The organism is Cryobacterium flavum, from assembly GCF_900103805.1.
GTDB classification, from domain to species: domain Bacteria; phylum Actinomycetota; class Actinomycetes; order Actinomycetales; family Microbacteriaceae; genus Cryobacterium; species Cryobacterium flavum.
On record NZ_FNIB01000015.1, the window covers coordinates 1 to 56,638 of the forward strand.

Sequence of the window (56,638 nt, forward strand, 5' to 3'; positions counted from 1 at the left end):
ACCTCGAGGAGGCCTGGGTCGCTGCCCAAGACACCCCGGGCGGCGCCGGGAAGTTCCTCCGCAAATACGCCTCGTTCACCCTCCTCGTCATTGATGAGTGGCTGCTCGATCGCCCGACCGAATCGATGCGAACAATGCTGCTGGAACTGATGGAACGCCGTTACGGGGAGAGCTCAACGGTGTTCTGCACCCAGTACCAGCAGAAGGACTGGCACCAGCGCCTCGGCTCCGGCGTTCACGCCGACGCCATCATGGACCGCATCATCCACAACACCATCTGGGTTGAGACCGGCACCTACAACATGAGGGAGCAAACAGCCCTCACCAGCGCCTAACAATCCGGCGAAGAGAGCCAGTGGCCCCCAGCCGCACCACCACTGGCTCTCTTCGGCACGAACGGTGGCTCTGAACCGCACGATCGGGTGGCTCTCACCGCATCAAATACTCAGGTAGACACCCCTCATGGCCGGGTCTTAGACTTTAACCTGACAGAACAGGGGAAAAAGTCACATGACGGGTCAACGAGTTGGATATGTGCGGGTGAGTACTCTCGATCAGAACACTGTCCGTCAGCTTGCTGGCGTCGACGTCGACCGGGTGTTCGAGGATAAGGCGTCGGGGAAGGATCAGAACCGGCCCGAGCTCGAGGAGATGATTCGGTTCGTCCGAGATGGCGATACCGTTCTCGTGCATTCCATGGACCGCCTGGCCCGCAACTTGGATGACCTCCGCCTGATCGTGCGCCGGCTCACCGCGAAGAAGGTTCGGGTTGAGTTCGTGAAAGAGCAGCTCTCCTTTACCGGCGATGACAATGCGATGGCGAACCTGCTCCTGAACGTCATGGGAGCCTTTGCCGAGTTCGAGCGGTCCCTAATCCGCGAACGTCAACGTGAGGGCATTGCCCTGGCCAAGAAGCGTGGCGTCTACCGTGGTCGTACCCCGTCACTGGATACGGTCCGCGCGGCCGAGCTGCGCGAGAAGGCTGCCGCTGGCGTACCGAAAGCTGCTCTCGCTCGACACTTTGGGATAAGCCGCGAAACCGTCTACGCCTACCTCCGTACCGAGGTTTAGCTGACTTCAGCGCAGTGGCCGAAAGCACTATTTGGCCTCGTGTCCCACAATCGCTACATAGGCACCCGAATGATTACGCATCGCCATCCACGTTGTCGACCTCGCACTGATCGACGAAGTGAGCCAGCACGCTCAAGGTCGCTAGCCGCTCAAGTGCCGCCTGTTCCAAGAGGGTCTCGTCGTCATGCGTCGCCGGATTTCGAATGACCATATTCGCGCCCGAAGCAAACTGCCGGAGCCCATCCTGCATAGTCTTCACGTCCTGATCCGCCTGGTCTCCCGGCCAACGGAGGCGAGCTTTTCCTATCTGCGGGGTGTCTTTAGCAAACGCCTGCTGCCACAGCGAGGTATCGGGCGCATCGTTCCGTCTCGTCAACTGTTTCATTTGACCGCTCACCGCCTCGGCTGCCGCCGACACCGCGTGCCGCAGATGGCCGTCATTCCAAAGTCGCTGGGCTGCCGACCAGACAAGGGGATGGAGGAGGGAAGGCTGGATTGTCGGCGAAGAAAGAGCTGCGGCCCGTGCGCGGAGTCCTTCAAGCCGACCAGCTGCCTGCAGGCAGCACCCTCGAACGGTCGCTGCTTCGAGCACAGGCTTGGGATCCGTAATCCGCTCCCAGTTCACAAACGGGTCGATTACACCGCTTCCCTGCACGAGCATGCGCACGTCGGTGACGGAGCTGAGGTCCATGAGCGTTCCCGCAAGTCGGTTTAGCTCCCCAGTGATTGCGCGCACGCGTCCTGCATCAGTTTCTTCCCTTAGCAACACGGCCGGCGCTAGGCCTCGCGCGAAAGCACCTGGTCCTGCGTTCTCGACGTGATAGGTCATGAACTGATCAAAGGCGTTGAGGAATTCACCTAGTCGAGCGGCCAGGTAGTCAAGGTAATCGGTGCTCGTTCTCGGATCCATGTCTTGAGTGTTTCAGATCATTCTTGTGCGATGACCGATGACCGATGACCGATGACCGATGACCGATGACCGATCGCCGATCGCCGGTGTCAGTGGTGACGTGATCTCATCGTCCCACCCGGTCCAGAGCTGTGATGCGAAGGGATGGCGTCGCGGAGCGCGTCAAGCGCACGGTCAAAAGGATTTTCAGTCGCTTGGCGGAGAGCAATTACCAATACTGTGCGTCTCTGGAATCAGCCCTTTTTGCTGTCGTTGCCGATTCCGCCAGACTCTTTCGGTGGCGCAGGCGGTTTGACATAGATGGCCGGCTGTATCCCCCTCTCGACTAGACGTCGAGGTGGTGAAGTCTTGGGTTTCTGGTCTGGTGTCGACTCATTACTCATTGTCAATGTCTACTCTCATTTGTTCGGGACGTCGGGCATGGTCTGCCAGGACACGACATCGGTCTCAGATATTGCGACCCACACGCCCGTGTTCGGAAGTAGATCTCCAAACGTGCCATCGTCGTTCATCCGGAACTGATTGCTGATGTAGATACTCGTTGGCTCGGGGTACGTGGTCGTGTATGAACCGCGGGTATACCATCCGCCAATCCAGTCGCCGTTCGCACGATGGATACGAACAAAAGCCTGCGAGTTCGCGCTAGCAGCAAAATCCCACGCGGCTGGAGTCATCGTGTAGCCGTGACTCGACTGCGGAAACTTCAACCAAGCCCAAACAGGCGTTTTCGGCGCGACCCACCGGATGTATCGATGGTGGAAAACTACCGCGATCACGAGTGGTGCCAACACGTAAAGGATGAGCACGACCAGGCCAACGGATCGTGCGTCAGTGATCTCTACGGACTGACTGCTTCCTTCGGATCTGACTCCGAACCCTTCCCAGCTACCGAATATCACTAGGTAACAAGCAGTCAGGACAACGGACAGGACGACCCCGCGGGCCAGAGCAAGTCCGATGTTGCGGTCCTCCGGCATTTCGCCACGGAGGCATCTACGGATGCCCGCGAACATGATGCCCGGAAAAGCAAGAACGATAAGGGCCGCGACAGCGAAGCTGCTTCCTGGTATTTCCATCGTGGCGATCCCCTCATTCACTTGAAGCGCAAGTACCGTCAACAGCTGATTGTCAATCTCCGTAAAGGATAGCTGGACCATCACGCGACAGTATTCGTGAACGCCTGCGAACCGCACGTCTAGAGTTGAAAGCAAAGGATGGCTGCGGGATCGCGAAGGGTCTCTGGCGGGAAACTTTGCGACCTTGGGCGCTGCCCAACTCGACCAGTGCAGTCCGAGTATGGACGATGACAGCGGTGTGCCGGCCGTGGGCGCCCCTGAACCCGTCACGTTTGACTATTTCTGCATCGCTTGCGATACGGAGAGTAAATGACTGTTTATGTGACAGTTTCTGTTCTCCTCGAAAGCGCAATCACTCTGTCGTGTAATCGAACGTATAAATGACAGGGGTCGAGCATGCTCGTCGGATACATGCGGGTGTCGAAAGCCGACGGGTCGCAGAGCACGGATCTCCAACGAGACGCGCTCCTGGTTGCCGGCGTCGACCAAGCCAACCTTTACGAGGACCAGGCATCCGGCAAGAAGGATGACCGCCCGCAGTTGGCGGCGTGCCTGAAGGCGCTCCGGACGGGAGACACGCTTCTGGTGTGGAAACTCGACCGACTTGGTCGAGACCTGCGCCACCTGGTCAACACGGTCCATGATCTCACCGACCGTGGTGTTGGCCTCAAAGTGCTCACAGGGGAGGGCGCAGCGATCGACACCACGACCGCGTCCGGGAAGCTCGTCTTCGGGATCTTCGCTGCCCTGGCTGAGTTCGAGCGTGCCCTTATTTCTGAGCGCACCGTTGCGGGGCTGGCTGCAGCTCGAGCGCGGGGGAGGACCGGCGGGCGCCCGTTCAAGATGACGCCGGCCAAGATTCGCCTGGCCATGGCCGCGATGGGTCAAAAAGAGACAAAGGTCGGCGAACTTTGCAAGGAGCTCGGGATCACCCGGCAAACGCTGTACCGCCATGTGTCACCGACGGGGGAGTTGCGGCCTGACGGGGCGAAGCTTCTCGCCAAGAAGTAGAAGTCCGTTCGAGTCTTTGACACGTGTGGCCGTACAGGATGTCTCGGAACTGATGTTGAGTACCGCTATGCAGCCAGCAGATTATGCGACGTCGTGATGAGCTGAGCAGCACCGCGAGATTCTGGCGTTTTTGAAAGGCCAAAGAGTCAGCGTGTGAGACGCCACCTTTCCCTAGAGTTGCAAGACTGTAAGGTCTAGGCAGGCCCATCGTGGTCCTTGGGCTGGGTGTAAATACGCTCGCCAGTCGTAAAGGGCAGAGGTGGCGCAGGAGAAGACTCCACGAGGGTGGATCTCGTCTGAACGACGTCCCCGCAAAGGATGTCGCAGCCCAGCAATAAGAATTTAGCTTCAGTCAAAGTCGTCTCGTCGTGAATGCCGGAAGACACCCCATTGGTGCTCGATAATTCTTGTTTAAGCCGAGTACGTCGTGAATCGCTCGAGCAGTTGTCATCGATGAAAGCCCTGACCCGATTGAGGTAGTTGGTTTCGCCAGGCTTGATGAGTTGGCAACCTGCGTGGTTCGAGCGCTCGGCCGAGGTCGAGAGGATGCGAAAGCGGCGAGATCCAGGCCGCCTGGTGTCTCAGGAAGCTGTACCTTCCTGAGACTGAACGTTGCCGGCCTCCTTGCAACTCCGTCGGCCCCTAACAGTGAGCACGTTCAACCGACCAGGAGGAGGAATCCGACGCAGTGGCAAGATTGACCGCGCACCGAGGTCCACAGGGCCCGGTGGCGCCGTACTAATCCTCCGCCCTGCGTCGGCGCGCATCCGCTACTCACATACAGAGCCAACGGCGTGCCCAGTTCCTCGCAGCGCTTTCAGACCTCCGTCCTGCGCACGACCGTCTAACGGACCGTGTTCGAATATATGAGTGGCGCCTCCGAACTGAGGCACCACCCCTTATCTATTCGGCGAGGCGGTTGATTGCCTGCTGCACGAAGCATTCCAGCTTGGCGAGGGCGCGGAGGCGAAGCGGGCGCTTTTTCGCGGCGCGGGTGGCGACGATATTTTGCCAGTCGTCGCTGTGCTCGGCGATGGGTGTGCGTCGGTCACCAGTCGTCGTCGCGTTCTCATACGCGCAGTAGGGCCCGGAAGTCGCGGGGAAGTGTTCGAGGGTGTGGGTGGAGAGGATGTAGCGGAGGGGGGCAGGGACGCCGCGGCGGCCCGGGTGAGCGGTCAGACTGACAAATTGCGCCAGAAGGGCGCTGCTGACGCTCGCGGAGAGCGCGGCGACGTTCTGGCGGGACGGGGCCTCACGGTTCGCTCCCTGAATGTACTCGGGGTCGTCAAGGAGTCCTAGCTTGTCCAAGGAGACGTCGCCAGCAACGAGCTGGCCGATGCAGGCCATGCAGGGTCGACCGGGGACTAAGGTATGGGCGCGCCAGATCCCGTTGCGCATGCGCCCGTCTTTGAATGTGTCGATCGCGATGCCGCCGTCGATGACCGGGATGAGATCGGCGTAGGCAATGCCGTTCAGCACAGCACGCGGCCAGGGTCGGTCGACGCAGGAAAAGATCACGTCGTAGTCCAGGGCGATGCTCACTCCTGCGGGGTCGGTGATGCTGACCTCGTGGCGGCAGACATCTAGGTGGGCAGCGGTCGCGGCCGACCTCATTAGGCGTGCTGCGACATCGACCTTGGAGCGTTCAAGAGCGGCGTCGAGGCGAGTGGCGCCGATCATTCTGTCGAGGTTTTGGGTTTCGACGGCGTCGTAGTCCATCACGCCGACTGTGACCAGACCGGTCGCGGCGAGGCGCTGGGAGACGTCCAACCCAACACTGCCGCCACCCACGACGAGCACACGCAGCCGGGCGATCGACCCTTGCGCGCGCTCGCCCCAGGAGGAGACGGTACGTTCCTGCGAGGAGGTGACGCCGGGCACGGGGCGAAGGTCATCGTTCCAAGTGACTGCGAGGGTGGGGGAGACGGAGCGCACCGATTCGGCCCATGTCGGCGCGGAGCGATCGAACCAGAACCGTGCCGACCACGCGGTGTCGTGGCCGCCGAGGGTCATGCCAAGGAGAGGCATCATCGTCGCGGTGCGGGCGACGCGCTCATACTCGGATTCGGTCTCGCGGTCCGGGCTGGAGAGCTGCTGCCAGCCTTCGGCGCCTGGGTGGGAGTGCAGGAGTACAAGTCCGTGGCCAGCGGTGCGGGCTTCGTGCGCGGCACGGAGCACGTACGCGCTTGTGAAGGAGGCGGTGCCGTGCACGTGGCGTTCACCGCCGCGGGGGAGGATGACGGACCTGATCAGCGCGGTAGTGCGTTCGAGTCCGGTGGAGAGGGAGTAGGTGGCGATGAGGACGTCTTCCTGTCCATCGTCACGGATGAGATGACCCCGCATTGCTGCTTCGGTTTCGCCCGTCATAGCGACCGAGTACCGCATGTCAGACCGCCCCGCGGATGGCGATGGAGATGAAGCCGCGAACGTGGCTCAGCCACGCTCGAGCCGGTGGGATCGACGTGTCGGTGTAGTAATCGCGGGAGTGCCGCACGTGGCCGGGTGCGCAGTCGGTGCTGTCGATATTGGTCTGCTCGAAGAGCACGGTGTCGGGCAGATGGACCCAGTGGGGCGGCACAGCTGGCCAGCTCAGGACTTCGGAGATGCTGACGCCAGTGGTGACAAGTTGGCCGGCGAGGGCACCATTCACGGGGACGACGCTGTAGAGGATGCGGGGGCCGTCCGCCCTGGCCGGGGCACCCGCAGCAGTCATGTCGTCGATGAACTGCTGGGCCGCCTCGGACAGGGCTGGCTCGTCGCTCACGCGACACCGCCGACGTGCTTGGCGGTGACGAACTCGTCGCCATCCATGATGATCACGATCTCGTCATCGGGGAACGATGCGGGGGCGCCGACGCGGGCGAGGTCATAGCCGGCCGGGTCCACGCCTGCGAGGCGGAGCAGGTCGGCCGCAGTCTGGTCCTCGTCGTAGGTGCGGAAGGGCTCACCGTCAATCGTGAAGCGGACGTGCTGTCGGGAGATGAAATGCTCGCCGTCCTTGAGGTTGATGATCTGGTTGTCCTTGACCTTCTCCTCGACGCCGTTCTTCTTCACGAGGAAGAGGTCGAAGATCTTCGGGTCCCGGCCGGCGAAGCGGAGCAGGGCAGCGGCGCTTTGATCAACGTCGTGGGTGGTGAACGCCTTGTCATCGATGACGAGGTACAGCGACGGGGAGGTGGTGGGAGCCATGTGACTCTCCTATCTTTTGGTGCCTGACGATTCCGACAGGCGGTTGATGCGGTATCTGTTGCGGAACTGCAACAATGATTCAAGTGTAGCACATTTTGTGTCGTTACTGAAACAGTGTCGCGTTTGAGGTAGAGTCAGTGATGACGGGATGGAACCAAATGGCAAAAACACAAATCGATACGGGTCGGCTCTTCGCCGTCCTCGAGGCTCGGACGACGGACGAGAATCTTTCTTGGCGGCAGGCCGCAATCCAGATCGGCGTGAGCCCCTCCCTACTCTCGCGCCTTCGATATGGTCAGCGCCCAGACCTCGATGGCTACGCAAGCATTGTTCGGTGGCTGAGAATGTCGGCAGACGACTTCATTGAAGTTGAAGGAGATGATGTGGCCCAGGCGGGGGAGACGAGTCTCATTACTGAGATCAGTGCTCTTCTTCGGAAGAGGCGTGACCTGACGGAAGCGGACAAGTCGTACATTGAAGATGTTGTACGGGCGAGCCTGGACCACATTCGTCGCAGCAAGGCCGCCCAAGAGCCAGACGACCGAAGCTAGACCCCCGGGGGTATGGATCGTGACAACTATTGATGCGCAGAATGCCGCCCTGCACCTTGAAGGTGTCAGCTTGAAGGATGGCTGGACCGTAGGTGCGCCAAACACGTTCAACCTCGACCAGACTGGCGGGTTCTTTAGCGTTACATACGCTGTCACCCGCACTGACGGCCGTCAGGGTTTCCTAAAAGTATTGAACCTGGCCCAGGCCCTTGAGAGTGAAGACCTAGTCGATACTCTGAGTCAGATAACTGCCGAGTTCGCGGCCGAACGCGACCTGTGTGAGATGTGCGGAACGAAGCGGTTGTCGCGCGTCGTGACTGCTATCTCACATGGCGAGGTCAGGGTGCCGGACTTCCTCATTGGGAAGGTGCCGTACATCATCTTTGAGTTAGCAACTCATGATGTGCGGGTGGCCCTAAGCCAAGCCGAACAGATTGACGTCGTGATAAAGCTCGAGTACGCGCACAGCCTGGCAACCGGGGTTCGGCAGTTGCACCAGATTGGTGTCGCACATCAAGACATCAAGCCTTCGAACATTTTAGTTTTTCCCAAGTTGGCAAAGCGTGCAGTGGGAAAGGTCGCCGATCTTGGCAGGGCCTACCGCCAGGATGCCGAGTCGCCTCATGACAACGTTCTGATCCCAGGGGATCGATCGTATGCGCCTCCCGAACAGCAGTATCGACACCAGTTCGAGGACCCAGCAACCCGGCGTTTCGGGGCTGATCTATATCAGCTCGGCAGCCTGATCACGTTCATCTTCACGGCTCGAACTATGAACACTTTCCTGACGATCAACTTGGCAAGACACCACCGCTGGGCGTTTTACGGGGACACTTACGAAAGTGTTATTCCGTACCTGGACGAGGCGTATGAGGCAGCCCTGCAACAGATCGAAGCTGAATTGCCACAATCCGTCCGGTCGCAGTTGATCAAAACCATCCAATATCTGTGCGAGCCCGACGCCGCACTTCGTGGGCATCCGGTTGCGAGGCGGCAACCGCACGGTTCGCCGTTTGCGCTAGAGCGATTTGTGTCTGAACTCGATCTGCTGGCTCGCCGTGCCGCCCAAGAAGCCCAGCGATGAGCCTCCAGCCGGTCGATGATGCGAGAGAAGTGGTCCCACGATGGCGGAGTTTCGCGGACGCCAAAACCTCTGTGGAACTAGCGCCCCTTCGCCGAGTCCAGGAGAAGGCGTCAGAAGCCGAGCTCGCGCCGCTTAGAGCTCAATTCGAATCGTCTCGAGACCGGTATGTCATCGCAGACTACCTGGGCGCACTCATTGCCTATCAGGTCGATCAGAAGGTGATCGACCCCGTAGCCTACGCTCTCGCTGGGGTATCAGAAGAGGGAAGCGGGCTCTGGGCGTTCGCCACGGACGCAATCAAGCAAGCCAATCAGAACACGGCCCAGGGCGTGGGTGAACTCTTATCGATCAACAGGCATGCCCGCTTGCAACTTGGTGCGCTTCGCCAAGTAATGAAACGCTCCCCGCGGCGCGCTACATTCCGTATGGATGCCGCGCTCGCGCACGCCACGTTGGGCAACCGAGAATCGGCGAATCGTGAGGCACGCATCGCGCTACAGCTTGCCCCGACAAACAGGTTCGTTGTGCGGAGCGCCGCACGATTGCTCATTAGCCAGGGCGAGCCGGATGAAGCGGTTTGGGTCCTTCGCGGTGCGGGTTCGCACGTGAACGACCCTTGGGTGCTTGCCCCTTTGATGAGTGCTCTGCAATTGGCTGGACAAAAGCAGACAGAGTTTCGTGCCGCTCGAGAGCTTGCGACCGTGGGACATCACTCAGAAACCGATCTGGCCGAACTCAGGAGCGAAATGGCGACGATCGAACTGACCGCGGGAAGGACGAAAATCGCCCGGGGCCTTTTCAGGGCTTCGCTACAGGATCCGAACGACAATGTCGTCGCTCAGGCCGAATGGGCTTCGAAGGCCGGCGGGTTTTCTCTCCCAGAACATGCTCTCAATGTGGAGCGAGGCTACGAGGCTCGTTCGAGAGCGTTCGCTCGAGAGTCCAGGTGGGAAGAATCCGTTTTCGAAGGTCGGGCATGGCAGCGGGACGAGCCGTTTGCCCTCGAGCCCGCACTTAGTACGTCTTACGTTGCTGCCCTTGTGCTCGAGGACTACGAGCGAGCCCTTGAAGTTGCATCTGCAGGCCTGAATTTTCACCCTGATGACTCCATGCTCAGAAATAATGCGGCGTTCGCTGCTGCGCACCTTGGGAAGACTCCTGAAGCCCAAGAGCACCTCCGTCGGGCGGGCACTTCCGACGGCGCTGACGAGCGCACCACGATCATTGCTACCCGGGGGCTGATCGCCTTCCGTGAAGGTGATCCAGCAAAGGGTCGAGAGCTCTACAGTCAGGCTGTGAGCCAATTCCGCCGTGCGGGAAACGCCGACATGTCAGTCTTGGCAACCAGCCTGTGGGCGATGGAGGAGTTGCGGGCGCACTCACCTGTGGCCGGCCCGACGCGTGATGCGGCCTTGCAAGACTCTGCCCATGCTCAGCTCCCTGAGGTCGAACTGGTAATTCAACGCATGAAGAATGCGTTCTCCGCCCCCGGCAGCTGGTCGTCTTCTGCAAAATAACACGTTGATCGCTGAGGAAGCTGCTTGTCCGTTTATTGGCTCACGGCTCTGCGGGATCCGCAGTGGCCCGCTCGCCGCTGTTCACGAGAATGAAGAACATAACTGGCACGCGTTCTCGGGTGATGCAAGAACCAAGCACCCCGGCTCTAGAGGTCAAATCACGCTTTGGCTTTCGAGGAGTTAAAAGCTGACATAATCACCATTATCGGTCATATCGCCCGACATATTGCCCGACAAAAAGATAGACGTTAGACTGCTATCAGTAGACCACTGGAGGTGAGCAGTTTGACGAATCTTGCTGTGCAGGCGGTGCCGCGTGCTCGCATCGTTCGTGATGCGCATGCTCGTGCTGTGGAACTTGGAATCAGCGACATTGTTGGTGCTTTGCAGGCCCAACTGGGTCAGGCGCTGCTCGGAGTGATCGTCACGAAGAACGCGCGGACTCTCACGCGGTGGGCCAACGGAACGGTTCGTCCGCCGCAGGCGAGTGAGCAGCTGCTGCGCGATACGTTCCAAGTTGTTGAGTTGTTGACCTCGGCGGAATCGTCCGAGGTGGCTCGTGCGTGGTTTATGGGGATGAACCCGCAGTTGGATGACGAGTCTCCGGCCGAGGTGTTGTCCACTGGTCGAGCGCGCGACGTTATGGCGGCAGCGCGGGCTTTCATTAATGCTGGCTAGCCCCGCGCTCGCGCTCGTTGAACCACCGCATCAGTTGTGGCGGGTCGAGCGTGAAGATCCGCCGCTGCGTTTCTCGCAGATTAATGCTGTTGATGCGCTGCTTGAACGAAGTGGGAACCGCTTCGATGTGGCGGGTGCCGGGGTTTTGTATGCGGCTACGAGTCAGGAGGGCGCGTACGCCGAGACACTGGCGGCGTTTCGGCCGTCCGCTTCGCTCCTGGCCAAGCTGCAGGCGGCTGGCATGGATGCCGGCTTGCCAGGTCCGGGCGAGGTTCCTCGGTCATGGCGTCTAGATAGGCGTTTGCGTGCCTTGACGTTGTCGAATCCGCTACCTTTTGTGGATATCGATGCTCCGGCCACCCACACCTATCTCACGAGGAACGTAGCTCGAATTCTGTCGGACATCGGCGTCAATAGCCTCGACATCGCGACCGTGCGCGGACCAAACCGGTTCCTGACGAGATCGCTTGCGGCGTGGCTATACGCGCAGACAGACGAGCATGCGCGTCCCCTCTATTCCGGCATTCGATACGGATCCCGGCTCGGGCCGCATGAGTGCTGGGCGGTCTTTGACGGAACGGCTGTGAGTCTGATCAGGGAGGTCACTGTCGAAGCCGATTCGCCAGCGCTCCGTACGGTCGCCGCTGCCTTCGGCCTGGCCCTTCACTGAACTATTGCGGGTAGGTGGCCCCGCAGAAATAGCTAGCTCATAGTCGGACCGGAGACCGTCAGCGCGCGCACTGATGTCCAGGAGTGGGGCCGATCTTCGCTGCGGCTCTCCAACGGAGTGCAGTCGGGGTGTTGCTGTGTCCCTTCCCTGGTGGGGCCGGGTGGTCAGCGCGCGGAGTACCCGCCATCGACGAGGTGGTAGCTGCCGGTGATGAAGCTCGCGTTTTCTGACAGCAGGAATATGACTAGGTCGGCGACTTCATCCGCCGTTCCGAGCCGGCGGAGGGGGTGCAGAGCAACGAGCCCGTCGTACGTTTCTTTTGGCAGGGTGCTGAGTAGTGGGGTGTTGATGTAACCGGGGCCGACGGCGTTGATGCGGATGCCTTTGGTTGCGTACTCGAGGGCGGCCGCCTTGGTCAGTCCGACGACGGCATGTTTTGCTGCGACGTACGATGAGGCGTTGAGTTCACCGTTGGTGCCGAGGACGGACGATACGTTCACGATGGATCCACCGCCCGATTTTTCGATGGCGGGGATTTCATAACGCAGGCTATAGAGGACGCCGTTCAGATTGACGTTTATGACCTTGTCCCAGTCGGACAGGTCGAGTTCGCCGACGGGGGCTGGGGCCGGGGCGATTCCTGCGTTGTTCACTGCGAGGTGAAGTGCGCCGTAAGTATCGATCGCGAACTGTACGGCAGCATCCGCTTGCGCCGGGACGGTCGTGTCCTGTGCGACTGCTGCGGCGGAGTGCCCGGCGGCTGTGATGTCTTCGGCTACCTTCTGCGCGGCGTCGAGCCTGAGGTCACTGACCACGACCGATGCCACGAAGCCGCGCCGGACGCGCCTATGCTGCAGCCCGTAATATTCGCCAGCGCATGACGTCTGCTGTGTTGTAGCGGATGAGGCCCAAGCCGATGCCGTGGTAGTTGGGTCCGGCGCTGCCAAGTCTCATTTTCTGGAGCTCGATAAGGGAGATACCCAGCGCATCGCTGGCTTGGTCCGGTGTCATCAGGGGTGACGCCGGTGTGCAGGTTGCTGTGGTCATTTGGGTTGGTCCTTGGTGAGCGTGTCGATGATGGTCACGTAGTTGGTTCCGGTGACGGTGAGTGTGTTCGTGAGGGTGTAGCCGTGGCGGCCGTGGGCGCGCAGGTCGTCGAGGCGTTCGGCAACTTTTCGTGCGCGTGCCGCGTGTTCCAGGTCGCTGACGGGCAGGGTCGTCTGCAGGGTGCTGAATTCCATTGCAGGGCGCCTACTCGCCGGTGAGGGTGGGGTGGTCGCGCAGGGCGGCTATCTTCGCGATCCAGTCGGGTCGGAAGCCTGACCAGGCCACCACGCGGGCGATGACCACGGGGGCTGTGGTGTAGTCGAACTGGTGCATCAGGTCGGTGGCTCGCGCATCGGTTGTGAGGTCGATGACGGTGTAGGGCAGGTCGGCGGCGTCGATTGCTCGTGTGGTCATGGTGCATTGCGTGCAGTTCGGCAGTGTGTACACGGTTAGCGGTTCGTTCATGGTGTGGTCCTCTCTTATAACCCCATTGCCTTTTGGCGCACGCCGTTTTACAGCGTCAGGGGTGAATTGGCCAGGGACCGTGGAATACCGGAGGGAGCGTAGCGAGTGAGGATATGCCGCGAAAGCCCTTGCCAAGAGAGGAATGGTGCGTACGATAATTAGCCGAAAAGGCAACGGAGTTGCACGAACAAGCCCCGTCGAGCTGTGCTCGACGGGGCTTGTTCGTTACAGGTAGGAGCCGGAGGCTACGCCTCAGTGTTTGGGGTCGTGACCGGAGTAGTAGTGCGTCGTTTTCGTACCTTCGGGGTGGTCTGACCGGGTGCTTTGACGCCTGTGGCACGGAGGTCTTTTTCGCTCCATCCGGAGGCCAGGGCGGCAGTCCACGCGTGTTCGTGAGCGAGGGTCGCTAACTTTAGTTGCTGGTCTGCGCTGTCGTATTCGTTGCCGGCATCGGCGAGTGCTCGTACCGCTTCGACGCGGGCGTCCACGTTCGCTTCAATGATTGCCCGCGCGCGGGCGGCTGCATCTTCTGGTTTCACATTCGCATCGCTCATGTTCACCAGATTACAGGCAGGGCACACGCCTCATGACAGAGAGCTTCAGTCTCGTTGCACGGCGTTGCCGAGAGCAAAAACGTGCCAGACCGGCGGTGCTGATTTGGAGCAAGCTATACATTTACCGGTGGTAAATAGCTTTGAATTCTGGACGCCGCGCGTCGGAATTGGCATACTTGACGTATGTCCCCGATTTTCGGGGTCGCTGCGCTGGGCCAGGAGGAGGCGAACACGTTGACGGAGAAGAACGAGCGTCGCTTGTTTGGTCGTCAGCGCCGCGCCAATGTTGATGGTGGGCGGGAGAAGAGTTACCGGGTCTACGTCACTGCTGAGGAGGATGCAAATTTGCGCGCTCGTGCGGTGGTTGCTGATGTGACGGTGCCGCGGTTGTTGTTTGAGTCTGCGATGAACGTGAACATTGAGACGACGACGGATCGCAAGGGTGCGATTGCGGAGTTGTTTGTCGTGACCCGGTTGATGGCGAATGTGTCGAACAACGTCAACCAGTTGGCGAAGTTCGCCAATACGGAAGGCCAGTTCCCCGCCACGGCTGCCGCTGTTGTGGCTGAATACCGTACGCTCGCGGTCAAGGTTGAGGACGTCATTGACAGGCTGGCCGAGTCATGATGCCGAACATTCGCCGGGGCGGCCAGATGGGCGGCCTGATGGTGTACCTGGCTGGAGGCGGACGGCACAACGAGCATGAGGAGCAGCACCTCGTCGCTGGCGACTCCGCGATCATGGCGCAGCACGGTTACAGCGTGTTGGACACCAACACAGCCCTGGCGATCGCGCGGAGCCTGGACGCTCCACGTCGTGCATTCGACGTGGAAGTGCTTCGAATGGTGAAGGATTCCGACCCTGTTACGGGCGAGGTGACGAGTAAACGCGTTGCCGGGGATGTGTGGCATTGCTCGCTGTCGTTGCGCGCCGAAGAGGGACAGCTGTCGGATGAGAAGTGGGGAACGATTGCGCAGGACTTCGCCGATCGGATGGGGTTTACCGAGAGCAGCGGAAAAGCCGCGTGCCGGTGGGTCGCGGTGCGCCACGGATTGTCTACAAACGGCAATGATCACATTCACTTGGCGGTGTCTTTGGTCCGTGAGGACGGTACCAAAGCGACGACGCACAATGACTTTACGCGTGCCCAGGAGGTGTGTCGTGACCTCGAGCGCGACTATGGACTGGAGCAGTTGGAGAGCCGGGGGCTGGGGCTTGGAGAGCGCGGCGTTAAGCCGGCTGAGCGCGAGCGTGCCGGGCGTTCGAGCTCCGTCGAGGTGGACGCTCACAAGATGGAGCGTTCTGTTCGGGCTGCGGCGACCGCCTCGGTTGACGAGGGTGAATTTGTTCGCCGGTTGCGCCGTGGTGGTGTGCTCATCCGGCCGCGCTACGCAGCCGGTCGCGATGACGTTGTCGCTGGCTATTCGGTAGCGGTGCGGCCTCCGGTTGGGGAGAAGCCGATTTGGTATGGGGGTGGCCGTCTGGCCCGTGACCTCACGTTGCCCCGGCTCCGGGAGGGATGGCCAGACAGCCCCCAGACGGCACAGGGAGCCGTCGATGAATGGCGGGCCACGGCAAAGAACCCGTGGGAATACCGACCTGTCGCACCGGGCCGGGAAGAGTCAACGCCGTCCCCGGAGATGTGGAAGCAGTACAGCGACGAAATTGGGCAGCTCCGCAAGCAGCTCCGCGACGTTCCCGTGACGGATCGGGCTACGTGGGCGCATGTCGCCCGGGAGACGGCCGGCGCATTCGCCGCGTGGTCGCAGCGCGTCGAGGCGACACCAGGGCCGCTCGCGCAGACGTCCCGGGAGTTGGCTCGCTCGGCGCATCTTCGGGCGTACCAGTCCCGGCCAAAACCCACCCAGCTGGGGTCGGCGTCGAACGCTGCCATGATTCTCATGCAGGCAGCCAGCGGTGGTCAGGGAACGATGGCCGAGGCGATCATGCTCCGGCAGCTGGGCCGGGTCTCGGTGGCGATTCTTGACATGCACAGCGCGGTCGGTGACGCCCGCCGGGCCGAGCAAGTCACGGCAACGCTGCGGAACCAGTTCGCCGCGGTCACCGATCGACTGCCGACGGTCCCCAGCAAAACCGTGCAGCCAGACTCACGCACACAACCCGCTGACGTTCCGGTCGTCATGCGACAGGCGACCGACGGTCTCGCGGCACCGGGAACCGGTTCGCCGGTGCCGAACAAGCTGCAACCCACCACGCGCAAGACCCCAGCTACGCCGCGCGAGCGTGGCGGTCTGGGCAGAGACTAGACGAGAGGAAGATCATGGCCGAAGAAACTGACGGTGTCGGCGAGACGTTCGACGATTCGCTGCGCATCGCACTCACCATCGCGTCACAGTTCGGAGAGCGCATCGCCCGGCTGCGCGAGCAACTGGCACGACAGCGCGAAGCGAGCGCAAGCCAAGAGGAGCGCGAGCTGCAGGCTCGGTTTGAGGTTGAGCGTGGAGCCGCCCGCGCCAGCCTCGCACCGGTCGCGCAACCGGAATGGTGGAACCAGGCCAGCCCTGAGGACATCGCCGGCGTGCATGAGACTGCCACGGCCTGGCGGGACTTCGACGATGTTGCCCGTGACGCTGGTGACACCGTCAAGCACGAGGTGCAGGAACGCTACGACATCGACATCGACTCCCCCGGAGCGGATCCCGCTGCAGTTGCTGCGGCGCTCCGGGACGCTGAGCGCGGCCGTGCCGATGCCGTTACGGAGCGGCAGCGAGCTGGCGAAGACCTCACCGCGAGCCAGATCCTCTTCGCCAACGCCGACCGTCACGAGCGTGAGGCGCAGGAAGCGGCCGACCGCGATTGGAATACCAGCGACCTCGATGGATTCCCCAATCCCGACCTCAATACCCGCGACGACGAGCGCAAGCAGGCCGCCGACGCCGCGGACCAGGCGCGCGTTGAGCGCGGCTCGAGGGAACTGGAATACGACAGCTCAGAGCGCCGCGAGCGATTCGCCGCGAGCCTTGAAGGCAAGGCCGATCAGAAGACGATCAACGCGCGAATCCTCGCAGACGGTGAAAACGCCAAGCACCCGCGCGAAGCAGTCCTGTCCCAGTCCGGCAAGGCCGCCAAACCACGCCGCAGCGGGAAGAGCAGCGTGCAACGGCGCGACCGCGGCGGGCTCTCGCGTTGAGCAACGAATCTTAGGAAGGCGTTGGTGAGGGCGATCGCGTCAACGTTTGGAAACATGGAAAGCCGGAACTCACCAACACCAGAGTGATTAGAACGAAGCTGCCCTACATGATTATCGTCGACTATGAGGGATATCCGCATGAGCTTGAGAGCCGAAGCCGGGGGCTTCACCTCGAAGTTATCTAGCAAGAATGATATGGAAGACATCAACTCCTGGCACAACGGCCGCTGATCCCATACACACAACGGAGAGCTACAACCGGGCGCAGCGACCGCGGGTGCAGGAGCGGACATCCGCGAGCGGCAGGGTTACCTAAGCCACGTCCGGCGACTCGGATCTGGCGAAAACACCACGCTCCTCGAGGTATGTAGTGAGCAGGCGTCCGATGTGCTGTATATGCTCAGACATGGCAAGTCTCGCGGCATCCGCATCGCCCGCTTCAAGTGCGCGGAACACTGGTCCGTGGTCATGAGCGGATGCCTCTGCCCAACCTTTGACACTGCCGAAGTAGTTGAGCGGGACGTAGTGGACCGTGATTCCCAACAAGGAGATGAGGCGTTGGGCGTTCGGAATGATGTTAATGGCGCGATGGATGAGATGGTTGAGAGCGTCAACCTGAGTGGCGTCGCCAATGCTCGCCGCAGACTCGAGTTCGTTTTGCAGCGACCATAACTTGGCTATAGCTTCCTTGTCGATGAGTCGCGCCGCCTTGGCTGCTAGCTCACCCGCGATAAACGCCTGCACGGTGAAGAGATCTTCGATGTCCTGTCGCGTAATAGGTATTACACGAAAGCCGCGACGCGGTTCCCAGCGCACGGTGCCTTCGCTTTGCAGGATCATGAGCGCCTCGCGCACGGGGGTTGCGCTTACGCCCATCTCCCTGGCGATATGCTCCGTGCGAATGAATGAGGATGCTGGCAACTCGCCGACCATGATCGCATCTCGCACGTATGCGGCAACATCTTCGCTCAGTTGCTTGCGGTCCCCGCGGTGGGTTCGCGAGACATCTTGGATCAGGGGCGATTTGGTAGTCATGGCTTCCTCAGTTCCTCCGCGTGCGGCGCCACGGCCGAGCTGCATTCAGACCGCTATTTTATATTAGCCCACTCAATTTGAAGGTGGTCGTGCGCCATGCTCGAAGTAGGATCTCACTCCGCCTCCGTGAATGCCCGGCGGGCGAAATCGAACAATAAGACTTCTTGCATCCGGCGAGGCCGACTTTCGTTGAGGTGGTCTAGCCTTCGTTGCAAACGAGTTAGATGCGCCGGCAAAGACGTTGCAACCATCAATGAACTCCGCGCCAAGGCAAACCCAATTTCGCCTGTTAACGCCAACTGAAAACAGGGCCAGAAACCGCCGCAGAAGTGGCCCGGTTCTCAGTCGGCGTTAACAGCGCCGTTCTCTTATGGGCTCATCGCGCGCTTTGGAGAAAAATCGGCTGGTCAATTCTGCGACGACGACCCCCGGCAAGACGTCCAGCGCGTCTTTATCGTTTACGTGCCCGCATGTCGTACCTACCCCAGTGAGTCAATTACTTCTCGCCTTTGGCTCGGGTTCCCCGTAAGAGCTTGGGGAGGACGAGAGAAATCGTGACACTGTCGTCTGCGATACGTCGGCAGACCTCGCAACGACTCGACTCGCATCATGCTTGACGTCCTCCCCCTTTCGCCTATCTTGCCGTCGTGGCGTCGTACTCCTCGCTGAGGCCTCGGCGAAGTCGCACACGAGGTGCGGTTTCAGGCGTTAGAACGGCCCCGATGATCGTGATCATGGACAAGAAAATAACATATAACGCTACAAGCCAGTATCGATCGAAATCGGGTCCGATGAGCAGCGTTGCGATGAGGGGTGCCAGTCCTCCAGCAAAGACGGCCGCTACCTGCGGTCCTACGGATGCTCCTGAGTAGCGCAGCTTCGGCTCATACAGTTCTGTGAAATAAGCCGGCTCTGCGGCGTAAGAGAGATCGCGACCGACGTTGATGGTGAGAACAAGCACCACCACAACAATGAGAAAATCTCCTGTTTGCACGCCCCAGAAGAAGGGAAACGCCATCAGGAGCATTGTCGATGCGCCGGCAACCACGGTGTTTCGACGGCCCCACCGGTCAGAGACCCAACCCCAGAAGGGAAGAGAGAAGAGCCCGAGAGCGGACATGATCATGGTGGCAATCAAAATGTCGTTTCTTTCGAGAAGGATGGTCGGCCCATAGGCGAGCAGGAAGACCGTAAAGATATAGAAATTCGCGTTTTCGGCGACACGCATCATGATCACGCGCAGGGTCGTGAGCGGCCGTTTCTTGATCACCTGAAGTACCGGCCACTTCTCAATGTCGCCCGTCTCCTTCAGCTCTTCGAACACGGGGGACTCCACAACTCTGCTTCGAATGTAGAAGGAGAGCCCGACGAGAAGAATCGATGACAGGAACGGCACTCGCCAGCCCCAAGCCATGAAAGCCTCTGGATCAAAGCTCGCACTGACAGCAAAGAAGGCACCGTTTGCAAGGAGCATGCCGGCGGGAACACCGACCTGCGGCCATGATCCCAGAAAGCCTCGCCGCCGTGGCGGCGCAAATTCAGTGACCATCAGGATTGCCCCACCCCACTCGCCGCCGACACCCAAACCCTGCAGGATGCGCAGCAAAATAAGGAGAATGGGCGCTGCAACACCAATGGTTTCGTAGGTGGGGAGACACCCGATGAGGAAGGTCGCACCGCCCATCAAGCCCAGGGTGATCATCAGCATCTTCTTGCGGCCCAGCCGGTCACCGAAGTGGGCAAAGATAACGCCGCCGAGCGGCCGCGCCGCGAACCCAATGGCATAAGTGCTGAACGACAGCAATATGCCCACGAATGGATCAGCATCGGGAAAGAACAGCACATTCAGCACGATGGCAGCTGCAACCCCGTAAACGAAGAAGTCATACCACTCGATGGTGGTGCCCAGCACTGAAGACACTAAGGCCCGCTGTCGCATCTTCGGGTTGACCAGGGAGGCTTCAGAAACCTTCCGGTCGACTGTTTGTGGAACGCTCATGCAGAGACTCCTTTGTCATAAATGCAATTCGGCTGTCTGGAACTGCTCGTGAGTGAGAACCAATCAGGCACGTCCGGTGCTACTAGAAATGATTGATCGCGATCCACGGACCGATGGTTCAGGGCCATAACCCGCAATTAAGGCTCCGCACGTCGCATACAAGAAGCAACAGACTCTATACTCTGTATAATACACAAATTGATCAAAGATGCTATTTTCTATTTGCTTCACGCCTCCTCGTTTACAAGCGAGTGCTCTGTTTGGTAAAAAAGATTATATATTCTAGACAATGACTCGTTCGGTTCGCGAAATTGCGAGCGGCGCCAAGTTCAAGACCTCACTATGAAAGTAGGTATCGATGCAGGAACTCAGTTCCTACCTAGCGGACTGGCATCCTGATGCGCAGGTCATGACTCGAACGGCCTCGGCCGATGCAGTCAATCGATTTGCCGCGCTTTTGGACGTCGAGTCCCCAGGGAGTAGCTCCGGGGATGCTCTCCCTCCTTTGTGGCACTCCTTCTTCTTCACCGAGGTGCACGCGCAAGCTGACCTGGGGCCGGATGGCCACCCGAGGGACGGGCACTTCCTCCCGCCCATCCCCGATCGCAAGCGAATGTTCGCCGGTGGCCGTTTTGAACAACAAAGTCCCATCAGGCTTGGCACTGAGTACACCAGGCGGTCAACGCTGGCCAAAACGGAGGAAAAGTCCGGGCGTTCGGGTCCATCACTGTTCGTCACAGTTCGCCACCAATACTTTGATGGAGTCGACCTGGTAGCGACCGAGGAAGAGGACATCGTCTATCGCCGCCAGACTCCCGGAGAGATCCGCCCGCCCGCACCTACGCAAGATACCCGTGCAGATCCTCGCGCCGACATGAGGACCACGATCGTCAATGAGACATTCTTGTTCCGATTCAGCGCGCTCACGAACAACGCCCACCGCATCCACTACGACCATCCATACGCAACGGATGTGGAAGGCTTCCCCGGCCTTGTTGTGCATGGACCGCTGCTGGGGCTGCTCGCTCTTGAGGTGCCCCGCCACGAGCTCCCGCCGTCTCTGCTGCAACGTTACACATACCGCCTCACGCGACCGGCCTTCGTGGGACCGGACATTGAAGCCTGTGCCACCCGTGAAGACGCGGTGTGGCATCTGGAAGCCGGAAGCACCGGCAAGGCCACATCAATTACGGCTCAGGCCGTCTTTCGAAAAATGTGAAATGACATGAATACCACCACCGCCACCATGACCACCTCCGCAGCTGGCGTGCAGAGCACCTACGGGGCGCTCGTGACCAATGCGCTGGGCCGGCGCACTGCTGGTACCGCGTTCATTGCAGCCGACGACACCGAGATAAGTTTCCCCGAGGCCTTAGACCTCTTCGGCCGTCTGCGCACAGCGCTGCGCGCGGCCGGTGTCACGCACGGCAAGGGCTTTGGCTTGCTCTCCGCAAACCGCCCTGACGGCTGGCTGGCACAGTGGGCGGGTGTCGCCAACGGCGGACGCGTCACACCGCTGCACCCTTTCGGCTCATTCGACGACCATTTCTTTATTGCTCAGGACGCTGATCTGACAGTGATTATCGTCGACTGCGCAGACCACAGAGAGCGCGGCCGCCAACTCGCCGAGGCAATGCCGAACACAATTTTCCTGACCTTAGACGACGCGGACTTCGGTACGAACCTCCTGCGGCTGGCCGCCGACGCTGAGCCAGATATCGCCATTGATACGGCAGTCACGTCCGACGACACGGCGATGGTCATCTACACAGGCGGGACGACCGGACGCTCGAAAGGTGTCATCCTTCCGCACCGTGCGATCGTCGCCAACCACCTGCTGCAATTGGCCGACTGGCCGTGGCCAAGCGAGCCGCGCTTTCTCGTCACCGCACCAATGAGCCACGCTACCGGCTGGTTCCCGCTCGGAGCCCTATGGTTCGGCGGCACCGTAATCATGCGACGGCGCTTCGAGATCAACGCGTTCCTCAGTGCCGTGTCAAAGCACAAGGTCAACATGACCTTCTGCGTGCCGTCCATGGTCTACTCGCTCCTCGACGACCCGTCGACGGCCGAGACTGACCTGAGCTCGCTCGAACTGCTCGTCTATGGCGGCGCTCCCATGACGGTGCCGCGCCTCATCAAGGGGCTCGAGCTCTTCGGCCCAATCTTCCTCCAGCTCTACGGTCAGTCAGAAATGCCCAATGTTGTTACCACCCTGTTGCCAAGCGAGCACGACCCGACACGACCGGACCGCCTCGCCTCTTGTGGACGACCCTCCGCGGGCATCACTCTCCGGCTGCTCGACGACAACGGTGATGAGGTGCCCCCTGGGACGGTCGGTGAGTTGAGTGTGCGCGGTCCACTCGTGATGGACGGCTACCGTAACCTTCCGGAGGAAACCGCCAAAGCGCTCAAGGACGGCTGGCTGCGTTCCGGTGATTTGGCGGTACAAAACACGGACGGATTCATTACCCTCGTTTCTCGCGCCAAGGACGTGATCATCAGCGGCGGCTTCAATGTCTACCCCGCGGAAGTAGAAGGACCGCTACTCACCCACCCCGCTGTTGCCGCCGCCGCCGTTGTTGGTTTGCCCGACGATAAATGGGGGGAGGCCGTCACAGCCTTCGTCGTCTTACACGAGGGAGCAGTCGTGGACGGTGCGGATCTAATGGCCCTCGTAAAGAAACGTAAGGGTCCTATCTACACACCCAAGTCTGTGCACTTCATCGAAGCTGTTCCGCTCACGAGCCTAGGCAAGCCGGACAAGAAAGCCTTGCGTGTTCCCTCTGTGAGAGGCTAAGTCTTGACCTTGGACAGGGGCCTGCGACCTTCGGCGCGCGCGCCCCTGCCTTCCGCGTGCGACGTAAGGGAGCTAGAGGTCCCTGCGAGCAGGGCGTCTCGATGCTGAGGTGCCGCCACCGCCGCTAACGCCACGGCCCTCTCGGCGATGGGGAGCCCGCTGAGCGTCGCTGCGCCGAATTCCGTGACGACGACGTCCACGGAATGGCGCGGGAGCGTGACTGCGGTTCCCGTGCCGAACTCCGCCGTGATGCGACTGCCGCCCGCGTTCGTCGTCGAGGGTATTGCAATGATGCGTAAGCCTCCAGCAGACAAACCCGCGCCATCGAAGAAGTCCGCGCTTCCGCCCACGCCAGCAAGTATCTTGCCCTCGATGGACTCGGAGGCAACCTGGCCGCTGAGGTCCACGGCGAGTGCAGAGCACACCGAGATGAGGCGCGGTTGCGTTGCGAGCCACAGCGGGTTGTGGATAGTCGCTGACGACGCAAGCCTGATCGCCGGGTTCCCGTCCGCGACCGAGAAAATCATATCTGTACCGAGTATCTCCGCCGCACGGATAGATTCGCCAGGCATCAGGCGACCGGATTCCATGAGACCGATCATCGAGTCGCACGCCAGACCAATCATGCGAAGGTCCGAAACGTCCGCAACAGCCAGCTGGGATGCAACGGACTGGGGCACGGCGCCAATTCCGAGCTGAACGTTCGCGCCATTCGGAATAAAGTCGACCACGGTGCGCGCGATGCGGTCGGTCACTTCCGAGGCAGCAGCTTCAGGGTAAGTCGCCAAGGCAGTGTCTGAATCGACCAGGAAGTCGATGTCCGACCGCCGGATTCGAGCATCCTCACCGACTGGGCGAGGCATCGTTGTATCCACTTCCGCAATAACTACGCCAGCGGTGGCGACAAGAGCCTTGGTATAGCTCGCGGACGGGCCGAGACTGCACCAGCCCCCAGCATCGGGTGGCGAGACGCGGATGAGCGCAACATCCACACGTCCGGACAGATGACGGGCGACTTCGCTGGCGCGCAAGGGCAGATAGTCGACGATGCCGCGCGTGGCAAGGCCCCGCAGTGCGCCCGACATATGCCAGCTCATCAAGCGCAGCGAGCCCGTTTTCACCGCGTCGAGAAACGGCATCTCCCCCAGGAGTAGACCCGCGGAGAGAGCTAGACCGGGCACCACCGCCGAGAGGTCGCCGAGTTCGCGCAGTAGCGTGGACGGCGTCGAGCAGTATGGGGAGGCCACCACCCGAGACCCCGCCACAATGGCCCGCGTGGCGCGTTGCATTTCAGTACTCATGGCCGAGACCCATCTGGCGGCAATCTTCGTAAGCAGATCACTGCTGGATCGACTTGACCTCCAGGAACTCCTCGAGTCCCTCCCGACCCATCTCACGACCGATGCCGGACCGCTTGTAACCGCCGAACGGCGCCATGGGGTTGTACGCTGCGCCATTGATGTCCACGTTGCCAGTCCGGATACGCCGAGCAAAAGCCAGCGCGCGCTCATTGGTCGCAGACCAGACACCCCCCGAGAGTCCGTAGCGCGAGTTGTTCGCGATCGCAGCGGCGTCGTCCTCGTCCGTGTAGCTCAGAATAGACAGGACTGGACCGAACACCTCCTCCTGCGCAATCGTCGAGTCGGGGTCTACATCGGCCAGGATCGTCGGTGCTACGTAGTAGCCGTGCTCAAGGCCGGCAGGCTTGTCGGTGCCGCCGACGACGACGCGGGCGCCTTCGGCGCGCGCGGTGTCGATGAGTCCAAGGACCTTGTCGCGTTGGGCGCGGTTCGCAACGGGCCCAAGCTTCGTCGCCGGGTCGAGGGGATCACCCACGGTGTACGTGTTGGCGAACCCGGCCGCCATCTGCACAACCTCCTCATAGCGGTCGGCCGGGACGAGCATCCTGGTCCACGCCACGCAGGTCTGGCCGGAATTGAGGAAAGCGTTCGCGACACCTACCTTCACTGCGATGCTGAAGTCGGCGTCGTCAAGGATGACGTTGGCGGATTTGCCGCCGAGTTCGAGCGTGACCCTGGTGACGTTGGGGGCGGCAACCTGCGCGACACGTGTGCCGGCGCGTTGTGATCCCGTAAACGAGATGACGTCGATGTCCGGGCTGCTCGCGAGGGCTTCCCCAACCTCAGGACCGTAGCCCGGAACCATGTTGACGACGCCGGGCGGGAAGCCAGCTTCGTCCACCGCGTCCATGAGCAGGTAAGCAACGAGGGGAGAGACTTCGCTGGGCTTGAGCACGAAGGTGCAGCCGGCTGCGAGAGCTGGCGCCAGTTTATTGGTGATCTGGTGTAGGGGGTAGTTCCACGGCGTGATGGCGCCGACGACGCCGGCGGGCTCGCGCGTCACAAGCGTGTTGCCGACGTTCTCCTCAAACTCGTAGCTTTCGACGAGGTCGGCGTAGGCGCCCACCACGACCTGCGGCAGTGGAGCCTGGATCCGTTTGGAGATGCGCATGGGGCTCCCCATCTCCATGGAGACGGTGAGTGCGATGTTATCCTCGCGCTTAGCAAGGGCCTGCTGCAGTTTGCGCAGCAGGCCAGCCCTCGCATGTACGGTCGTCTGCGACCAGGACGGGAATGCCCGGCGGGCGGCAGCAATCGCCTTCGCGACATCTTCCTCGGTGCCCGCAGGCACCCGAGCGATAACCTGCTCTGTCGCCGGGTTCTCGACCTCGATCACCGTCGAGCCAGTGGAGGGGACCCATCGTCCGTCGATGTATATCGTGGTGCGGTCCTGGATTTCGGTCATGTTGGGCTTCCTATCAGAGTGAACGCAGTAGATATTGTATAGAGTTACGAGGCAATAGGGGCGGCCGACGACTCCTTGGCCGAGGTATTGGTCCACTCTTCAACAGGCTGGAGCCCGCCCTCGGCGATCAACTCGCGGATGAGCTTCTTGTTGAACTTTCCCATGCTCGTCTTCGGGACATCAGCCAGGAAGAGGAACGCGTCGGGGATCCACCATTTAGCGAACCGTTCCTGAAGAAAGTCGCTCAGCTCCGCGCCCGTCACGGTGGTCGAGTGATTCAGCACTACGCACGCGACGGGGCGCTCGAGCCATTTCTCGTGAGGTACCGACACCACGGTTGCCTCGCGGACATGCGGGTGAGTCATCAGGGCATTCTCGAGGTCGATCGACGAGATCCACTCGCCGCCGGACTTGATGAGGTCCTTGGCACGATCCTTCACGGTGACGTACCCGTCGGGGTCGATGCACCCGAGATCACCCGTGTCGAACCAGCCATCGATGACTGCGGTCGCACTGCGCGGGTCATCCAAGTAACCATTGACCGTGTACGGCGACCGGATCATGATCGTGCCGACCACGTTGCCGTCCCACGGGAGTTCCTCGCCCGCCTCGTCGACGATCTTGACGCGCATGAGGGGAATGGGCAGGCCTCCGCTTGTGCGGCGTCGCCACACGGATTCCTCGTCCAAGTCACTGAGCGAGCTCTTTGCGGAGTAGAAGCAGACCTGCGGTGAAGACTCGGTCATCCCGTAACCCGTGAAAACGGTGACGCCCCTGTTCTTGCCCCACCACTCCATAAGGCCGCGAGGGGGTGCCTGCCCACCGAGCCACATGCGCTGAAGCGATGAGGTGTCAACGTCGTCATGGCCATCAAGCAGGTAGTCCCGCATCATGGAGCCCACCGTGACGGCAGCATTCATTCCAGTCACCCGCTGGTCGCGGATCGTCTCAATATAGTCGGCCTCCAGTGGATGCACACCGGGAAGCACAAGTGTTGCCCCCGCAAGCAGTGCTGCGTGGGGGACGCACCACGCATTCGCGTGAAACATGGGAGAAATCGCCATCCAGATTTCCTGCTCCCTGATGCCCAATTGGTTCTGCATGTTGAGTGCCATGGACTGTAAGACGAGTGCCCGGTGGGAGTAGACGACACCCTTGGGATTGCCCGTCGTCGCTGAGGTGAAGCAGATCGCCGCAGCACTGCGCTCATCCAACTCGGGAAACTCGAATGCGGGCGACGCGGCCGCGAGCAGTTCCTCGTAGTGGTACACGGGGCTGAGCGTCGTCTCAGGCAAGGGGCCGTCCGTCATAATGACGAAGGATTCGATGCCCGGAATGCCGATCTCGACGAGCTTCTCAGCGAGGCTGAGCTGATCCACGTCCAGGATGAGAACCTTCGAGCCGGCGTGGTTGAGAGTGTAGGCCTGCTGCTCCTCGAAGAGCCTCAGGTTTACCGTGTGCAACGTTGCACCCATCCCGGGAACCGCGTAGTAAGTCTCGAAGTGGCGGTAGTGGTTCCACGCGAGGGTCGCTACTCGGTCTCCTTGCTCGACGCCGAGAGTGGTAAGCGCGTTGGCGAGGCGGCGTACGCGCTGCCCACATTCGGCATAGGTGTAGCTGTGATAGCGATCGTGCCCCAACCGCGTGACGATCGTTTTGTCATGGTAGAGCCGTTCGGTTCGCCAGAGGAGCGTCGATAGCAGGAGCGGCTCGTCCATGATCATGCCTTGCATTGGTCCTCCGAAGGGTCACGGCGTTGTGATGAGCTCGGCCTCGAACTCGTGTCTTCTATATAATATGGAAAAATGAGCCGCGTCAAATCTGATTCCGTGAAAGGAAGCTATGTCCGATGATCAACTGGTCCATCTCGAAGTCGTAGACCAAGTAGGCGTGGTGACCCTCGACAACCCGCCCATGAACGTGACTACGCTCGGCCTCGCGCGTGCCTTGGCAGATGCTGTGCGCCGGGTCGCCGCCGACGATACGATTCGAGCGGTAGTGCTCACCGGAGCTGGGGACCGGGCATTTAACGCGGGCTCCGACATCAAGGAGATGCCGGAGATGCTTGTGGCCGGCGACATCATCAGACGCAAGATTGCTTTTGAAAACGAGACTTTCACGTACCTCGAAAATTTGGGAAAGCCCACGATCGCTGCACTCAATGGAGTCGCCTTCGGTGGGGGCCTCGAGATGGCACTCTGCTGCGATTTCATCGTGGCGGACGAGACTACGAGCATGGGGCTTCCCGAGGTGAAGCTCGGCCTATTTCCCGGTGCGGGCGGACCAGTTCGCACCGCTCGCCGAATAGGCGAGGCTCGCGCAAAGCAGCTCATTTTCCTGGGGGAGCCGCTTGACGCGGCTATCGCTTTCGAATGGGGCCTTGTCGATCGCATTGCCCCCCGTGGCACGGCGCTCGTTGCGGCAATGGAACTGGGGCGTCAACTCGCAGGAATACCGGCGGTGTCCCTTCGCCTGGCAAAAGGCGCCATTTCCTTGCGGCGGGACATGTCGGACTCTCAGGCCCTGCTCGCCTCGGTACCGTTGTTCGACGAAGTGTGCACGACGGCTGACGCGAGCGAAGGCGTGAGCGCCTTCATCTCGAGGCGGACCCCCGCGTTCTTCCATCGCTGATTTCGGTGTGGTGGAGCTCTACTCGATTTCCATATATTGTATAGAACAATCGACGATGATGTTTGGAAGGTAACCGCGCATGGTGAGCTCAGCAAATAATGGGGTCCGCATCGAGGATCACGACGGGATAACCCACCTTGTTCTCGACCGCCCCGAGGCGGGAAATGCTCTCGACTTGGCGACGTCGTATCAACTGCGGGACGCCGTCGCCGAGCTCAGCGCCCGCGACGATCTCAGGGTCCTCGTTTTCCGTGCCGAGGGCAAGCGTTTCTGCGTGGGCGGCGACCTCGTCCGCTTCCAACAGGCCGCTCCCGACGCCAATCTTTGCTACACGGTGGCAGTGCCACTGCATGATGCGATCCGCGGGATTGAGGCACTGCCGGTGCCGGTCATCGCGAAGGTGCACGGGTCCGTTGGCGGCGGGGGCGTGGGGGTCGTGCTCGCAGCCGACATCATCGTCATGGCCGAGTCGGCTGTTTACCGGATGGGATATACCGGCAGCGGCCTCTCCCCCGATACGGGCGTGTCGTGGGAGCTGCCACACCGCTCGGGCATGGCCGCTGCGATGGACATGATCCTCACGAACCGCCGCGTCTCCGCGGTCGAGGCCGTGAGTCGCGGGCTCGCAAGCCGCGCTGTGCCGGATGCCCAGCTGGATGAAGAGATCGACTCGATCGTGGCGTCGCTGCTGGTTGTGCCGAAGCAGACCCTGGCCGAGACGAAACGCCTCGTGCGCACGGCGTACGGCGTAAGTCTCGAACAGCATTTGGACGACGAGGCCCATACGATCGGTCGCATCGGCGACACCCGGGACGCCCGCGAAACCATCGACGCATTCCTCGAGAAGCGTCGTCCCGTTTTCGCTTACAACCGCTGAGACACTGAGATGAAAGCGGCGTATGCAACATCGTTTTCTCCGGAGTTCCCGCTCGATGCCCTCGTCTTCGGGGAACGCCCGGAGCCTCGAGCCGCAGCCGGCTGGTCGACGGTCAGCGTACGCGCCGCCGCGCTTAACGGGCATGACATCTGGGCACTGCGTGGCATCGGTTTACCAGCGGAGGCCCTTCCACGCGTTCTCGGGTCGGATGCGGCCGGTACTGACGAACACGGCGTTGAGGTCGTGATCTACCCAGTCATCACCATGCCCGGCTCTGTGCCAAGCTCGGGGATCGACCCGACCACCGACTCGTTGCTCTCGGAGCAACAGGATGGAACTTTCGCGGAGCGTGTGCTCGTACCCACCGCGAACCTTCTGCCCAAGCCTGCTCACATGTCCTATGAGCAAGCCGCCGCACTGCCAACCGCGTGGCTCACGGCGTATCGAATGCTCTTCAGCCTCTCGAATGCCTCGCCCGGGCAGATCGTTCTCGTCCAAGGATCGTCGGGCGGAGTGGCATCGGCACTTCTCACGCTCGGCAGCGCGGCCGGCTACCGCATGTGGGCAACCGGACGCACCGCCGCCAAGCGTGAACTCGCTCTGAGATTCGGGGCAGAGCATGTCTTCGAGCCAAGCCAGTGGATGCCGCAGCGCGTCGACGCGGTCATGGAGACTGTCGGCGCCGCGACGTGGGACCACTCAATGAAAGTGCTACGGCCCGGAGGCACACTCGTGGTGGCTGGTGCCACAGCGGGCCATCTGCCACCGCTGGCACTGCGCCGCGTGTTTTCACTCGGTCTGCGGATTATCGGCACTCGCATGGGCACGCTAGAGGAAATGCGGCGACTTCTCGCATTTTGTGAGCTCAAGGATCTCGCCCCGTCGATCGACTCCATTTTCCCGCTCGTCAGCGCTCGCGAGGCCTTCGTCCGCCTGAACTCGGGCGACGCTGCAGGCAAGATCCTCGTCATTCCCTGACAACTTCATCCCCAACAAAGGAGCTATCCATGCCAGAACGTCGCGATGTGAAGGACCTGCCGGGAGCTGAACGCTTCGCCAAGACCGTCAGCGAAGGCGACGTCTACCAGTTCGCCGGCCTGACCGGCGATACCCATCCCGTGCATCTCAACGCCGAGTATGCCGCCAGCCAGCCGGTCGGCCAGCGCATCGCACACGGCGTAATCCTGATCGGCCTCATGTCGTCCGCTTGCACTGCCTGGGCAACCCGGGAAGGCATCGAGATCGTATCCTATGGCTGGGATGGTGTGCGTTTCATTAAACCCGTTTACTTCGGCGACACCATCACGACAAGCTATGCGATGGACCCCCTTCGCGCACCCGAGGGCAAGAAACACTTCGCCCTCGCCGACGCCTACAACCAGCGCGGAGAACTTGTCGGCGTCGGCCAGCACATCCTCTACGCGACCTGACGGCCCGAGGGCGTTTGACTGGACACCCAGGATTCCTTGCCCGGTCAAACGGCCTCGCCGATACGGCGCAGAACGCGCCGAGCACGCTCGATAACCGGGCGATCGACCATGGTCCCATCGACGGTGGAGACGCCATCCGCGGCACCAGCAACTTTGCGGGCCCACGCCACAGTGACATCGTCAGGCAGGAAAGCGGCGGCGACGATCGATACCTGCCGGGGATGAATGCAAAGTTTGCCACTGAAACCGAATCCACGTGCATAGCGGGCGGCTGACGCGACGAATTCGACATCGTCAAATTCCGGCGTCGGAGAGTCCAACGGCGCAGCAATGTTCGCCGCCCGGGAGACAACGACAAGCTCAGAGCGCGCGTATGCGAGGTATTGGTCTCCGTCGTCTGCGCCGATGTCGAGGGCAAAGTCGATCGCGCCAAACGCGAGTCGCGTCACACCCGGAATCGCGGCAAGCTTCATGGCCGCGACGAGCCCTGCGGCAGACTCGATCAGCGGAACGACGGCGAGATTGGCCGGCAGTCGGCGACAAATACGTTCCACGTCCTGGGCCGAATCAGCCTTGGGAAGCATGATGCCGAGCAACCCGTTGCCAGGTGTCGTCGCGAGCTCGGCAAGCGCTTCAAGCTCCGATTCAAACGTGGGACTTCCAATAGGGTTTGTTCGCACGAGGGCGACGAACCCATCGGAAAGGAACTCCATCGTGGATGCTGTGGCGGCGGCTTTCGATTGGGGCGCGACCGCATCTTCCCAGTCAACAATAACGACGTCGGGCCTAGCCGCGGCCGCCTTGGAAAACCGTTGCGGGCGATCCCCTGGCACGAAGAGGGCGGTGATCGCCTCGCCGACAACCTCGGCCTCAGCCACTTTAGAAACCACCGCGAGAAACGAGTTGATTCGCGATCACGTTGCGCTGGATCTCGTTGGTTCCTTCACCAACGATCATGAGAGGAGCATCGCGGAAGTAACGCTCAACGTCGAACTCTGTCGAGTAGCCATAGCCTCCGTGGATCCTTACAGCATCAAGCGCGATCTCCATCGCTATTTCGGACGAGAACAACTTTGCCATTCCTGCCTCCATATCGCACCGCTCGCCGCTGTCGAACTTCTCAGCCGCGAATCGCGTCAGTTGACGTGCCGCCGTTAGCTTGGTCGCCATGTTTGCTAGGTAATTTCCGATCGACTGGTGCTTCCAGATCGGCTTTCCAAAGGTCTCTCGTTGCTGAGAGTAAGCCAAGGAATCTTCGAATGCCGCCGTCGCGACGCCCAGGGATCGAGCAGCGACTTGGATGCGTCCTGTCTCCAGCCCCTTCATCATTTGCGCGAATCCCTTTCCTGGCACGCCGCCCAGAATGGCGGAGCCGGAAATACGGTAATCGTCGAACAAGAGTTCGCAGGATTCCACTCCTTTATATCCGAGTTTGGGTAGGTCCCGGGATACCGTGAGGCCGGAACCATGCTCAACCAAGATGATCGAGATGCCCGCATGTCGGGGATTCGCCCCAGGGTCGGTCTTCGCCAGCAACGCGATTAGCTGAGAGCGTCGGGCGTTGGTGATCCAGGTCTTCGAACCATTGATGACGAGCTCGTCGCCGTCGGGTAGAGCGGTCATCGACATCGCTTGCAGGTCCGACCCGCCGCCCGGCTCGGTGAGCGCCATCGTCGCACGAATCTCCCCCGTCGCCATCGCGGGCAAGTAATGCTGCTTCTGCTCCTCTGTGCCGAACATCGTGATGAGCTTTGCTATGACGGTGTGCCCGCCCATGGCGCCAGCGAGGCTCATCCAACCCCGCGCAAGCTGCTCAGTCACCTGCACGTAGCACGGCATCGATACGGGCGACCCCCCATATTCTTCCGGGACAGCAAGCCCGAAGATTCCGATCTGCTTCATCTGCTCGATCCACTTCTCGGGGTACTCATTCGCGTGTTCCACCTCCCTTACAGTTGGCTTCACGTCCCGGTCAATGAACTGGCGAACCGTGTCGACAAGGGATGCCTCTTCTTCATTCAGATGCAGACTCATGTGTGTCCTCTCCGCGCATCGTTGCGCCGGCAATGTGTCGGATGCAAGGGATACTCTCTCCGGCAAAATTAAAATAATATAGAATACCTAATATAGTCCCTACGGCAGAAAACGTACCGCAAAGGAGAGTCGCGTGAAAATACTCGTGCTTGTAAAGCAGGTACCGGACACTTGGGGTGAGCGCTCGCTCGATTCCGTCACCGGCGCACTCATCCGAACGACGGGTGAGCAGGTCATCGATGAGATTGACGAGCGCGCACTCGAGGTAGCCCTCCAGTACAAGGATGCTACGAACGCGGAAGTTGTCGCGGTGACAATGGGACCCGCCCGCGCCATCGATGTCCTCCGCAAGAGCTTAGCTATGGGAGCGGATTCCGGCATCCACCTCGTCGATGACTCCCTCGCAGGATCGGACCTCGGGTGGACGGCGCGCGCTCTCGCAGGCGTGATCGCACTGGACGGATTCGACCTAGTGATCGCTGGCAATGAATCAACAGACGGCCGCGGTGGCGTCATCCCCGCGATGATCGCCGAACACCTGGGCGTGCCAAACGCCACTTTCCTTGACACGGTGACCATTGCTCCTAATTCGGTGGCCGGTGAGCGTGCAACTGACTACGGGACCGTTGACGTATCCGCCTCGCTGCCAGCCGTGATATCCATAACTGAGCGTTCCGCAGAGCCGCGCTTTCCCAGTTTCAGGGGCATTCTCGGCGCCAAGAAGAAGCCTGTAAAGACCATCTCACTCAGCGACCTGCAGCTGGACTCGGAGCCTTCCCGCTCCCTTGTGCACTCGACCAGCAAACGCCCGCCCCATAGTGCGGGAACAAAGGTCATCGACGCGGGCGATGCGGGCATGCAATTGGCGAAGTTCCTCGCTGACAACCGACTGATCTGACGAATGGTTATCATGACAACTGCTCTTGCCCTCATCGAGCTCACCCCCACGGGAGCGATCCGCCCCAGCGCGCGGATGCTGCTCGCCGCAGCCGCGCGCCTCGGCGACCCCGTCGCCGTGGTGGTTGCAGCCCCCCACAAGAGTGAAGGCCTGTTAGCTGAACTCGGCAGCCTCGGCGCAGCTCGCGTCGTTGTTGCCACGAGCAACACAGATGGGTTGCTATTGGCGCACGAGGTCGAAGCCCTCGTGGCGGCCGCGAACGCAGGGCCGATCACGGCGATTCTCGCCGCCAATTCAGTTGAAGGCCGCGAGGTGGCGGCCCGCGTTGCCGTACGACTGCGCGCCGCCCTTGCAGTTGATATTGTCGACATCACCCTCGAAGCAGGCTCCGTGGTTGCCACACATTCGGTGCTCGGGGGAGCCTACCTAGTCCAGTCGACCGCAGAAAGCGGTCCGCTCGTCGCCACTATCCGACTGGGCGCGATCGGCGACCGCGCCGCTGCCGCCACTCCTGAGGTCATGGAGGTGGCGATTGACGTCGACACGTCCCGTTTCGCTGTGGTCAATGCGGCGGCAGATGCCGTGTTCGAGGCGGGCCGCAGGGATCTACGGGGGGCGTCGCGTGTCGTCTCCGGCGGTCGCGGCATCGGCTCCCAAGAGAACTTCGCGCTGGTGGAACAACTCGCGGATGCGCTTGGAGCCGCCGTTGGGGCATCCCGCGCCGCAGTAGATGCCGGATACATCGCTCAGTCCGCCCAAGTGGGTCAGACAGGAGTGACGGTGACCCCCGACCTCTACGTCGCCCTCGGAATCTCGGGTGCAATCCAACATCGGGCAGGCATGCAGACAGCCAAGACCATCGTCGTCATTAATAAGGACGCCAATGCTCCCCTCTTCGACATCGCCGATTTCGGTGTGGTCGGCGACGTGTTCACTGTCGTGCCCCAATTGATCGAGGCGATCCGCGAGCGGTCCCGGTGAGCGCTGCGCCTCATAACCGGTGGGGGCAGCTGGTGTGGGTTGTGCCGGCCGCGATCGTATTTCTCGCGGCTGCGGTGCTTGCAGCGAAGGCGTTGCGGGATGCCCCGGCGATCGCGTCGTTCATCGCCCAATACCCCGGTCAGACGGAGCTGCCGGCGGGTGCTCCGGTCGGCCTGCCGTGGTGGTTGGGCTGGCAGCACTTCCTCAACATGCTGTTCCTTCTGCTCATCATCCGCTCGGGCCTTGAGGTGCGCAACACGAAGCGCCCCGCCGCATACTGGATCCGCGGCAGTGCCGGACTGATCCGTACCAAGGGAACGCCCAACCGCATCAGCCTGTCGCTCTGGTTCCACCTGAGCATTGACGCCCTGTGGGTACTCAACGGCATCGTGTTTTATGTGATCGTGTTCGCTACTGGGCACTGGATGCGGATTATCCCGGTGAGCTGGGACGTCTTTCCTAACGCCGTCTCGGTGGGCATCCAGTATCTTTCGCTGAACTGGCCAACCGAAAACGGCTGGGTGAACTACAACGCCCTTCAATTACTGAGCTACTTCATGATCGTGTTCATTGCTGCTCCTTTGGCGATCATCACGGGACTTCGGATGTCGCCAGCCTGGCCAAAGGGGACGAAGCGCCTCAACGCCATCTACCCAGTGCAAGCGGCGCGCGCAATCCACTTCCCCCTCATGCTCGTGTTCGTGGCGTTCATCATCACCCATGTGGCGCTCGTGATGGCGACGGGAGCCTTGCGCAACCTCAACCACATGTACGCCTCCCGGGAGGATGGCACGTGGTGGGGCTTCGGTATCTTCGCGGCAAGCGTCGTGGTCATGACCGGAGCATGGTTCGCGGCAAGTCCGATCGTGTTGCGCGCGATTGCGGCGAGGACCGGGTCGGTCACACGTTAATGCAATTTGGTGGCAACCCACTCGCCGGGGCTGCGCGAAATAAGTCGATATTACCAAATAGCCCTTGACTCTATTTTCTATAGACTACAGAATAACTCAGAAAGACGTTGATTGCATCGCTGGTGAGCGGGTTCCTCTCTGCTCAGACGCACGATATTTTTTGACCCGATCCCACGCCGTCCCTGACGGTCTTCAGGGGGCTTCACTTGAGAAAAGGACGAACTAAATGGCTTCGATAGCTCCGGTCAAAGACGACCGGCTTAGTCCCCGAAGAACAGCCTTTGCAAGCATGATCGGGACCATGGTGGAGTGGTACGACTACTTCATCTTTGGTACCGCCTCAGCATTGGTCTTCAGCCGGATTTTCTTTTCATCTTTGGATCCGACAACTGGCGTCTTGGCATCCTTCGCTACCTTTGGAGTCGCCTTCGTCGCACGTCCGGTCGGCGCGATCGTTTTCGGGCACTTTGGAGATCGGTTGGGACGCAAAAAGATGCTCGTGCTCTCACTGCTGATGATGGGCGTGGGGACCGTAGTCGTAGGCCTCCTACCTACATACGACCAGGTCGGTCTGCTTGCTCCTACGCTGCTGGTCCTCTGCCGGCTGCTTCAAGGTCTGGCAGTGGGCGGTGAGTGGGGCGGAGCTGTCCTGATGGCCGTCGAACACGCGCCCAAGAATAAACGGGCCTTCTACGGCAGCTGGCCGCAGATGGGTAACCCCATAGCAATGATCCTGGCTACCCTCACATTCCTTGCAGTCGTACAGCTTCCAGAGGACGATTTCCTGGCTTGGGGCTGGAGAATTCCGTTCCTAGCCAGCAGCATTATGGTCGTTATCGGTCTATACATTCGGCTTAAGGTTCTGGAATCGCCGGCATTCGTCCGAATGAAGGAACAGGGAGAACAATCTCGTGTTCCCATCGTGGAAATTCTGCGATATCACTGGAAGCCCGCACTTATCGGCATGGCGACCACCGCCGCACCAAACATTCCCTACTACATTGGCGCCGTCTTCATCATTAGTTACGCAGCCCAGCGGACAGGCATGGATACCAATCTCATGCTGATCGGCCTTTGTATCGCTTCCTTCGTTGAAGTTTTCACAATTCCTGCGTCCGCCATCCTTGCTGACCGGATCGGCCGTAAGAAAGTCCTTATGGGAGGAGCGTTTTTCGTAGCAGCTTTCGCATTTCCCTTCTTTTGGCTTGTCGATTCCGGTAACCCGGTTCTGATTGTGTTGGCCCTGTGCCTGATTCTTGGGGTCGGGCACGCAACGACGTACAGCACTCAGGCGACATTCTTCTCGGAACTCTTCCCGACGAAGGTTCGCTACACGGGGACATCGGTTGCTTATCACTTGGGAGGAATGATCACCAGCGGTCCTGTTCCTTTGGTGGCGACCGCGCTGGTGGTGTGGGCAGGAAGTAGCGTGCCGCTCAGTATCTACATGATCGTTGGCGCGTTCATTAGCATCGGCGCTATTCGGCTGGCCAGGGAGAGCTACCAAGATGAGATCAACGCGGCGCCCAAGGCGTCGCTGAAGGATAGAACCCCCTCAGTATCGTCTCGCCACATTTGAATTTTTGTTTGAGCCGCCGTGGTTTAGGCCGCGGCGGCTCATCGTCTTCACAGCTTCCGAAAGGATACGCCGATGCCCACGGTTCCGACTACGATTCGCCAGTGGAATTCCACACTGACCCTGAATAATCCGCCGCTCAACGTGACGGCACTGGAAACCACCCGTGCTCTTAGTCAAACTTTGAATTCCATCGCGGGCGATTCTGCCGTGGATGCGCCCGTATGGTGAGAATCGAAAAACGTGGCTAGGGTCGCATATCGGGGAACAGCCCTTCCGGTGGTGCAATGTAGGGCAGTGGCTCACCGGGTTTGTTGGTGTCCTCGGATTTTGCGAACGGCCCTTCTGTGCTCATGAGGATTGGCATGTGGTGGTCGGCGTGTTCGATCCACCAGGTGCTTGATCCGGTGGCGCCGTCGAGCCTGAGGTGTTCCCAGGCGCGCCAGAGGGCGTCGATGCGGGCGAGCGCTTCGGGGTAGTTCCACCAGTTCGCTGCCCATCGAAAGCTCGCGTTTCCCGGGCCGACGCGGCGGGAATACATGTGCCGGAGTCGGTCGCGCATGAATTCGTCTGACGATCCGTAGAACAGCTGCGGAACGGCCTCCTCTGAAGCTTCTGTTTCGTCGTCGTCATCGCGGAGTGCGTCGAACTCGCTCACAGGTCGTCTTCCTGTCGTGGAGCTGCGTTCAACGAGGCGTGCGTGTCGCCAGCCGGTGCTGCCGGCACCGGAAGCTCATTGACCGGCGCCGTGCGGCTTGACGGGTCGTGTGCGGCGATGGACGCGCGGACGGCGTTAGCGTGAGAGCTTCGCATCCACGGCACTGTTTCGATCAGTGTTGCGGGTGCGCCGGAGGCGAACACGACGGCGCGGCCGCGGGGCAGAGCTCCAAGGTCCGCGACGTCCAACGTGCGCTCGCGCTGCACTTGGTGGGATGTCGATCGGTTTCCTCGGCCGACGCTGGTTGAGGTGGTGTGTTTGTCGTAGTCGCCGACCATTTGGGAGAGCTCGCCCAGGAATTCCGGTTCTTTAACGCCGCCGCCGTAGACGGCGATGTTGGAGGCTGACCAGAGCTTGCGCATCCCGTCTCTGCCCCACACTTCGACGCCCTGTGACCATGACTGCAGAATGGTCATGAGGACGATTCCCCTTGAGCCGTAGTGCGAGTACAGGTCGGGGAGGCCGTGCCAGCGACACACGTTCGCCGCTTCATCAAGAACACCGAGCAACGGAACGGCTAGTCGTCCGCCGGGCTGGGTTGTGGCGAGTTCTTCTGCGGCTTCGACGGTGGCTGCGGTGAGGGCGGTGACGAGGGGCCCGGCGGTTCCTTTGCCTTCTTTGGAGAGGCTGTAGAGGGTGTCGCGGCTGCGCACGAATGCGTGTGGGTCAAACTGCGGCCGGGAGTCCCCCGCAAGGTTGCCGCCTATGGGTGTCACCCACTGTCCGATTGCGCGGACCTTCAGGCATGATGCCATTTGCGCGGCCGTCCCATAGACGCTGTCGCGTCGTCGCGGTTCGCCGTTCACTTGGCCGTCGACGGCGTCGGCCATCTGGTCGTAGCCGTGAGCGCGCAGAATATCGACCGGAGCCTCATCGCCGGGCGTTGTGGTCCAGGTGAACACCTTCGTGATGGGTAAGTTAGCTACGGCGGCCGCGAGGAGGAAGCCAGCCAAGAGATCTTGGCCGGCGTTGTCGAAGTACGGGTCGGCGCGAGAATCGCCGGCACGAGAACCGGTAGCGAAATGCTCGGCCAGCTTCGCGGCCTTCACATCATCGGTGACATAGCTCAGCGGGTTCCACCACCAAGTCGGTTCTTCCAGAGCGATGCGCTGCGGGTCGAACGCCCACACGCGGCCGCCTCCGGCGGCTCGCACATCACGCGTGGCATCCAGAACGTCTCGCTTGTTCGACGTGGTGAGGACGGCGCCTGGGGCAGACAGGATTGCCGGGATTGCACGGCTGGTGGATTTTCCGGTGCGGGGCCCCCAGATATCGACGTGCATATCTTCGGGAGATCCGTAGAGCATGTGCCGTCCGGCAACGGTGATGCCGATGGGGACGCCGAGCCAGTCGGTGACGCCGAGACGCTGCGCGGTCGCTTTCGCTCCCGTGGCTGACAGCGCGCGAAGATCGCGCCCCTTGCCCATGTAGGTCGCAGCTCCGTCGACGTTGCTTCGGCGTCGCCGGGCACGCGACACCGACACGGCGACGAGGACGCCCAGGACGAGCACCGCGACGAGCGTGGCTGCGAGAATCCACGTCCCGGACGCCGGCCAGATTACGGAGCCTCCCAGCACGCCGAAAAACAGGCCGAAAGGGTCACCGGTCAGGTCGGAGTTGACCCCGTCCAGCTGTGAGCCCCACGTCACGGCCACCCACACAGCGCCCAGGGCCACAGCCACGAGCGCGAGGCACACGATCAGCATGATCGTCTGCCCATCGACGCCGGGCTGGTTTCGCCTGTTCGATGCACTCATGCCGCACTATCCTCTTCGTCGGCTGTACGGCCGGCTTCGCCATCGACGTCATGCCGCGCGTCGTCGGTGCTGCCCCGTCCACTGATCGGGCTGGACTCGTCGGGTTCGGGGAACGACGATGCGGGGTGCCAGAGTTTGTTGGTGTCGTTGATCGCGCGTTCTGATTCGATCAGTTCTACCTTGACGGGGATGCCCGGATGGCCGCCGACCTTGATGAGGAACTTGCCCCGGCCGGGAGGGTCGGATTCGCGCCCCAACCCGGTATCCCAGGTGCCGGGATCTTGCCAGGACGTGAGCAGTTCCTGTTCGGCGCGCGAGAGTGGAACAGCGCTGGTGAGCATGGGCATTTCCGCGCCCGGTAGACCGCCAGCGATGACCATGCCGGACCGTTCGACGAAGCCGCGTGCCTTCATCCGGTCGGACTCGCTGGGCAGGGAGAGAAGGTCGCTCATCGTGTGCGAAATCATCGCGAGGCCCACGCCGCGTTGACGGTTCAGCCGGGTGAGGGCGTCGACCCGGTCGACCATGCCCGCTCCAGCGCGCAGTGCCCGCCAGAGCTCGTCGAGGACAACGAGGTAATGGCGACGTGGTTCGAGGCCGGCGTCAGCGAGGGCGTTGGCAATGTTCACGGTGCCAAAGCCGGCCGACCAGCAGGCGAGGAGAATTGCGGCTTGCATGTCGGTGTCGGAGTCATCGATCGAGGATACGTCATAGACAACGGGGCGGTCTCGCATCATGGGAACGTCGGTGGGGTGGGCGAAGGTTTCGCCTAAACGTCCACCGGAGGTGAGGCTGATGAGTGAGGCCTCTAGCTCTTCCGTGATCTTCTTATACCGCTCCAGGTCGCCACGGTCCAGGGCGACCGCGCGCACTTCCTGGGGTGCTTCCTGAATCACGCGCAGCAAGTCGCCGAGCACGGGGACTCCCCCACTGCGGTCGTCGAGGACGGTGAGGGCCCGGTCGATGATGGCTTCCTCGCGAGCGGAGGGTGGGTCTTTGCGCAGGATTGTGAGGAGGGCGGACACCATCGTTTGCCGGCGGCCGTGAGCGTCGGCGAGCACCATTTGCCGTTCCTTTTCCTTACCGGCGAGGCGTAGCCGTTCGGCGGCCGCGGTTGCTTCTCCGGGATCGAGGATGTTCAGGTGCCCGCGGCCACGGCCGAGAGTGATGACCTGCCCGCCGAGGGCACGGATCATGTCGACGTAGTCAGGTTTGAGATCGCCCAGCACCAACGGCAGGTTTCCGAATCCTGCGCCGCCGGTGGCCATCCTTCGGATGAGCGTTGACTTGCCCAGGCCCGGCAGGCCGAGCACAAACACGGACGGGTTCGAGATGAGGCCGGCGTCTTGGAACCAGGAAATGGGGTCGGCGCAGACGGTCGCCCCGGTGAAGAGTTGGAGTCCGATCGGTACGCCGACCATCGGCGTCCCTGTTCCAACCGAAAAGGGGTGCATGCCGCACACCTGCACGGTCGTTCCGCGCCACTCATCTGCCGGCTGGATAACGGTGGCCTCACCGCGGCCGCGGCCCAACCAGCCTCGAGGACCGGGACGACGGATCTGGGGCTTCTTCTCCTTGTCTGCTTTCGTCTGTTTCGTCTTGGCCAGCTCGCGCGGCTTCGACGTGAGTTTCGAATTTGCGGCGTTGCGCCGGGTGGAATCGATGGCGGGCATTAGAGCTGCTCCCTAACCTCAGACGGAATCCGCAAATGTTTCGGCAGGACCAGGCCGAGTGGAAGCGCGGCCGCGAACGCGGAATCCTGAGATCCGTGAACAATACGGAGTCGCAGCCGTGCGGTAGCGGAGAGGTTATCGATTGCGGCCTTCGCGTCGGCCTCGTGGGCGGCGTCGATCACTGTGGCGGTGACGAGCATCCCGAAGTTGACCAGGCCAGCGCCGGAGGCTTCTTCCTGCGCTGTGGCGAGAGCGGCCCGTGTTGCGGTCATGCTCCGTGCTGTGGGCTTGTTTGCGGACTGCACATTGAACGTCGAGGCGCGTACGTCTGCCTCGACGATCGCCGCGGCCTTGGCCGCATCAATCGGCCGGTAGAGCAGTGTGACACGCTTCCGTGCGACGTCGCGGTGCGGCGCGAGCAGTCGGGCCAGGATGCTTGAGGGGACGTTGCCGCGCGGGGCGCCGCTCATCATCCACGTCACCGACAACGCCGAATCGTGCCGGTAGGAGTCCCAATTCGCCTGATGGGCTGTGGGGCCGACCTCGGGCCAGTAGAGCTCGGGTGGTTCACCGGCTGCGTTCGCGTCGTCGATGAGTCGTGCTGCAGCCGGGTCGTAGGCGACGCGGATGACTTCGCAGAGTTCTTGAGCGCTCAGCGGGCGCGTTGCCCCCGCGCCCGTCGATGACAAGCTTTGCGTGAGGCCGGGCAGGCGCGAGGCCAGCTCGCGGCCCATTTCATCGGGAGTGCGTTTCTTCCCTCCGACGCGAGCAGCGGCGTTGAAGGTGATGGCAACGTAGGCCTTGATGGTCGCGGAACCGGCCGGGTACTGCCGCACCAGGTCGTGCAGGATGTTCGTGGCAAATTCTGGGGCGTTGGGAGCAATGCGACTGTTCACTTCGCGGCGGAGCCGCGTGCCCGTGTCGGGGGCCGTTTCAACTGTCACGGAGACGGCTTCGATGCCGGGTTCGTCGCCGAGGCTGGCGAGCCACAGGCCCCACTCGGCAACCCACACGTCGACCTGTTCGCGGTCGACGAGCGCTGCGCCGTCGGGCTCCGTCGCGATGACGACGGTGTAGTCCGACGTCGCGGGGACCTGTAATAGTGCGAATGGGCGGTTGTAGCTATCGTGCCACTCCGTCAACCTGGACCCTGCGGCCAGGCCGGGCAGTTGCGCTGTGCCCCACTCGGCGCGGCCGAGCGGTCCGGACCGGTAGATATGCGTCCCCGTGCTTTTAGTCACCATCCACCCAACCCGTGTGGTGGCTCGCATCAGCAGGCTTTGACCGTGCTTGTCTGTGACTGCGACCGTCAGAAGGAACATCCCGAACACGAGCGCCGTGACGACGCCGTTGAGAATGTTTGAGGCCATCGTCACGATGACGCTGAAACCGGCACCAACGAACAAAATCGTCGTGCCGATTGATCCCAAGCCCAGAAGGCCAGCGGTCTTTGGTTTCGTCCAGTTGCCGTAGCTGCGCGTTGCGCTGTGCATTGTCATCGAGAACCTCCTACTTAGGACTTGCTCGGTCCGGTTGAGTCATCGGCCGCCGACTGCACGGCACTCTTCGCGGCATCGGCGGCGCCCTTGGCAGCGGCGCCCGCCATCTGTGCGCCCATGACAATGGGTGCAGCAGGCCCAGCAGCCGCAGCCGCAGCCCCACCCGCCGCGGCACCGCCACCCGCTGCCGCGCCGCCACCCGCTGCCGCGCCGCCGCTTGCGGCTCCTGCTCCTGCGGCAGATGCAGGGCTGCCCCCCGCGCCAGAGGGTGTCCGGGTGGGAGCCGATGGCTTGCCACCGCCGGGCGTACCTGAACCTGTCGGAGCATCGCTGCCGCCACCACCGCCTGCGGGGGTCGACGACGAGCTACTCATCCGTTTGATTGCACCGCTGGCCAGATCGCCGCCGATCGCCCCAGCTGCGCCAGCCATTGCCAGGCCTGCAGTGCCACCGCCTGCGACAGCACCCGTCATCGGTGCGACAAATTTGAGGAGAGCGGGCAAGGCGATGAGGGCCATGAGCATCAGCGCGAGTCCGGTGAGGATCGTCCAAATACCTCCGCCGTCATCCTGGAAAGCGTCCGTGCCGGTGAGGCTGAACGCCGCTGCATAGATGAGAGCGGCGGCAGGCTTGTAGAGAATGAAGGCGATCGTCCACCCGATCACCTTCCCGAACCACTGCTTGCCCATCTGCGTGTTCGTGAAGCTCGCTGTCAGCGGCAACACGCCGGCCAGGATGACCAGCAGCCCGCCGCGAACGACCATGAGTGCAACTTGGACGTAGGTCATCAGAAGAGCGATCGAGCCCAGAATGAGGACCCCGATCAGTCCGATCGGTGAGCTGGCCGTGACTGCCACCATGGTCGCGACGTTCGTTCCAAAACAATTGGACCCTCCGGCCACGGACACATCACAGTCCGTAGCTCCGTTGAGGATCCAGATCGAGAACGCATCGGCAGCAGCCGTAGCGAGGGTAATGATCGCAAGGCCAGTCCCCGAAACCACAATGAGGGTAATCAGTGACTGGATTAGATCCTTGCCCGGCTGTGCACGCTGTTCCCACGCCATTCGAATCCCGCCGATGATCACGGAGAGGATCGCGAGGCCACCGACGTAGTACCAGAGCGAGTTTTGTAAGAACCCGACGGTCGTCGACGATCCCTCGGGCGCATTCGCGCCCAAGAGCCCGCCGATGAGCGCGGACGCACCCGAGATGAGCAAGATCGCTATGAAAATGACCCCGAGGGTGCCCACATGACGGAAACCCTCACCGCGACGGCTCCGAAGAGCGATGGTCGCACCCAGAGCGATCATCGACAACACCGCGACGGTGAGGCCGATGAAGGTCACGTAGTCAAGAATGGTGGTGAAGGAATCTGACCCCGGAGGCGCTGTGAGCGTCTCCGTCGTTCCGTCACCGGCCGTGAGGACCGGTGTTGGTACAGCAACCCACATCGTCCCGATACTCGCCAGAGCTTTCCCGAATCCCTCCAGAACACGGTTCGCCAACTCTTGAACGGCATCATTCGACGCATTCGCGACGAAGTTGCCGACACCCTGCTGGGCGCATTCAGCAGCGTTGAGAATGGCGTTGACCGGGTTTGAGCAATCGATATCCGTTACGGCCATGCTAGACACCGGCCCAAGGGATGTAGCCGCCAAGATTGGACAACGGGCCAGGCGCGATAGGTGCCCCGGTTTCTGTTACGACGACCTTCCAATCGCCATCTTCCCAGCGGATCACTGTTGGATAACTCACGAGGGATCCACCCTCTGAAGTAATCGTGTAAGCAACGTCGATTGTGGCCTCGGCGGCTGAGTAGTTGTTCACCTTGAAACCAGCAACTTGAAGGCGAGTGTTGCCTGAAGACGGTGTCTGCTCGCCGGCGTCTTTAACGGCGTCTTTGGCCGGGCCATCAGCTAGCAATTCCCACATCCGGGATGAGTTTCGCGAGTCGGTGCTGGCGGCTACGGCATTCACTGCTGCGAAAAGGGCTCCTTCTGCCGTATGTGCGAAGCACGTTCGGAATTGACCCGCGGTGGTACCCGGTCCCGCGCCCTCCGGATCGGTAGGTGCGGCGACAGAACCCACGAGTTCCCATTCGTTGGTTGGTGCCAGCGTCAGCGAACTCTTTGTCTCCAGCCCTGAGAGTCCGCACACGCTCTTGTCGGCGGCGTCGCCGCTGGGGGTCGTTGACGTGGGGTTGCTCGTTGGTTGGGTGGTGTTATCGCCCGTGCCGGGGTTCAGCGATGTTACGAGGACGATGATCGCAGCGAGGACGATGATCCCGACGACGGTTGCGGCGGCGATGAATCCCGGTCGTGAGAATGGGCTTTTGTGTTCGGTGTTCGTCATGCGTTGCTCCTTCGCGCGGTAGGTGCGGGTGTTAGGAGCCGGAGATGAATCCGACGAGTGCGGTTGCAGCGCCGATGATCATGACGCCGACCAGGATGCTGACGAGCGTTTTGACGTGTTCTCCGCCCTCGCCGCGTCGTGCGTTGAACATGAACATCACGGCGACAGCGATCAGTGCCAGGATCGCGGCGATCAAACCCACCCATTTGGCCCAGGCAACGAGCGTGGTCACGGCGCCGAATCCGGGTGGGGCTAGCGGATCCGGGTCGGGCAGGTCGGTGAGGACCTGACCGATTGTGGTGAGCGCGTGGGCGGCTGCGAGGGAGAGGGACATTGAGACCTTTCAGTTGTGGGTGCGGGCGCTTGTCGGCGTGAGGGCGAGGTCGGTGAAGAGTTCACGGAATTCTTTGGGCAGCGAAGCCGTCGTGTCTGGGGGTCCGAGGCGCCAGGCGTTGACCCAGGGAAGGTTCCACACTCGGGGGACGCCGCCGGCGATGATGTGCTCGAGGTGACGCAGCTGCTTGGGTCGACGTCCGGGGGCGTCGGCGATAAGGGCGAGGCCGGCGAGTTGTATTGCGTCGCCCAACGTGTTCGCTGCCCACTCTGTGGCGGCGTGTTGCGCGGTGAGGAGGCCGGCGTAGTTTGTCCGCGCCACCAGGACGACGCGATGCGTTGTGCCGGCGGTGGTGGGAATGGGCCAGGCGTGTTCGCAGGGCCGCGTGCCGGCTGTGAGGGCGGCGAGGGTTGACTCTCCCGCGCCGCCGTGGACGCCAAGCCACCAGATCGTCGCCGGCCATGCGGCGCCCCGGCGCGGCAGCCGGTCAATCGCGTCGGGAACGGGGATGCCGAGTTGCGGCGCGATCGCGCCGTGACGCTCGCCCCGTCGCGTGGGAACGGGCGCGGAGGCGTCGAGCTCGTTAGACGGGTTAGGGCCGATGAGCCACCGATTTGCCCTCGTATTCAAGCCACTCCCCCTTTGTCCTGGTTCATGCTCATTCGTGTCACTCACATAGACTCGTGTTCTACCCCGCGACGGGGGTTCTCGGCGTCTTGTATTCATATTACCTATCTGATGCGTAATTATACGTTTATGCACTCATCTGCCTTATGTGTCGGTTACGCTCGGAGGGTGGACGAGACACCAACGCTGATGATGTGGCCCGACTCGATGTTGCGCCGCTACGGCGACATGTTGAGCGTGGCTGACGTCTCCTGCGTGCTGAGGTTGGAGCCGCGAAACGTTCGGTGTTTGCTCACCAGTAGTGATGCGGCCATCCGGTTGCCCGGGGTGAAGATCGGCAAGAGCTGGCGGATTGCCCGCGATCAGTTGCGCGCGTACCTGATCGGGCATCACAACGACGACTCCGCACACCGTTCAGAGGACGCCAAGAGAGGCCCCACGTCATGATCGAGACCGTTCCCACATTCCCCAGGATTGAGGCCACTGTTGCAGCCGATGCGACGGGAACCGTCGCGATCAACGGAGTGATGCAGTCGGTGGTCGGCGCGGATGAGCAGGCGGTGCGGGCGGAAATTCTCACCCTCGTCACGGTGACGGCCACCGACATGGGGCGCCCCGTTCGGTTGAATACCCGGGACCGGCTGGGGGAACAACTACTCGCCGTCTACCCCGACGGCCACGTAGAAGTGCTCTTCGACCGTGCTGCTGCAGCATCGGCAGGCGCGCCCGTTCCCGCTCCGGTGGACCCCGTCAGCCGGGTCGCGGACCCGAACGTCCACAGCGCTCAGGGCCCAGACCATCCTGAACACCTTGAGCGCTCTGAGCATCTTGAGCGCCCCGAGGATCCAGCTGCCCGTTTGACGCTCAAGGACTTTCTACAATCTCAGCCAGCTGCCCTAGTCGGGCCGGCCGAGATGGGGTGGCAGGGCACGGTCCGCCGGCTGACGGGCGGCCTCGTCTCGGTTGGTCCGGGCGTAGCCGAGCTCACGCACCGGGGCGCGATTGATCGGGTCCAGCAAAGCCTGCGCGGGCCCCGAACGGTCGTTGTCATCAACCCGAAGGGTGGCGCTCATAAGACCACCGCGACGTTGCTGCTGGCGGCGACGTTTGGCACCTACCGTGGCGGGTACACGCTGGCGTGGGACAACAACGAAACCCGGGGGACGCTCGGATGGCGGGCGCAGCCCGCCCGCCACAGCAACACAGCCGTTGACCTGCTCCGCGATCTTGAACGCTTCAACGACCTGCGCAGTGCCCGGGTCGGGGACCTCGACAACTATGTTCGTTCGCAGGGCTCCACCCAGTTCGACGTGCTCGCCTCCGACGAAGACGCCGCGGCATCATCGACGATCAACGGTCAGGCGTTCAACGAGCTGCACACCACCCTGAGCCGGTTCTACCGCGTCATTGTCGTTGACACGGGCAACAACATGCGCGCCTCCAACTGGGAAGCTGCCCTCGACGCGGCCGACCAGCTCGTCATCGTCTCCACAATCCGTGAGGACACCGCCGCCAGCGCCGCCTGGCTCGTTGACGGACTCTACGAAAAGGGCCACGAAGAGAAGGTGCGTAACGCCGTCACCGTTCTCGCTTCCCCCTCCAAGGTCGCCGATATACAGCTGAACCGCCGGTTGCATAGCCATTTCGCGTCCCTGACTCGCACCGTGCTCGACGTGCCCCACGACCCCGCACTGGTCGACGGGGGAACGCTCAGCTACGACGCTCTGGCCCCGGCGACGCGTGAAGCATGGCTGCAAGTCACCGCAGCGGTCGCGGACGGCCTGTGACACGCGCCCTGGTCGCCGTGGTGTACCTCACTGCTGCCCTCGCTCTGACGGGATGCGTCGGCGCCACGGCGTCGCCGACCATGGCCCCGGCAACGAGCTCCACCAGTGCACCGTCGACGCCGTCCGGAACCGCGGTACCGGGCGCGCCCACCGATGACGCGAGCGTGCTGCCCGTGCCGGAAGCTGGAAAGGACAGCCGCGCTGCTGCGATCACCACAGCGGAGAAGGTCATTGCGACGTTTGGGCAGCCCACACTTGATGCCACGACGTGGATGAACAACCTGTACCCGCTCCTGACTCAGGCGGGCGCGGCGGCCTATGAAGGCACGGATCCGGCGCAGGTCCCCGTGCAGCAGGTCACCGGTGCGGGCATCATTCTGGACGGCTCCACCGAGGTTGCCTTGATCGTTCAGGTTCCTACGGACGCGGGCCCGTACACCGTCAGCCTGAGCCGCCCCGGCGCGTCCGCGCCCTGGCTCGCCGACCGAATCCGACCCGCGCAGGGATAGCGATGGCCAACGGAAAAGGGACAGGCGCGCTGATCCTCATTGGGGTGCCCGTCGCGCTGGTCGCGACGGTGTTCCTGCTGATCATTCTCGTGTTCTCCGGTACGGCCGCCAGTGCTGCCTGCACCGAAGCGGCTGGCACGGTGAACCCCGACACGGTGCCCGCCGATCCCGTCGTCGGGTACTCCGGCGAGCAGCTGAAAAACGCCGCGTACATCATGAACGCAGCCAGTGCTCTCACGCTGGAGCGCACTGCCCAAGTTCTTGGGGTGATGACCGCTATGGGGGAAAGCTCACTCGTGAACGTTGGCTACGGCGACGATCTGACTGGCGTCACCAACCCGGACGGCTCCCCCACCAGCTCACTGGGCTTATTCCAGCAGCAATGGAGCCTGGGAACATGGGGAACCCGCGATGAAGTGATGGACCCCACCCATGCCGCGACGGCGTTCTTTGAACGCCTGGTCGGCGTCGCCGACTGGCAGAGCCTTGCGCCCACCCTCGCCATTCATCAGGTGCAGGGCAACGCCGACCCGTTCCACTACGAAAGCTTCTTCGGCGCAGCCGATCAGATCGTGACCGCTCTCGCTGGCGACAGTGCTGGTGGTGGCTGCGCCAGTGGCGCCGTTGCTCTGCCGCTGAGCGCCGGTTTCAATATGACCGGCGACTACGGTCCCCGGGAGAGCCCTGTCGCGGGGGCGAGCAGTTGGCACCCCGCCTCTGATCTGCAGCATTACCCGAACCCCTGTGGTGACCAGATCTACGCGATCACCGGCGGAACCGTCACTCTCATTGCCGGCTACCAGGTATCGATCAAATCCTCGGACGGTTACACCGTCTCCTACCTCCACATGAAACTGTCCGACGTGTCCGTAAAAGTCGGCGACGCCGTCACGACCGGTCAGTCGATCGCGCTCGTCGGTAACGAGGGACCCTCCACCGGATGCCACCTCGACCTTCGCATCAACACAGCGGGCAGTACGAATGACGCCGTGAACACCCTCACAGCAGGTGAGGATCTGGGCGGTCCGTCGGCGTCGGCGGGGTTTGTGAATCCGGAGGAGTACTTCACCCTGTTCGGCGTGGAATTGTGCCCGGCAGAGTCGTGCCAGAGGCAGTATTCATGACCTCTCATCAGGCACGCAACGTCCCGGGCATGAAAGTGGGGGTGACCTGCTGGAATAATGCCATAAGTGGTGTGGATGCCAATGCTGATATTCACCCCACCAGCACGGACCTACCCGGTGACCGTTTGCCGCATATCCGAACCGGATTTTCACATGAAAGACACCGCCCCTGATGGACGATGAATACTGGGACACCTACCCAGAGACACTGACTACCGCCGACGTGGCCAAGATTCTCCACGTCGGAAAACCCGCCGTGTTCGCCCGACTTCACAGTGGCATCATCCCCGCGCACCAAGTCGTCGGTTCCTGGATCATCTTCAAAGCCGAAATTCGTGCGTGGCTCGACTCCACCAGCAACCAGGCGCCCGCCGGCCCCACGGCCGTCGTCGACGTGCTCGCCGCCTATGGTGACGAACTGAGCTACCGCGACCTCATGGTCCTCTTCGATAAGACCAAGCCCACTATCTACCGATGGCTGCAAACGGGCGAGATCCCCGCATTTCACGTCGGAAATCGCTGGATCGTCCACAGGATCCAACTACGCCAACGACTCTTGGAGACCAGCAATCAACAGCTCTCACGGGGCAAAACGCCCGACACGCCGTCGGAGAAGCCGTAGATGCGCGCATTTAACGTCCATGATGGATTCATGTCAGCAAACAAGGGAGTGCAGCGCCGCTCACGCGTTGCGAAACGCAATGATCTCGTAGAGGCTCGCTGGCGCATTCCGAAGGAAATCAAGGAAGAGGCCGAGCAGGCCGCCAAGGCTTCCGGTCTCTCAGAAGCGCTCTACGTTGACCTTCTCCTACGGCAAATCGCCAAGCAGCACGGCGGCTTGCCTCGTTTTGCCGCAAACAGGTTGGAGCTGCCGATCTTAGACGTGGCTTAAACGAAAGAGCCCGCCGCTTCCGCGACGGGCCGACATAAGTTTCGTAGCTCAAACCCTCTCTGCTTCCAGGCGCCGAGGTCCGAGCTAATCAAAATCACCAGCCCTCACGGGAGGTTCTTTTGCGCCCCCAAGAGTTGAATCGAAGGAGATGACACCATAGTAACCGATGTATACCGTTTTGACGGTGTTTTCGTTGATGAAACCCCGTTGGGCGTGTCTTCCGACCGGTGGACTGCCTGGGATTTGACGCGCCGCATCAGTCCGCGCGACCAGGTGCGTGTCATGGTGCGCGAGGCCGACGGCCGGCTACACATCAACCAATACCCTCGTTTGTTCCGTGTCGGGCCGGACGCACCCACGACGCCGTGGTGCATCCGTTTGGCCGATGCTGCGCATCAGTTCCGGTTGCTGTGCTTCGACTTTGACGCGAAGACTCCAGACGCGGTGGAGAACGCCGTCGACGATTGTGACGCCCTCTCCGGTGTTCTCGATGAGCTCTCGATCGCGCACGTTGTCTGTCAGTCGTCGGCGGGTGGCGGCCGACACGTGTGGATCGGCATTGCTGGTGGGGCTTCCCCGGCGATCGTCGCTGCTGTAGCGCGGGAGGCGCACGCGACGTACGAAACTCTCGACCATGGCATGTTGCTGAACCCGGCCGAGGGCGCCGCGCGTCCACCCGGGGCTCCGCACCGGGATGGCAGCACCTCGACCGTGCTCCGTGGTCGCGCCGACGTCCTCGCGGCGCTTACAACGACGCCTGGAGAACTGGAACGGCTTGCCGTGGTCCTTGCCGAGCGTAAACCTGCTCTCCGGCACGTCGATACGCGGCCCTCTGGCCCGGTCGATGGCTCGCACCACACTCACCGGGACCTCAGTAAGACGGGGGAAGCCCACATGGCCACCATCGATGGTGGTAGCAACCCGTCGTGGACGGCCTTCATGTGCCTGTTGACTGCGGCCAGCGCCGGATGGACGCTCGGTGACGCCCTGCACGCCGCGAAAACGGCTCCCGGCATGGAGCACTTCCGCACGAAGAACACGGGCCGTGGCACCCGGAAGCCCCGCAGCGCAGGTGAGGCCCGCGATCGCCTGGCCCGCCAGTGGGCCAAGGCGCAGCAGTACGCTGCGCTCCAGCGCCCGCTCCCCGCCGCGCAGGAACCCCGCGACCTGACCGAGCTGGGCGCGATCGTCACCGACGTCGACGACCTCCTGACGCGCCTTCGCGTCAATGCCGGCCGGTGGGGACGCACCGAGGCGGCCATTTCTCAGCGCACCATCCTGATCGCGCTGGCCTACCTCACCTTGCAGACCGGGAAGCACGCTGTCGCGGCCTCCATCCGCGATCTGGCCCTGATGTCGGGCCTGGGTCGTACGACCGCCGCAACCGCACTCCACGCACTCACCGAGGCCGGATTCATCCAGCAGGTGCGGAGTTCCGACGGTGGAAATGCCGCCGAATGGGAGCTAATCCACAAGTTTTCCACAACCCCTGACACAGTCCGGTCACAACCAACTAAAAACCCCCGCCCCCCTCCCGAACTCTTCGCTCTAAGAGCCGAACTAATACGCACGATCGAGCACCAACTGACTGACCAGCTGCACGACCTTTTCACTCGTAAGGGACTGGGTCACCTTGCTGGGAGGATCTACGCACTTCTTCGTGAGTACGCGGCTTTGACGATCGACTCTGCTGCCCGGCTCCTGGGGGTGTCTTCCCGGCACATGGCTACGATTTTGAGTCGACTCCGCCGATACCGACTCATCATCAAGCACTCGGAGGGTTGGGCTCGATCACGTCGGGATTTGCGCACCATGGCGGCTCGCGTTCTGGGTGTTGAGGGAATGCTCGACGTCAGGCGCGACTTGTATGAGGCGGAACGTGTGGTGTGGGCGTGGTGGCAAGCCGAATACGCCACGATGACCAGCACCCCGCGGCAGCGGCCGCGTCGGCCCCACGTGTCGAGTCGGCCATTGTTTGAAGCGAGCACGCCAGGTGAACGCGTTTGGCCGCGCTATCCGCGTTCACCGGATGGCCGGGCTGACCACCGCCAGGCGCGCGAGTATGTCGATGAAGGGGTACTCAACCCGGAGAATCGCTGGCAGCTCTCCGCCGCATAGAAATCCTGCCGGTCGTTCACTCCAGGCGACGAACACGGCTCGCAAGCCGGATGAGGCCGTGCCGGCCCCTGGAGCCGCTGTGCGGCTGCTCTTGTTAATTTTTATCTGTCTGGCCGGTCATTGTAGTTCGCTTCCGTGCCTGCGTGCCCACCTGGTTGGGCGCGGTCGCAGGCTCCCTTATTTCCCCCGACCAGCCGCGCACTTCGGCACTCCCGCTCTCAATCGATTCTCTTGCCAAACAGGCAAAAAATCAGTTGATGGAGAGAGAACCCAATGACTACCACCACCGCCCGGATGGGCACCATAGAACACATCGACCCGAACCTGATCGTGGTCGAGGCGAACGTACGAACCGAAGCGAACTTGCCGCGTGAATTCGTCGCCAGTATCAAGCAGAACGGTGTCCTGACGCCGGTCCTCGCCCGCCGTGACGAACAGGGGAACGTGATTGTGCGGGCCGGTCAGCGCCGCACCCTCGCCGCTCGGGAGGCCGGACTGGTCACGATTCCGGCGTACATCGTCGACGCCGACGAAACGACCGTGGACCGCATCGTGCAGCAGATGGTCGAAAACGACCACCGCGAAGCCGTCACCGACGCCGACCGGGTTGCCGCGTTCCAACAACTCGCCTTCGAGGGCCTGACTCCGGCAGTGATTGCCAAACGCACCGGGAGCAAGCCCGCGACGGTCAAAGCCGGAATTGCCGTCGCCGCGAGCAGCACGGCAGCGTCCGCGATCCTTAGCCATTCCCTGACGTTGGATCAGGCGGCGGCGCTGATCGAGTTCGAGGGCGACGACGAGACGATCAGTGACCTGATCGACGTGGCCACGACGAGCCCTGCGCAGTTCGCCCACGCGACGCAGCGCGCGCGGGATGATCGAGACCGTGCCCTGATCAAGGCCGACGCGACCGCCGACCTGATCGCGCGTGGCTACGTCGTCCTCGACCGGGAGCCGGGTTATTACGAGGCGGGCGTGCCCGTTCGCCTCAGCGAACTGGTCACCGTGGATGGGGCACGCGTCACGCCGGAGGACATTATCGACACGGTGGGCCGTGCCGCGTACGTTCGCGCGTACAGGGCCGGTGAGGAGGCGAGCGTGACGTACTTCCTGACCGATTTCAAAGCAGCCGGGTTCCGCAAGGAGACCAGCAGCGGCGCGGCCAGCGGTCCGATGACCGAGGAGCAGAAAGCCGAGCGGAAGACCCTGATCGCCAACAACAAAGCATGGGCCTCCGCCGAGGTCGTGCGCCGCGAGTGGTTGGCCGAGTTCCTGAGCCGGAAGACGCTCCCGAAAGACACCGGCACGGTCATCGCCCAGGGCGTGAGCGTGCACCGCGCCGCCGTTGGTAGTGCCGTCAGCAACGGCAGTGTCCTCGCGCACGTGCTGTTGGGCATCGAGCGGGGCGGGTATTGGGATGTGGACAAGCTCGCCGCTCTGGTGGAGCACTCCCCCGCCAAGGCGCAGCACGTCACCCTCGCCGTGGTCCTTGGTGGTATCGAGGACAGCACGAGTAAGAGCACGTGGCGCTACCCCGACGCGAGCAAAGCGCTGTACTTCGCTCAGTTGGCCGCGTGGGGCTACGGCCTCAGCGACGTCGAGGCCCTCGTCGTCGTGAAGCCCACAACGCCCAGCACCGAAACCGCAGACGATGCACCCGCCGAGAACATCGACGAGGCGGACAGTGAGGATCAGCCCCTAGAGTAACGAACAGTCCGGCGTGACAGTCCCCCCCACTGTCACGCTGGGCCCCTCCCCCGGCACCGGCACGGAGGCCGGAACCTCAGATCAACACCTCTCCCACGAAGGCAACCCTGCGGGGCACAGCAACGGAAGCAGCGGCGCAGCCGCAGCCCTCTTCCCTCAAAGGAACGGCGGCGCGGCCGCCCTGTAGTTCTGCCAATGCGGAGCCGCTGCGCGGCGCTGTTTTGTGATGCTTTTTGACCATTCCGGCCGGTCATCGTAGCTTCCTCCCACGTCTTCGTTTCGGGCTTTCGCGGCATATCCTCACTCGCTGCGCTCCCTGTGGTATTCCACGACCCTGCACTACACCGCTCACGGTCGCTATCGATTTTTCTCGCCGGAAGGCAAAAAAACAAGTTGTTCGAGGAGAGAGAAGAAACACCATGAACGCACTCACCATCACCCAGCACCTCACCACTGCGACCGCTGCACTGGCCAGCCAGGACCTCAGCCCTGACGCGATCGCACGCGCCGTCTGGACCACCATTGGAGAACCCGGAGACACCCAAGCCGGAGGACTCATCGCAGCAGTCGGAGCCGCCGACGCGCTCACGCTCCTGTGCCAGGGCGACGACACCGCCGCAGGAATGGACCTGACGAACCTGAGGGAGCGCGTGCTCCCCCGCGTCGCTGACAGCGCCATCGTGACCGCTCTCGCTGCTGCCGCAAAAGTTGGCGCGGTGCTGATTACGCCGGAACACCCGCACTGGCCCGCCGGATTCGCCAACCTCGGCTCGAGCGCCCCGCACGCCCTCTGGGCACGAGGCAACACCGCCCTGTTAGTCGCCCAGAAGAGCATCGCCGTCGTGGGCGCTCGTGCCGCCACCGGGTACGGCGAGCACGTGTGCATGGACATCGTCGGCGGACTCGTGGGGCTCGGGCACACCATCGTGTCGGGGGCCGCGTATGGCATCGACGGAATGGCGCACCGCGCCGCCCTCGCCAGCGACGGCCAGACCGTCGCGTACCTCGCCGGAGGTGTCGACCGGTTCTACCCCACCGGCCACGACGCCCTCCTGACCCGAATCGTCACCGACGGCGTCGTCGCCTCAGAAATGGGCTGTGGGGCAGCGCCTACCAAATGGCGTTTTCTGATGCGGAACCGCCTGATCGCCGCCGGCAGCACTGCGACCCTCGTCGTCGAAGCGGGGTGGCGCTCCGGATCGCTGAACGTCGCCGGCCACGCGAGCTCGCTCGGCCGCCCGCTCGGCGCCGTTCCCGGCGCGGTCACTTCCCCCAGCAGTGCCGGATGTCACCGCCTGATCAAAGAATTCGGCGCACGCATCATCACCGACGTGACCGACGCCGCCGCACTCTAACCGTGGGCCGGCCAGCCTTCGGGCTGGCCGGCGAGGGGCGTCCCCTCGCGCTCCCCACCAGGACAAGCACCAACAGCTAAAAGCAACGACACGGAACGGCGGCGCGGCCGCCCTCAGATCTGCCACGGCGGAGCCGCTGTGCGGCGCTGTCTTGTGGTGCTTTTTGACCATTCCGGCCGGTCATCGTAGTTTCCTTCCGCGTCTTCGTTTCGGGCTTTCGCGGCATATCCTCAGTCGCTGCGCTCCCTGTGGTATTCCACGACCCTGCACTCCGGCGCGTCCGGTCGCTATCGATTTCTCTCGCCGGAAGGCAAAAAAACAAGTTGTCCGAGGAGAGGAAACACGATGACGTACGACTACGAGAATACCTATCCGCGCGACCGGTACGCCGACGGGTGCGCGTGCAGCGGATGCCAGAGCGAAGGCCGCGTTGACACCCAGCTCGACGAAATCTGCACCGTCACCCGCTACGCCGACAGCAACGCCTAACGAGGAGACTCATCATGACCATCACCCACACCACCCAGCTCCGCGCCCTGCGCATCGGCTTTCTCAAGGAGCTCGAACCCACCCTCATCGACGCGGCCCGCATCGTGGAGGCACTGGATGAGAGTGTCGGGTGCAACAACTTCGACGTCGTCGGCCTCGAGGAGGACATCGACTTGTTCGTCGACGATGACGGCGCCCTCAACGGGTCACGGTTGAACCTGCGCGCGACGATCATCGCCCACCTGCTCGGTAAGCCCGCCGTGCTCTTTGGTAACGCCGTTGCGCTGGGCTGTGACCCGATAACGGGCGAGAGCATCAGCCTGACCGACGCCCAGGTGCACCGCCTCACCGTCGGAATCGCCACCCGCCCCGCCCCGATCATCATCGACCGGCTCGCAGTCGGCTTGAGCGCGTTCCCCGGACTGGTCGCCATGCTCCGCCGCCACTAACCAGCACACGGCTGGCCCGACCTGACGTGGTCAGGCCAGGCGTGAGGGGACGGACCCCTCACACTCCCCCACCCAAACACCAACAACCACAGCAACACCATGGAACGGCGGCGTGGCCGCCCTGCTGTTCTGCCAGAGCGGAGCCGCTGCGCGGCGCTGTTTTGTGATGCTTTTTGACCATTCCGGCCGGTCATCGTAGTTTCCTCCCACGTCTTCGTTTCGGGCTTTCGCGGCATATCCTCACTCGCTGCGCTCCCTCCGGTATTCCACGACCCTGCACTACGCCGCTTCCGGTCGCTATCGATTTCTCTCGCCGGAAGGCAAAAAAACAAG

At 62.0% G+C, this 56,638-nt stretch carries 58 protein-coding genes; 33 read left to right on the forward strand and 25 right to left on the reverse strand.

The genetic code is table 11. From position 1 onward, the window contains the following. The coding region (locus tag BLS91_RS16640; protein ID WP_159433884.1) for an ATP-binding protein at positions 1–335 on the forward strand (335 nt) is incomplete at its 5' end. A 175-nt stretch (positions 336–510) separates the two neighbouring features. Next, positions 511–1,071 (forward strand): recombinase family protein, encoded by a 561-nt coding sequence (locus tag BLS91_RS16645; RefSeq protein WP_092341878.1) that lies wholly within the window; start codon positions 511–513, stop codon positions 1,069–1,071. Positions 1,072–1,144: 73 nt separating this feature from the next. Here the strand turns inward: BLS91_RS16645 and BLS91_RS16650 are convergent, their stop codons facing one another. Beyond that, positions 1,145–1,981: a TIGR02391 family protein gene (locus BLS91_RS16650; RefSeq protein ID WP_092341879.1), complete on the reverse strand. Its 837-nt coding sequence runs from the start codon at positions 1,979–1,981 to the stop codon at positions 1,145–1,147. A gap of 398 nt (positions 1,982–2,379) precedes the next feature. Beyond that, positions 2,380–3,138: a DUF6338 family protein gene (locus BLS91_RS16655; RefSeq protein ID WP_134505336.1), complete on the reverse strand. Its 759-nt coding sequence runs from the start codon at positions 3,136–3,138 to the stop codon at positions 2,380–2,382. Positions 3,139–3,453: 315 nt separating this feature from the next. On the opposite strand from BLS91_RS16655, the gene BLS91_RS16660 reads away from it, so the two are divergent. Then, positions 3,454–4,068, forward strand: a complete 615-nt coding sequence (locus BLS91_RS16660; RefSeq protein ID WP_092341881.1) for a recombinase family protein — start codon at positions 3,454–3,456, stop codon at positions 4,066–4,068. A 903-nt stretch (positions 4,069–4,971) separates the two neighbouring features. Here the strand turns inward: BLS91_RS16660 and BLS91_RS16665 are convergent. The 3 genes from BLS91_RS16665 to BLS91_RS16675 are packed head-to-tail and all read right to left on the reverse strand — an operon-like array spanning position 4,972 to position 7,257. Further along, the gene (locus tag BLS91_RS16665) at positions 4,972–6,435 is read right to left on the reverse strand and encodes a ThiF family adenylyltransferase (protein ID WP_159433885.1); all 1,464 of its coding nucleotides are present in this window, start codon (positions 6,433–6,435) and stop codon (positions 4,972–4,974) included. A gap of 19 nt (positions 6,436–6,454) precedes the next feature. Beyond that, positions 6,455–6,832 carry a hypothetical protein gene (locus BLS91_RS16670; RefSeq protein ID WP_092341883.1) on the reverse strand — a complete coding sequence of 126 codons (378 nt, stop codon included), beginning with the start codon at positions 6,830–6,832 and terminating at the stop codon, positions 6,455–6,457. Beyond that, a complete protein-coding gene (locus BLS91_RS16675; RefSeq protein ID WP_092341884.1) occupies positions 6,829–7,257 on the reverse strand; it encodes a hypothetical protein in 429 nt (142 codons plus the stop codon). The genes BLS91_RS16670 and BLS91_RS16675 overlap by 4 nt, the downstream gene beginning before the upstream one ends. A gap of 158 nt (positions 7,258–7,415) precedes the next feature. Between BLS91_RS16675 and BLS91_RS20035 the strand changes: the two genes are divergently transcribed. The 5 genes from BLS91_RS20035 (at position 7,416) to BLS91_RS16700 (ending at position 11,757) form a co-directional block, all read left to right on the forward strand. Further along, the gene (locus BLS91_RS20035; protein WP_159433886.1) at positions 7,416–7,808 is read left to right on the forward strand and encodes a transcriptional regulator; all 393 of its coding nucleotides are present in this window, start codon (positions 7,416–7,418) and stop codon (positions 7,806–7,808) included. Positions 7,809–7,827: 19 nt separating this feature from the next. Continuing rightward, entirely contained in the window at positions 7,828–8,892 is a 1,065-nt protein-coding gene (locus BLS91_RS16685) for a protein kinase domain-containing protein (protein ID WP_159433887.1), read from the forward strand. Then, positions 8,889–10,409: a tetratricopeptide repeat protein gene (locus tag BLS91_RS16690; protein ID WP_092341887.1), complete on the forward strand. Its 1,521-nt coding sequence runs from the start codon at positions 8,889–8,891 to the stop codon at positions 10,407–10,409. The genes BLS91_RS16685 and BLS91_RS16690 overlap by 4 nt, the downstream gene beginning before the upstream one ends. A 285-nt stretch (positions 10,410–10,694) precedes the next feature. Further along, the gene (locus BLS91_RS19745) at positions 10,695–11,087 is read left to right on the forward strand and encodes an XRE family transcriptional regulator (protein WP_159433888.1); all 393 of its coding nucleotides are present in this window, start codon (positions 10,695–10,697) and stop codon (positions 11,085–11,087) included. Continuing rightward, positions 11,077–11,757, forward strand: a complete 681-nt coding sequence (locus BLS91_RS16700) for an RES family NAD+ phosphorylase (RefSeq protein ID WP_159433889.1) — start codon at positions 11,077–11,079, stop codon at positions 11,755–11,757. Before BLS91_RS19745 ends, BLS91_RS16700 begins: the two co-directional genes overlap by 11 nt. A gap of 164 nt (positions 11,758–11,921) precedes the next feature. On the opposite strand, the gene BLS91_RS16705 is transcribed toward BLS91_RS16700, so the two are convergent. From BLS91_RS16705 to BLS91_RS16720, 5 genes are all read right to left on the reverse strand, one after another. After that, complete coding sequence (locus tag BLS91_RS16705) at positions 11,922–12,572, reverse strand: SDR family NAD(P)-dependent oxidoreductase (protein ID WP_241983177.1); 651 nt, start codon at positions 12,570–12,572, stop codon at positions 11,922–11,924. A 31-nt stretch (positions 12,573–12,603) separates the two neighbouring features. Next, positions 12,604–12,804, reverse strand: coding sequence for a hypothetical protein (locus BLS91_RS20375; protein ID WP_198412834.1), 201 nt, complete (start codon positions 12,802–12,804; stop codon positions 12,604–12,606). After that, positions 12,801–12,998 (reverse strand): hypothetical protein, encoded by a 198-nt coding sequence (locus BLS91_RS16710; protein ID WP_092341891.1) that lies wholly within the window; start codon positions 12,996–12,998, stop codon positions 12,801–12,803. Before BLS91_RS16710 ends, BLS91_RS20375 begins: the two co-directional genes overlap by 4 nt. Positions 12,999–13,008: 10 nt before the next feature. After that, the gene (locus BLS91_RS16715; protein ID WP_092341892.1) at positions 13,009–13,269 is read right to left on the reverse strand and encodes a glutaredoxin domain-containing protein; all 261 of its coding nucleotides are present in this window, start codon (positions 13,267–13,269) and stop codon (positions 13,009–13,011) included. Between the two features lie 245 nt (positions 13,270–13,514). Beyond that, the gene (locus BLS91_RS16720; protein WP_092341893.1) at positions 13,515–13,823 is read right to left on the reverse strand and encodes a hypothetical protein; all 309 of its coding nucleotides are present in this window, start codon (positions 13,821–13,823) and stop codon (positions 13,515–13,517) included. A gap of 183 nt (positions 13,824–14,006) precedes the next feature. Here BLS91_RS16720 and BLS91_RS16725 point away from each other — a divergent pair, with 183 nt between their 5' ends. From BLS91_RS16725 to BLS91_RS16735, 3 genes are read left to right on the forward strand one after another with little or no spacing between them, the layout of a single operon-like run. Beyond that, a complete protein-coding gene (locus tag BLS91_RS16725) occupies positions 14,007–14,450 on the forward strand; it encodes a plasmid mobilization protein (RefSeq protein WP_092341894.1) in 444 nt (147 codons plus the stop codon). Beyond that, positions 14,447–16,090 carry a relaxase/mobilization nuclease domain-containing protein gene (locus BLS91_RS16730; RefSeq protein WP_092341895.1) on the forward strand — a complete coding sequence of 548 codons (1,644 nt, stop codon included), beginning with the start codon at positions 14,447–14,449 and terminating at the stop codon, positions 16,088–16,090. Before BLS91_RS16725 ends, BLS91_RS16730 begins: the two co-directional genes overlap by 4 nt. Before the next feature lie 14 nt (positions 16,091–16,104). Further along, positions 16,105–16,974, forward strand: coding sequence for a hypothetical protein (locus BLS91_RS16735; RefSeq protein ID WP_092341896.1), 870 nt, complete (start codon positions 16,105–16,107; stop codon positions 16,972–16,974). Positions 16,975–17,286: 312 nt separating this feature from the next. Here the strand turns inward: BLS91_RS16735 and BLS91_RS16740 are convergent, their stop codons facing one another. Both BLS91_RS16740 and BLS91_RS16745 read right to left on the reverse strand, forming a co-directional pair. Continuing rightward, positions 17,287–18,009 carry a GntR family transcriptional regulator gene (locus tag BLS91_RS16740; RefSeq protein WP_092341933.1) on the reverse strand — a complete coding sequence of 241 codons (723 nt, stop codon included), beginning with the start codon at positions 18,007–18,009 and terminating at the stop codon, positions 17,287–17,289. A gap of 634 nt (positions 18,010–18,643) precedes the next feature. Beyond that, positions 18,644–20,008 (reverse strand): MFS transporter, encoded by a 1,365-nt coding sequence (locus BLS91_RS16745; RefSeq protein ID WP_092341897.1) that lies wholly within the window; start codon positions 20,006–20,008, stop codon positions 18,644–18,646. 358 nt (positions 20,009–20,366) lie between these two features. On the opposite strand from BLS91_RS16745, the gene BLS91_RS16750 reads away from it, so the two are divergent. Further along, positions 20,367–21,227 carry an HTD2 family dehydratase gene (locus tag BLS91_RS16750; protein WP_092341898.1) on the forward strand — a complete coding sequence of 287 codons (861 nt, stop codon included), beginning with the start codon at positions 20,367–20,369 and terminating at the stop codon, positions 21,225–21,227. Positions 21,228–21,233: 6 nt separating this feature from the next. Further along, positions 21,234–22,808 carry an AMP-binding protein gene (locus BLS91_RS16755; RefSeq protein WP_092341899.1) on the forward strand — a complete coding sequence of 525 codons (1,575 nt, stop codon included), beginning with the start codon at positions 21,234–21,236 and terminating at the stop codon, positions 22,806–22,808. Here BLS91_RS16755 and BLS91_RS16760 read toward each other — a convergent pair. From BLS91_RS16760 to BLS91_RS16770, 3 genes are read right to left on the reverse strand one after another with little or no spacing between them, the layout of a single operon-like run. Next, positions 22,805–24,109, reverse strand: coding sequence for an acetyl-CoA hydrolase/transferase family protein (locus BLS91_RS16760; RefSeq protein WP_092341900.1), 1,305 nt, complete (start codon positions 24,107–24,109; stop codon positions 22,805–22,807). The genes BLS91_RS16755 and BLS91_RS16760 overlap by 4 nt on opposite strands. A gap of 37 nt (positions 24,110–24,146) precedes the next feature. Continuing rightward, positions 24,147–25,574, reverse strand: coding sequence for an aldehyde dehydrogenase family protein (locus tag BLS91_RS16765; protein WP_092341901.1), 1,428 nt, complete (start codon positions 25,572–25,574; stop codon positions 24,147–24,149). Between the two features lie 44 nt (positions 25,575–25,618). Beyond that, a complete protein-coding gene (locus BLS91_RS16770; RefSeq protein ID WP_198412830.1) occupies positions 25,619–27,292 on the reverse strand; it encodes a long-chain fatty acid--CoA ligase in 1,674 nt (557 codons plus the stop codon). Between the two features lie 124 nt (positions 27,293–27,416). Here BLS91_RS16770 and BLS91_RS16775 point away from each other — a divergent pair, with 124 nt between their 5' ends. The 4 genes from BLS91_RS16775 (at position 27,417) to BLS91_RS16790 (ending at position 30,512) form a co-directional block, all read left to right on the forward strand. Next, positions 27,417–28,205, forward strand: coding sequence for an enoyl-CoA hydratase/isomerase family protein (locus tag BLS91_RS16775; RefSeq protein ID WP_092341903.1), 789 nt, complete (start codon positions 27,417–27,419; stop codon positions 28,203–28,205). 79 nt (positions 28,206–28,284) lie between these two features. Next, complete coding sequence (locus BLS91_RS16780) at positions 28,285–29,082, forward strand: enoyl-CoA hydratase/isomerase family protein (protein ID WP_092341904.1); 798 nt, start codon at positions 28,285–28,287, stop codon at positions 29,080–29,082. Positions 29,083–29,091: 9 nt separating this feature from the next. Continuing rightward, the gene (locus tag BLS91_RS16785) at positions 29,092–30,060 is read left to right on the forward strand and encodes a zinc-binding dehydrogenase (RefSeq protein WP_092341905.1); all 969 of its coding nucleotides are present in this window, start codon (positions 29,092–29,094) and stop codon (positions 30,058–30,060) included. A 29-nt stretch (positions 30,061–30,089) separates the two neighbouring features. After that, positions 30,090–30,512 (forward strand): MaoC family dehydratase, encoded by a 423-nt coding sequence (locus tag BLS91_RS16790; RefSeq protein WP_092341906.1) that lies wholly within the window; start codon positions 30,090–30,092, stop codon positions 30,510–30,512. Between the two features lie 44 nt (positions 30,513–30,556). Here the strand turns inward: BLS91_RS16790 and BLS91_RS16795 are convergent, their stop codons facing one another. Together BLS91_RS16795 and BLS91_RS16800 are read right to left on the reverse strand one after the other, a co-directional pair. Continuing rightward, positions 30,557–31,390 (reverse strand): HpcH/HpaI aldolase/citrate lyase family protein, encoded by an 834-nt coding sequence (locus BLS91_RS16795; RefSeq protein WP_167552444.1) that lies wholly within the window; start codon positions 31,388–31,390, stop codon positions 30,557–30,559. Position 31,391: 1 nt separating this feature from the next. Next, the gene (locus BLS91_RS16800) at positions 31,392–32,546 is read right to left on the reverse strand and encodes an acyl-CoA dehydrogenase family protein (protein ID WP_092341908.1); all 1,155 of its coding nucleotides are present in this window, start codon (positions 32,544–32,546) and stop codon (positions 31,392–31,394) included. Between the two features lie 133 nt (positions 32,547–32,679). Here BLS91_RS16800 and BLS91_RS16805 point away from each other — a divergent pair, with 133 nt between their 5' ends. From BLS91_RS16805 to BLS91_RS20040, 5 genes are all read left to right on the forward strand, one after another. Further along, entirely contained in the window at positions 32,680–33,444 is a 765-nt protein-coding gene (locus BLS91_RS16805) for an electron transfer flavoprotein subunit beta/FixA family protein (protein ID WP_092341909.1), read from the forward strand. Between the two features lie 12 nt (positions 33,445–33,456). Continuing rightward, positions 33,457–34,425, forward strand: a complete 969-nt coding sequence (locus BLS91_RS16810) for an electron transfer flavoprotein subunit alpha/FixB family protein (RefSeq protein ID WP_174775000.1) — start codon at positions 33,457–33,459, stop codon at positions 34,423–34,425. A gap of 32 nt (positions 34,426–34,457) precedes the next feature. Beyond that, entirely contained in the window at positions 34,458–35,336 is an 879-nt protein-coding gene (locus tag BLS91_RS16815) for a cytochrome b/b6 domain-containing protein (RefSeq protein WP_244288020.1), read from the forward strand. A 289-nt stretch (positions 35,337–35,625) separates the two neighbouring features. Then, on the forward strand, positions 35,626–36,915 hold the full coding sequence (locus BLS91_RS16820) for an MFS transporter (RefSeq protein ID WP_198412829.1): 1,290 nt from the start codon (positions 35,626–35,628) through the stop codon (positions 36,913–36,915). 72 nt (positions 36,916–36,987) lie between these two features. Beyond that, positions 36,988–37,143, forward strand: coding sequence for a hypothetical protein (locus BLS91_RS20040; protein WP_159433891.1), 156 nt, complete (start codon positions 36,988–36,990; stop codon positions 37,141–37,143). Between the two features lie 16 nt (positions 37,144–37,159). Here BLS91_RS20040 and BLS91_RS16825 read toward each other — a convergent pair whose 3' ends face one another. The 8 genes from BLS91_RS16825 to BLS91_RS16860 are packed head-to-tail and all read right to left on the reverse strand — an operon-like array spanning position 37,160 to position 45,878. Continuing rightward, positions 37,160–37,570, reverse strand: a complete 411-nt coding sequence (locus tag BLS91_RS16825; RefSeq protein ID WP_241983175.1) for a DUF4913 domain-containing protein — start codon at positions 37,568–37,570, stop codon at positions 37,160–37,162. Then, positions 37,567–39,387, reverse strand: coding sequence for a type IV secretory system conjugative DNA transfer family protein (locus BLS91_RS16830; RefSeq protein ID WP_092341913.1), 1,821 nt, complete (start codon positions 39,385–39,387; stop codon positions 37,567–37,569). Before BLS91_RS16830 ends, BLS91_RS16825 begins: the two co-directional genes overlap by 4 nt. Continuing rightward, positions 39,384–41,060: an ATP/GTP-binding protein gene (locus BLS91_RS16835; RefSeq protein ID WP_241983174.1), complete on the reverse strand. Its 1,677-nt coding sequence runs from the start codon at positions 41,058–41,060 to the stop codon at positions 39,384–39,386. Before BLS91_RS16835 ends, BLS91_RS16830 begins: the two co-directional genes overlap by 4 nt. After that, the gene (locus BLS91_RS16840; RefSeq protein WP_198412828.1) at positions 41,060–42,559 is read right to left on the reverse strand and encodes an SCO6880 family protein; all 1,500 of its coding nucleotides are present in this window, start codon (positions 42,557–42,559) and stop codon (positions 41,060–41,062) included. The genes BLS91_RS16835 and BLS91_RS16840 overlap by 1 nt, the downstream gene beginning before the upstream one ends. A gap of 14 nt (positions 42,560–42,573) precedes the next feature. Beyond that, the gene (locus BLS91_RS20045; protein ID WP_159433892.1) at positions 42,574–44,187 is read right to left on the reverse strand and encodes a TrbL/VirB6 family protein; all 1,614 of its coding nucleotides are present in this window, start codon (positions 44,185–44,187) and stop codon (positions 42,574–42,576) included. A gap of 1 nt (position 44,188) precedes the next feature. Further along, a complete protein-coding gene (locus tag BLS91_RS16850; protein WP_092341915.1) occupies positions 44,189–44,914 on the reverse strand; it encodes a DUF8175 domain-containg protein in 726 nt (241 codons plus the stop codon). 31 nt (positions 44,915–44,945) lie between these two features. Continuing rightward, a complete protein-coding gene (locus BLS91_RS16855) occupies positions 44,946–45,248 on the reverse strand; it encodes a hypothetical protein (RefSeq protein WP_092341916.1) in 303 nt (100 codons plus the stop codon). Positions 45,249–45,257: 9 nt separating this feature from the next. Continuing rightward, complete coding sequence (locus tag BLS91_RS16860) at positions 45,258–45,878, reverse strand: DUF6668 family protein (protein WP_174774999.1); 621 nt, start codon at positions 45,876–45,878, stop codon at positions 45,258–45,260. Positions 45,879–46,043: 165 nt separating this feature from the next. On the opposite strand from BLS91_RS16860, the gene BLS91_RS16865 reads away from it, so the two are divergent. From BLS91_RS16865 to BLS91_RS16910, 11 genes are all read left to right on the forward strand, one after another. Next, positions 46,044–46,322, forward strand: coding sequence for a helix-turn-helix domain-containing protein (locus BLS91_RS16865; protein WP_134505333.1), 279 nt, complete (start codon positions 46,044–46,046; stop codon positions 46,320–46,322). Then, positions 46,319–47,662 (forward strand): MinD/ParA family ATP-binding protein, encoded by a 1,344-nt coding sequence (locus BLS91_RS16870; RefSeq protein ID WP_092341918.1) that lies wholly within the window; start codon positions 46,319–46,321, stop codon positions 47,660–47,662. Before BLS91_RS16865 ends, BLS91_RS16870 begins: the two co-directional genes overlap by 4 nt. Beyond that, complete coding sequence (locus BLS91_RS16875; protein ID WP_092341919.1) at positions 47,659–48,171, forward strand: hypothetical protein; 513 nt, start codon at positions 47,659–47,661, stop codon at positions 48,169–48,171. Before BLS91_RS16870 ends, BLS91_RS16875 begins: the two co-directional genes overlap by 4 nt. 2 nt (positions 48,172–48,173) lie before the next feature. After that, a complete protein-coding gene (locus BLS91_RS16880; protein WP_092341920.1) occupies positions 48,174–49,295 on the forward strand; it encodes a M23 family metallopeptidase in 1,122 nt (373 codons plus the stop codon). Between the two features lie 172 nt (positions 49,296–49,467). Then, positions 49,468–49,917: a helix-turn-helix domain-containing protein gene (locus tag BLS91_RS16885; protein ID WP_092341921.1), complete on the forward strand. Its 450-nt coding sequence runs from the start codon at positions 49,468–49,470 to the stop codon at positions 49,915–49,917. Then, entirely contained in the window at positions 49,918–50,187 is a 270-nt protein-coding gene (locus tag BLS91_RS16890; protein ID WP_092341922.1) for a hypothetical protein, read from the forward strand. It abuts the gene before it with no gap. Between the two features lie 213 nt (positions 50,188–50,400). Continuing rightward, positions 50,401–52,305: a hypothetical protein gene (locus BLS91_RS16895; RefSeq protein ID WP_241983173.1), complete on the forward strand. Its 1,905-nt coding sequence runs from the start codon at positions 50,401–50,403 to the stop codon at positions 52,303–52,305. A gap of 273 nt (positions 52,306–52,578) precedes the next feature. Continuing rightward, the gene (locus BLS91_RS16900) at positions 52,579–54,012 is read left to right on the forward strand and encodes a ParB/RepB/Spo0J family partition protein (protein ID WP_092341924.1); all 1,434 of its coding nucleotides are present in this window, start codon (positions 52,579–52,581) and stop codon (positions 54,010–54,012) included. A gap of 419 nt (positions 54,013–54,431) precedes the next feature. Beyond that, positions 54,432–55,367: a DNA-processing protein DprA gene (dprA, locus tag BLS91_RS16905; RefSeq protein WP_092341925.1), complete on the forward strand. Its 936-nt coding sequence runs from the start codon at positions 54,432–54,434 to the stop codon at positions 55,365–55,367. A gap of 345 nt (positions 55,368–55,712) precedes the next feature. Continuing rightward, on the forward strand, positions 55,713–55,856 hold the full coding sequence (locus BLS91_RS20050) for a hypothetical protein (protein ID WP_159433893.1): 144 nt from the start codon (positions 55,713–55,715) through the stop codon (positions 55,854–55,856). A 14-nt stretch (positions 55,857–55,870) separates the two neighbouring features. After that, positions 55,871–56,305, forward strand: coding sequence for a DUF3846 domain-containing protein (locus tag BLS91_RS16910; protein ID WP_092341926.1), 435 nt, complete (start codon positions 55,871–55,873; stop codon positions 56,303–56,305). Positions 56,306–56,638: the final 333 nt, after the last annotated feature.

Coding starts and splice junctions, on each gene's coding strand:
- BLS91_RS20040 (WP_159433891.1), top strand. CDS start 36,988: ATGCCCACGGTTCCGACTACGATTCGCCAGTGGAATTCCACACTGACC.
- BLS91_RS16910 (WP_092341926.1), top strand. CDS start 55,871: ATGACCATCACCCACACCACCCAGCTCCGCGCCCTGCGCATCGGCTTT.
- BLS91_RS16760 (WP_092341900.1), bottom strand. CDS start 24,109: ATGAGTACTGAAATGCAACGCGCCACGCGGGCCATTGTGGCGGGGTCT.
- BLS91_RS16745 (WP_092341897.1), bottom strand. CDS start 20,008: ATGAGCGTTCCACAAACAGTCGACCGGAAGGTTTCTGAAGCCTCCCTG.
- BLS91_RS16830 (WP_092341913.1), bottom strand. CDS start 39,387: ATGAGTGCATCGAACAGGCGAAACCAGCCCGGCGTCGATGGGCAGACG.
- BLS91_RS16730 (WP_092341895.1), top strand. CDS start 14,447: ATGATGCCGAACATTCGCCGGGGCGGCCAGATGGGCGGCCTGATGGTG.
- BLS91_RS16715 (WP_092341892.1), bottom strand. CDS start 13,269: ATGAACGAACCGCTAACCGTGTACACACTGCCGAACTGCACGCAATGC.
- BLS91_RS16880 (WP_092341920.1), top strand. CDS start 48,174: ATGGCCAACGGAAAAGGGACAGGCGCGCTGATCCTCATTGGGGTGCCC.
- BLS91_RS16855 (WP_092341916.1), bottom strand. CDS start 45,248: ATGTCCCTCTCCCTCGCAGCCGCCCACGCGCTCACCACAATCGGTCAG.
- BLS91_RS16755 (WP_092341899.1), top strand. CDS start 21,234: ATGAATACCACCACCGCCACCATGACCACCTCCGCAGCTGGCGTGCAG.
- BLS91_RS16775 (WP_092341903.1), top strand. CDS start 27,417: ATGTCCGATGATCAACTGGTCCATCTCGAAGTCGTAGACCAAGTAGGC.
- BLS91_RS16650 (WP_092341879.1), bottom strand. CDS start 1,981: ATGGATCCGAGAACGAGCACCGATTACCTTGACTACCTGGCCGCTCGA.
- BLS91_RS16735 (WP_092341896.1), top strand. CDS start 16,105: ATGGCCGAAGAAACTGACGGTGTCGGCGAGACGTTCGACGATTCGCTG.
- BLS91_RS16885 (WP_092341921.1), top strand. CDS start 49,468: ATGGACGATGAATACTGGGACACCTACCCAGAGACACTGACTACCGCC.
- BLS91_RS16690 (WP_092341887.1), top strand. CDS start 8,889: ATGAGCCTCCAGCCGGTCGATGATGCGAGAGAAGTGGTCCCACGATGG.
- BLS91_RS16665 (WP_159433885.1), bottom strand. CDS start 6,435: ATGACGGGCGAAACCGAAGCAGCAATGCGGGGTCATCTCATCCGTGAC.
- BLS91_RS16740 (WP_092341933.1), bottom strand. CDS start 18,009: ATGACTACCAAATCGCCCCTGATCCAAGATGTCTCGCGAACCCACCGC.
- BLS91_RS16655 (WP_134505336.1), bottom strand. CDS start 3,138: ATGGTCCAGCTATCCTTTACGGAGATTGACAATCAGCTGTTGACGGTA.
- BLS91_RS16850 (WP_092341915.1), bottom strand. CDS start 44,914: ATGACGAACACCGAACACAAAAGCCCATTCTCACGACCGGGATTCATC.
- BLS91_RS16770 (WP_198412830.1), bottom strand. CDS start 27,292: ATGGACGAGCCGCTCCTGCTATCGACGCTCCTCTGGCGAACCGAACGG.
- BLS91_RS16675 (WP_092341884.1), bottom strand. CDS start 7,257: ATGGCTCCCACCACCTCCCCGTCGCTGTACCTCGTCATCGATGACAAG.
- BLS91_RS20035 (WP_159433886.1), top strand. CDS start 7,416: ATGGCAAAAACACAAATCGATACGGGTCGGCTCTTCGCCGTCCTCGAG.
- BLS91_RS16765 (WP_092341901.1), bottom strand. CDS start 25,574: ATGACCGAAATCCAGGACCGCACCACGATATACATCGACGGACGATGG.
- BLS91_RS16870 (WP_092341918.1), top strand. CDS start 46,319: ATGATCGAGACCGTTCCCACATTCCCCAGGATTGAGGCCACTGTTGCA.
- BLS91_RS16890 (WP_092341922.1), top strand. CDS start 49,918: ATGCGCGCATTTAACGTCCATGATGGATTCATGTCAGCAAACAAGGGA.
- BLS91_RS16720 (WP_092341893.1), bottom strand. CDS start 13,823: ATGAGCGATGCGAATGTGAAACCAGAAGATGCAGCCGCCCGCGCGCGG.
- BLS91_RS16785 (WP_092341905.1), top strand. CDS start 29,092: ATGAAAGCGGCGTATGCAACATCGTTTTCTCCGGAGTTCCCGCTCGAT.
- BLS91_RS20375 (WP_198412834.1), bottom strand. CDS start 12,804: ATGACCACAGCAACCTGCACACCGGCGTCACCCCTGATGACACCGGAC.
- BLS91_RS16780 (WP_092341904.1), top strand. CDS start 28,285: ATGGTGAGCTCAGCAAATAATGGGGTCCGCATCGAGGATCACGACGGG.
- BLS91_RS16700 (WP_159433889.1), top strand. CDS start 11,077: ATGCTGGCTAGCCCCGCGCTCGCGCTCGTTGAACCACCGCATCAGTTG.
- BLS91_RS20050 (WP_159433893.1), top strand. CDS start 55,713: ATGACGTACGACTACGAGAATACCTATCCGCGCGACCGGTACGCCGAC.
- BLS91_RS16800 (WP_092341908.1), bottom strand. CDS start 32,546: ATGAGTCTGCATCTGAATGAAGAAGAGGCATCCCTTGTCGACACGGTT.
- BLS91_RS16810 (WP_174775000.1), top strand. CDS start 33,457: ATGACAACTGCTCTTGCCCTCATCGAGCTCACCCCCACGGGAGCGATC.
- BLS91_RS16835 (WP_241983174.1), bottom strand. CDS start 41,060: ATGCCCGCCATCGATTCCACCCGGCGCAACGCCGCAAATTCGAAACTC.
- BLS91_RS20045 (WP_159433892.1), bottom strand. CDS start 44,187: ATGGCCGTAACGGATATCGATTGCTCAAACCCGGTCAACGCCATTCTC.
- BLS91_RS16645 (WP_092341878.1), top strand. CDS start 511: ATGACGGGTCAACGAGTTGGATATGTGCGGGTGAGTACTCTCGATCAG.
- BLS91_RS16725 (WP_092341894.1), top strand. CDS start 14,007: ATGTCCCCGATTTTCGGGGTCGCTGCGCTGGGCCAGGAGGAGGCGAAC.
- BLS91_RS16750 (WP_092341898.1), top strand. CDS start 20,367: ATGCAGGAACTCAGTTCCTACCTAGCGGACTGGCATCCTGATGCGCAG.
- BLS91_RS16820 (WP_198412829.1), top strand. CDS start 35,626: ATGATCGGGACCATGGTGGAGTGGTACGACTACTTCATCTTTGGTACC.
- BLS91_RS16840 (WP_198412828.1), bottom strand. CDS start 42,559: ATGACAATGCACAGCGCAACGCGCAGCTACGGCAACTGGACGAAACCA.
- BLS91_RS16900 (WP_092341924.1), top strand. CDS start 52,579: ATGACTACCACCACCGCCCGGATGGGCACCATAGAACACATCGACCCG.
- dprA (WP_092341925.1), top strand. CDS start 54,432: ATGAACGCACTCACCATCACCCAGCACCTCACCACTGCGACCGCTGCA.
- BLS91_RS16660 (WP_092341881.1), top strand. CDS start 3,454: ATGCTCGTCGGATACATGCGGGTGTCGAAAGCCGACGGGTCGCAGAGC.
- BLS91_RS16790 (WP_092341906.1), top strand. CDS start 30,090: ATGCCAGAACGTCGCGATGTGAAGGACCTGCCGGGAGCTGAACGCTTC.
- BLS91_RS16710 (WP_092341891.1), bottom strand. CDS start 12,998: ATGGAATTCAGCACCCTGCAGACGACCCTGCCCGTCAGCGACCTGGAA.